The following is a 55,641-nucleotide window of genomic DNA, read 5'->3' on the forward strand; positions in this document are numbered from 1 at the left end:
AGCCTTGTGCTGCGAAGAGGCCGGTACTAGCAGCGAAGATTCACTGTGTAGTTGCCGGCCTCTTCGCAGCACAAGGCTGCTCCTACAGGGGCTCAAGGGTTGCCCGTGCTCGTGCCTTGGCGCCCAGTGCCTTCCGAGCCACTGCCATCCATCCCTGGCAAATCCCGCCCATCATTCTGGGTGGCTGGCGGGCTCTCGGGATCATTGCCCTCGATCCGCGGGTCGGTGTCGCGTGGCATCGGCTTTTCAATGGGGTTGAGCGTGCTGTCTACACCCGGTGTCGGCGCTGGGTTGTGCGGGTCGTCGGGGTAGGTGGGCCCAGTGCCGACCGCCAGGGCCAGCGGTGAAACCAGTACGGCTGCAAGCAGGAAGGGGCGGATCATGGGCAGGCTCCTTTGCATCGGGATGGGGGCAAGGCTTCTATTTCGATTGGGCCATCAAGCCCGCGCCTGGTGCCCCCACCCCGATCAACGGTCACACCACCGTCGACAGCAACATGATGAAGATGATGCCGACCACCGAAAGGATGGTCTCCATCATGCTCCAGGTCTTGAAGGTCTCGGCCACGGTCATGTTGAAGTACTGTTTCACCAGCCAGAACCCGGCATCGTTGACGTGTGACAGGATCAGCGAGCCAGCGCCGGTGGCCAGCACCAGCAACTCACGGTTGACCCCCGGCACCAGGTCAATCACCGGTGCCACGATGCCCGCGCCCGTGATGGTCGCTACCGTCGCCGAACCCGTGGCGATGCGGATCACCGCCGCTACCAGCCAGGCCAGCATGATCGGCGAGATTTCGGCCTGCACGGCCATCTGCCCGATCACGTTGCCGACACCGGTATCCACCAGCATCTGCTTGAAGCCGCCACCGGCACCGACGATTAGCACGATGGCAGCGGTGGGCGCCAGGCTCTGGTCGAGCATCTTCATGATCTGCTGGCGGTTGAAGCCTCGCGCCGCGCCGAAGGTGTAGAAGGCCAGCAGCAGCGCAGCGAGCAGGGCGGTGATGGGGTGGCCGATCAGGTCCATCCATTGGCGCACGATATGCTCGGCCGGCAGGACCACATCGGCGAAGGTCTTGAGCAGCATCAACGCCACTGGCAGCAGTACCGTGACCAAGGTGATGGTGAAGCTCGGCAGGTTGCCCTGGTCGGACTCCTTGGCGATTTGGTCCATCAGCTCCTGGGACGGGTTGCCCGGGATGTAGCGTGAAATGAAGTTACCGAACAGCGGGCCGGCAATGATCGCGGTGGGCAGCGCGACGATCAGGCCGTAGAAGATGGTCTTGCCGATGTCGGCATGGAAGATGCCGATCGCCAGCAACGGCCCCGGGTGCGGCGGCACCAGGCCGTGAACCACGGACAGGCCGGCCAGCAGCGGTATGCCGATTTTTACCAGCGAAACGCCGGAGCGCCGGGCGACGATGAACACCAACGGGATCAGCAACACGAAGCCGATCTCGAAGAACAGCGGAATACCAACCAGGAAGGCGGCGAACATCATGGCCCAGTGCACGTTCTTCTTGCCGAAGGCGCGGATCAGGGTCTGGGCGATCTGGTCGGCGCCGCCGGAGTCGGCCATCAGCTTGCCGAGCATGGTGCCCAGCGCGAGGACGATACCGACGAAGCCCAGCACGCCGCCGAAACCGTCCTGGAACGATTTCATCACCTTGGCCACCGGCATGCCGGAGGTGAGGCCAAGGAAGCCGGCCGCGAGGGTGAGGGCGACGAAGGGGTGCACTTTGAAATGGGTGATCAGCAGGATCAGCCCGACGATGGTGACCAGTGCGTCGAGCAGCAGGAAGGTATCAGTAGCCAGTCCGAACATGGTTTTAATGCCTCGGTCTTATCGTTGTTTTGGGCGTAACGTTATGGAACTTTCAGGCGCTTTCATTGGTCGAGACAGCGCTGTCTTGGGTGAGCCGGATAAACCGCCAGGTTCAGGCGGTTTGCGCCAGGTCCCGCTCACCGCAAGGCTTTAGCCAGGTGTCTACCGTCTCGGCCAAGGCGTCGATGGCCTGGGTGGCGTCCAGCGGCAAGGTTCGTGGCTCGCCACGCGGCGATTCGAGGGCCGCGAACTGGCTGTCGATGAGGCTCGCCGGCATGAAATGCCCAGGGCGCGCCAAGACCCGCTTTTCGGCTTCGGCAGGGGTCAGCTCAAGGAACACGAACGCGAGGCCCGGCATGGACGCGCGCAACGTTTCGCGGTAACGGCGCTTGAGTGCCGAGCAGGTCAGGATCGGGCGTTCGCCCGACTGCACTGTGGCTTGCAGCTCCTGGCCCAGGCGCACCAGCCAGCCGGCTCGGTCGTTATCGTCCAGGGGGATGCCAGCGCTCATCTTGCGGATGTTTTCGGCAGGGTGGAAAGCGTCGCCTTCGATCAGGCGGCCGCCGCTTCTGGCGGCAATGGCAGCGCCGACGCAGCTTTTGCCGCAGCCAGCTACGCCCATCACCACAATGGCGGACAGGGGAGAATTCATCAGTACCTCCTGCGGGGTGAGATAGCGCTGTCTCGTCGTTGACGAACAGCCACCTCCCCGGTGTTATTGGTCTTGTCCTTACGCAGTATGGACGCTTGGCACAGTGCACGTGGAACCGCTACCAAAGATTACATTGCCTGCGTCCTGAGACAGCGCTACCTTAGTGGCCGTTCCCCTCCCTTGGCAAGTAGTAAAATTACAACATCCATGTCCCGCACAGGCTCTCGCACCACCGGTCGTCCTACCCTGGCAGAAGTCGCCAGGCTTTCCGGGGTTTCCCCGATCACCGCATCCCGCGCTTTGCGCGGCGTCAGCACGGTTGCCCCGGCGCTGGTGGAAAAGGTTGCCGCTGCTGCGGCCAGCCTGGGCTATGTCGCCAACCCGGCAGCCCGCGCACTGGCTTCGGCGCGCAGCCAGTCGGTGGTGGTATTGATCCCGTCGTTGTCCAACCAGTTGTTCATCGACACCCTCGAAGCCATACACGAGGTGATGCGCCCGCGAGGGCTCGAGGTGTTGATCGGTAACTATCACTACGACATTGCCGAAGAAGAAAACCTGATCCGCAACTACTTGGCCTACCAGCCTTGCGGCATGCTGCTGACCGGTTTCGAGCGCAGTGACGCCGCTCGGCAGATGCTGGCGGCCAGTGGCGTGCCCTGCGTGCACATGATGGAGCTGGGCGGCGAGGCGGGTGCGTTGTCGGTGGGCTTCTCGCAGCAACAGGCCGGGCGCGCTGCGGCCAGGCACTTGATCGAGCGTGGGCGGCGCCGGCTGGCGTTCATCGCCGCGCAGCTCGACCCACGGGTAATGCAGCGTGCCGAGGGCTTCCGCCAGGCCCTCGCCGAGGCAGGGCTGCAGTCGACGGAGCTGGAAATCCTTGCCCCGGAGCCTTCCTCGATCGCGCTGGGCAGTGCGTTGTTCAGCCAGTTGATGCAACAGGCGCCGGATGTCGACGGTATCTTCTTCTGCAACGACGACCTGGCCCAGGGTGCGGTCCTGCAGGCACTGCGCCAGGGCGTGGAAGTACCCCGCGAGGTGGCGATGGTCGGCTTCAACGACTTGCCCGCTTCTGCGCACATGGTCCCGCGGCTGACCTCGATTCGCACGCCGCGGGCTGCCGTTGGTCGGGGCGCCGCGCAGGCCCTGCTGGCGTTGCTTGACGGCAAGCGGGTGGCCACCGAGCAGCAAGACCTTGGTTTCGAGTTGATGGTGCGCGAAAGCTCGTGACACGCGGTGCCTGAGTAGCGCTTGGGGTGTTAATTACAAAGTGATAGCAATGTGCTTGCACGGCGCAGTTGCCCATCTATGCTCAGGACACCCCGCGCATAAAGGAGCCCGGCGTCATGTTCGATTTCCATCGCAAATGCGGCTGGAAAGCACATGACGCTCTAGAACAGTGTTTTCAAGGTTGGCCGCTCAAGGAATATCCCACTAGGTATCCCAAGGTAGAGAGGTCGACATCATGCCCGCCGCCCGCAAAGTAAACATCAACCCCGACCGCGAACCCAGCTTGGTTATGACCCGTGATGAGGTGCTCTTCAAGCTTCGGCAGGCGCTCGCACCGGTCAGAATCACTGACTACATCCTCAACGGTTGGATGGACCGCGACTACTTCCCGCGTCCCGTCGCCCTGGGCGGTCTGCGCTCTCACGGCAAGCCGATGCATGTCGTTTGGCTGACAGCTGATGTGCAAGCGTTCCTTGAAGGGCTGTCGTCGCAGCCGCGCCTCAAGGCGCCGAAGAACTACGGCGCCACTCCCAAGAAAAGCGCCGAAGACCAGCCAGCCTGACAAAGAAAACCCCGGCGAGGGTTCGAGCCAAGCCAGGGTTCAATAGGGAGCATGTATATATGACCAGTATATCTAACGGTGACGCCGGGGCAAGTGGCATCGACAAGGGATTTTGGGCCAAGGCAGTCGCTGCGGGGGAGGCCCAAAAGGCCGAAGCCGCCAAGAAATCCAGGGGGGCCAAACCCGCCGCCAAAAAAGCAGCCGTTCAAGCAACTGTGCCCGGCGAAGAAGGGGTCAGCGTATCGAGCAGCACCGTGCTGCCAGACCTGCCATCGGTCAACCGCCCGGAGTTTGCCATGCCGACCGATGTAGGCGAGTTGCAGGAAGTGAAATCCGGGTTCAGCAGGCCCGCACAGGAGTCTGGTGCTGACGGCGGCATCCTTCTGGCCCCCGGTGCTATCCGACCTTCGACGCCGGGCGAGCGAGCGTTGCTTGAGTCCATGGTACATGCACAGGATGACTTCAAGGCGTTGCCGCCTGAGCAGCGGGAAGCGCACGCCAAGGCCAGTGGCCTTACACCTGATTCCTATGCCCTGCTGGAAGATGTATCGCGGGACTTCGTGTTCGTTACTTCCGGTCGAGTGTCCTATGCCTATGAGCGCGCAACCGGCATCGAGCACGGGGACAAGGGGTTCGCGCAATTGGTCAGGAAGCGCTACGGGTACATCACCCCACTAGATCCTGAGGCCAAAGAACAGCGGATGTCGCTCGGCAAAATCTGGTGGGAGGGGGAATTCCCTCACAAGCGCGTCGTTTCCAGCATCGTCATGGAGCCAACTAGCTTGACAGCATGCCAGGACGCCGAACGCCGACCCGAAGTCCTAAACCTGTGGCACATACGCAAGCTGACCATGGCCGCGCCGGACATGAATGCAACATGTGGGGACGTTGCACCACTGCTGGAACACCTCATGTACATCGCTGACGGTGACGAAGTGGTGGTCAGCTTCTTCCTGAACTGGATGGCACAGCTGTACCAGACGCCTGAAATCAAAATCCCAAGCGCCATCCTGATGTACTCCAAGTTCGGCGGCGTCGGCAAGTCCATGCTCTACAAACTGCTGGCTGCAGTGTTCGGGCACTCAATGGTCGGTAACTGTAGCGGTCGGGCGCTGACCAAAAGTTTCGACGATGTGACCGAGCACAAGCGGGTACTGGTCATCAATGAAGTGGCGCGGTCCGAGAAGGCTGACGGGTACGAGCACTTCAAGAACATGATTTCCGAGGAAGATACCAGCTTCGAGGGCAAAGGCCGAGCGGCCAAGGACATCAAGAACATCACGCACTTCGTGGTGACAACGAACAACCTCGACGCACTGCCCCTGATGCAGGGTGACCGCCGCGTGGCTGCGTTCATGTGCAATGCCCAGCCCAAGCCCGCTGACTACTACGTCAAACTTCATGCGTGGATGGAGGGGCCTGGCCCGTCGCTGGTAGCAGGTGTGCTGGCACGGTGGACGTTTCCCGCTGACTGGAATCCGCACGCACCTGTGCCACAAACCGATGCCACCAGAACGTTGCAGGATGCTGCACAGGGCGGACTCCATGAACTGGTCAAAGAACTGGTGGAGGACTTCCGGCCACCATTCGATCGTGACCTGATCGCTGTTGATTCGGCGGTGATCCAGCTGAATGAGCTGTACCCGACACTGAGCAAGGCAGCGAACAGGACCAGCCTCGGCAAGGTACTCAAGGCCATCTGCGGCGAGCCGGAGCAACTGCGGATTCGACGGCGTGAGGACGGCTCTACGCCTAACGTTCGTGTGTACCTGATCCGAAATGCAAGGCAATGGAGTCTCGCAACGCCAGAGCAACGCGGCGCCCATATTGCCGATGGTAGCCGTATGTTCCCAGTCCAAAACCAGCCCGAGGTGGCCAGCCATGACTAACACCCTTTCCGCCATGCCGGTGCTGCCGCTACCCACCGTGGCGTTGTTCGACAGATTCGGCAAGCCCATCAAACCGGCGGGACCCAATGAAGAACTGGCCAAGCATCGCGCCGCTGTGCGTCAGGCCCGGCATGCAGCAGAGCTGGAGGCCATCGAGTACGCGCAGATCATGCTCCAGCGGCACATTGCGGCCGCGCTAGACCCGGCGACTGACCCCAAGCTGGCCCGACAGTTGCGCCTGGATATCATGGATCGAGGTATCGGCAAGGTGCGTGAAGCCGAATCGGATAGTGATCCGAAACAGCGGGAGGCCGCTGCACAGAACATGCTGGAAGCCTTGGCGGCGATGTCCACCAGTAATTTTGCACTGGAGCAGCAGGGTAAGGCCGCCGCCTTTATTGAGCGCGACGTGACACCCGAGCAGGGGCAGTACCAAGACATTGATCTGGACCAGTTCAACGTAGAGAACGAGTGAGGTGCGCCATCATGGAAACCATCAAACGTATCTTCCTGAATATCGGCATCGTGATCGTTGGCACAGTGTGTTCGACGCTTTGGTGGTCGTACTTCGCCTGGTCGACGGCCAGTTGGTTCGGCGCGAAGGATGTCGCTGCGATCCAATTGGATGCCACGCTCGCTGCCATGACCATCACACCATGTGCAATCATCCTGGGCATGCTGGTGAACGCCGCCCGTGAAGCCAAGGCGAAGCTCCATTAAGCTGGGGCACAAGGGGTCATCGGTGGGTTATTCTCTGTGGCCCACCGATGACAAGACGAAGGAACTGTCGTGGACTTCGACGAAAAAGAGTACCAAGAATATCTTGAGTATGTGGCTAGCCGCCCTACGCTCACCGAGGAACGCAACCACCGTAACCATTGGTACAACCGTGCCCGCGACCTACGTGCCGCAGCCGGTGCAGTCTGGTATGCGATGCGCTCTGAAAACGACCGGTGTGTGGCAGAAAGTCTAGGTATGGGGTTCGGGTACAGCATGGGAGTTGCCTGTTACCCGGTGTACCACATGCTTTGTGGTCAAGCTCTTGAGGTCATCATGAAAGCGGTGCTTGTCAGTCGAGGCGAAACCCCGCCCGAGGTCCACAAACTCAACGACCTTGCAGACCTTGTCGGAGTGAAAAGAAACCAACATCAAAAGCGACTGCTGTCGTTTTATGAGGCGTCGATCTGGTGGGCGGGGCGCTATCCGATACCCAAGAAAGCCAACGACCAATTGATAAGGGATTATTGGAAGCTTGCTCGCAACGTTATGGAAAAAGCTGTGCCAGGCAAAGAAATTCGATTTGTAGAACGAAGCGGCGCGACGGACTGGGAAAAATTCGACGCGCTGTGGTGTGAGTACGCCGACAAGTTTGAACACGGGTTCTAGTTTCCCTTCACCCATCGACGCCGCTATCATCGCTGGCCATGTGCCATGAATATAGCGAAGGGGTTGCAATGGACTTGTGGGAACCAGTCAACGGCGTGTTCTGGAGCGCGCCACCGGATGACGGTTGGGTGCATTGGCCAATAGCTATTGTGCTGCTGTTCGCAATCATCACAGTTGCGGGGTTAGCAGTTCGCATAGTCAAGAAACGCAGCGAACCAGAATGGCACCTGCGCCAGCACATGGTGGAGCTTGGCGGGGCTGCCACACTGATCTACCTAGTCGGAATTGCTGCCTTGACGGGGGATCGCATTGGAACCCTTGGTGATATGCCCCTCAACGAAGTAGGTGACTTCCTTGCTGGTGCCTTCGGCCCTGTGGGGTTCTTATGGTTGGTCCTGGGCTTCCTGCAGCAGGGTGAAGAGCTGAAAGAGTCACTTCAACAGCAGTCCATAATGGCGCGAGCTGCTCACCGTCAGACCGAGGTTCTCACGCTTGAGCGGGAGCGTCTACTTACGGCGATCTTTTCATTGGAAACTTCCCCCCGAGTGATAATCGTAGATGACCGCTACGCCCGGAATGTTATAGAGGTGCAAAATGGTGGAAATATCGCGGTTGGTGCAGCTCTTATTTTTGAGCCACCAATCAATGACTTAGAGCGAAAAGAGTTGGGTGACTTCCTCAAGGACTCCACGTCTAGAGACGACCTTGAATTCTCACTCGTAGAAGGTAAGGCGGCAGGTGATTGCAGGTTGGAGTACACCGATGCGGTAGGCGGTAGACGAGCAGAGTTCTTCAAATACAGTGTCGACAGGGATAGAGTAAGTTTTATGAAGGTATACCGGTGAGGGCATCCCTGCCCACCTGTGCTTGAAGCCCTCACTTCCCCCGACCGCGCTTGCCACCCGAAGGCTTGCGCTTGACGGTGAGGGGGTGTTGTTGCGGGAAGAACGTCGAGTCTCCCTGTTTCTTACGGCTTACGCCGGGTCGTTTGTCAGCCATTTTCAATCACCTCAGTTGTTGTGCCCATCGGCACAGATTCGTCATCGTCGTGTGCCGGTAGCATCTTGAGTGGCCAGCCGAACAGCTCGGCCCTCAGCCCCTGCAACACTTCGTCAGTGGTCAGCCCCCTGCCATCCGCCCAAACGCCGGCGCGCATACCACGTAGGACGGCCCGGCGTTGGCGCTTGAGCGCCTCGTCCCTACCCAGCTCAATATCGTGCTGCATGGCCGCGAGGCCTTGCAAAATGCGATCTTCGCGGGTACGTCGTGTGCTGATTACAATCGGATCATCTGCCATGTATCACCCCCAGGGCTGTTGCACAGAGTTGGCTTCCATTTCGCGCCAGAACGCGTCGAACTGCTCAGCGCTCATTTGCGATACTTGGCTAGCAGACAGTGCGCCACGTTGGTCAGGCGCACGCCCACTGGCCGGCAATGTGCTCAAGCTGGTGGGCGCTGCCTTCCGTGGGGTACGCGCTTGGGTTTGAAAGCCGAGTTCGCGGGCCTTGTCGTACACCAGTTGTGCGAAGTTCTGACCGCTGGCGACCGTATCCCTGTAGAACGTGGCCACCGCTATCTTTCGGCACTGCGCGAGTTGGTAGGGGGTGGCGCCGGGGTGCTGCTGGGCAATACGCGCATCTAGCTCTTGGGTGATGAATGCGGTGGCCGCGTCGTAGTCGCTGTGCTGCGCCCGGAATTCAGCTTCTACGCCTTGCATGTGTTGCCCGATTTGGGCGACCTCGTAATCGACCTGCTGCACACCGGCTTCATACTGACGGCGGGCTTGTTCCTGCTGCTGGGCCTGTTCAATCTGCTGGAGTCGGGCGTTGACGTGAGCTTCGGGGTCGTCTACAAACGCCGGTATTTCCGCTTCGGCCTGCTGTGCAGCGAGCTGCTGTTGCTGGGCTTGCCAGGCCTGTTGCTGCGCCTGGAATTGAGCGATCTGCTGGCGCAGTTGCTCAGCCTCGGCCTGGGCTGCCTGGCGGCGCTGGCGTTCTTCCTGCAGGGCACCGAGGGGCACATGCTGTTGGCGCTTGCCTTGTGGCTGCTGCTCGACCTGTTCGCCTTCGTCCACGTCGTCGCCTGGCTGCTCGGCCAGGTGTTCGTCACGGCGTTGGGCGTGCTCGGCGTAGTCTTCCACTTCATCAGCGAGCGCGTTCGGCACAGCGGTGTCGGGGCTGGCATCGTCCAACACGCCTACGCTGTCTGTCAGCTCTGCGACTTTGGCGCCAAGGTCGAAAGCGTCTTCGGTTTCAAAATCACTCATGGTTGTTCACCTCGGTTTTGCGCGATGCGCGTGGACGTTTCGCCGGCTTGCCGGACAAGGTGGGGTGTTCGCTGGTGGACTGCACAGCTGCAGCGGACAGGCCGTAGCGGTGGGCCAGTTGATCGGCACCACGCTCGGCAGCTTCGCGGGCGGCTTGCGCCTGCAGGGCCTCGGCCAGATCTTCCTGCAGTTGGGCCACCTTCGCGGCGTGGCTGATGCGGGCTTTGTAGGCAGCAATTTCATCGTCGCTCAATGGGCAGCGAGCGATTCGGTCGCTGGACCAACCGCACACGGCGCCGAGGCGAACGCGGCGGCGTTCGGCAACGACCAGTCGCAACATGCCGGCCAGCATCAGTTCCTCAGCGTGGTCGGCGGTACGGCAGCGAACTGTGCCAGTTGGCACACCTTCACTCCACGGACCAAGGGCAACTACCGGCGCTGGGAAGTTGACAACGTATCCTTGGAACTCATCTTCGATAACTTCGCTGATGCGGGCGCGGCCGGTGTCCAAGTTGTGCAAGGCTGCGTCCTTGCGCAGGGTGTCGAGTTCAGTATCACGCATGATGGCGGGCCTCTTTGAGGGCTGCGGTGAGCCGGTCGATTTCTGCTTGACGTTGGTTGTCGGCGGCGGTGCCGTCTGCCTGGGTCAACCGGCGTTCCGCTGCGACGGCGGCTTCAAGTTCCTGCCGGGCCTTGGGCAAGGCGTCGGTCACGTAGGCCTGGGCGTTCTCCAGCTCGACAACCTGTTTGCGAGCAGCTTGCACAGCTGCTTGCGCCTGTTCGAGTGTATTCATTTCTTGCTCCGGGCCATGGCGGCCGTCTGCTGGCGATGGAGGTTGATCAATCCCCGACTGCCGTTGCGCAGGTAGGGGGTGAATGCCTGCTTGGCGCTGCGACGTGCAGCAGACATGATCTTGTCGAGGGCTGCGGTGCGTTCGTCATCGTCCATGGCCTGCCACGCCTTCGAACGCATCAGCACAGTGGCATCAGCGTGCATCCGGCTGCCGGCCAGTTCGTTCAGTTCGTTCAGCTGCTCTGTGGTCAGCTCAACCTTCTCGCTGCGTTGACCGGGCGTGGTCGATTTCAGGGTGAAGGTGCCGCGCATACCTAGCGGTGCCCAACCAAGGCGGCCAGCTTCCAGGCGTACGGGATCGTCGCTTGGCACAGCGGATAGGATGGGGCCAGCTCGACCGATCTGCCGTTGTGGTTCCAGCAGCGCGGCGCCAAACTGGTCGCGCTTGATGGGCAGGGACTCGCGCAGTCCAGGCAAGCGGAACTTGAGCTGGTCAGTAAAACTGTCGCGGTCGGTTTCGCGCTGATATGGATCCATGTAGCGGCCGACGTGGGAAAGCAATGTGGCCGGCTGCACAAGGGTGGCAGCGGTGCGATTGACCCAGCTGCCGCCGTAGCGGTCGGGATCGGTCATGGCTTGCATTACACCGGACAGGCCCTGCAGCCAGGTCTTCGACATGAAATTGCGGCCCATGGCTTTCATCATGCTGGCCATGCCAAGTTCCTGCGTTTCCCAGCCGTGTGCCACGTCGGCGGCGATGCCGACAAGGGTGGCCATAGGCTCGATACGGCTGTACTGCTGCCATTCCCCGTTGATCTTAAGGCTGTATGGCTGGTTGCCTGCGGCGAGCCACGCCCGGCGCTCTTCCGGGTCTTCCGGGCCACCACCGGATACATTGCCGTTCAAGGCCCCGAGGACACCCAAGGACATCAGCAGCGAACCGATACCCATACGGGCCAGTGCTTCTTCCTGCACATGGCCGCCCGCTTTGAGGTCTTGCCGAACCTGCTTGAAGATCGGCGCGGCGGGGCTGTGCTTGACCGAGTAGGTCACCAAGTTCATGGGCGTTTTGAGGAACGGGATAAAGGCGTTCCCAGTGCCGTACGGCATTGCATGACGCAGGCGGTTCACAGCCTGGGTGATTTCCCCGGCCCGGTTGTTGAAGGTGTGAAAGAGCGCCGCGTCCTCGCCAGCTTCGACCAGTTCGGCGGGCGGGTTGGCGATGATTTCCTGTACGCGCTTGTGCACAGCTGCGGGGCCTTGGCCTTTCAGCTCATTGGCAGCCATGCGGTAGGCACCTGCATAGCGGGCCATGCCGTCATTCAAGTATTTGAAAAATTGGTCTTCCGACTGGAGCAGGCGCAGCGGTACGCCCCACACCTGTTGGCCGGGGTAGTCGTTGCGGTAGACCTCGGCCTTGTTCTCGTTGCCGAACGCGTCTTCACCGGTGCGCCAAGAACTGACAGCACCACGGGCACCGTTGATAGCGCCTTCGAGCATGCCGCCCAGTTGGTAGGCGGATTCGCCAATACGGGTTTCACCGTTGAGGCCAACTGCGCGTTTGGCGGCACCGATGCCCCCGGCCAGTGCACGGGTTGGAACTTGCATCAGGCTGGTGGCCAGGTTCGACACCATGTTTACGACGTGCGTATCAGGCGACGATAAGAGCATGGATTTGTAGAAGGTCCAGAATCCATCGCTGCCAGCCTGACGGGCCAGCTTGTTTGCAGCTTCCACACCGCCGATACGGGCGGCATTGGTCAGGGCGTCGGCAATGGCCTTGGCACCTTGAGCACCGCCGACAGAATCCAGCATGTGCCCGGCCTGTTTCATCGTGGTCAGGTCGGCGCGCATGGCGGACATTGCCCGACCAATTTCGGCACGACTGGCCATGACGGCCTTCTGTGTGGTGCGCAGGTCGTTGAGACTTTGCAGGAAGTTGGCCTGTTCAATTTCTGTAGCGTTGCCGCTGCTGATCTTGGCGCTAAGGTCCAGGGTCTTGACCGTCTGGTCTTTCAGCAGGCGGGTTGCCGCGACCTGTTCTTCGGCGTTGAATGCCACGCCCAAGCGATGTTTGCGCAGTTTCGCCACCGTGGTACCCGTGAGGGCAGCGAGGCGACCAGTTTCTTCCCAACTGATGGTGCCCCGGCGTGCGGCTTCGATATCGGGTTCATCGTCAGCTAGCAGGGCCAGGCTGTTGTCCATCTGCTGCTGATCCATGCCCATCGACTGGAACAGCGGACGCACATTGGAAGAGCCGGCGAACGGCGTTTTGGGCACAGCTGGCGATGTCTGTGGTGTTGGTTCAGGGGTTGCCATGGCCTCGGGTTGCGGTGCCGCAACAGGGGCTGCTGGCGCTTGTTCTGCGGGCTGCTGGATAACGGTGTCCATGCTCGGTCGCCGCAAGCCGGCAGCGCCGCCCATGGCCCCGCCAACCACACCGCCAAGGGTCATTTGTTTGGTGACACCTTCCATTGCCGGACGGTCATTAGCCAGGTTGGTCAGCACCTGTTGCTGGCCGGATTGGGTGAGTTCTTCCAAGGACTCGATGCCGGTCCCGGTCAGCGCCCGGTTAACGAAGCCCTTGGCCACGTCCACACCATTCTGCCCGGCCAGTTGCATGTCGATGTCGGCAACGCCATGGCGTCGACCAATACGTGCGCCTGCAGCACCGAGCAGGCCCGTCAGAGCACCAGAAGCCAGCGCAAGGCCGGACTGGCCAGGGGTAAGCGTGCCGGTTGTCTGACGTGTCTGTTCGGCCTGCTGACCTGCAGCGACAAGACCTTCACCGGCGCCAGCGCCAACAACCCCAGCGGCTGCGGGCGCGATGCCCAGTGCCCTGGCACCGAGCGCGATGCCCCGGCCGGCCATGCCACCACCGACCATGCTGGGCACAGACTCAGCGATCAGATGCGGAATGTTGCCCGGATTGTCAGCCAGCGCCTGGAGAGTGCCGCCGAAGCCCTGCGCCTTTTCCAGCGCTTGGCGGGAGGCTTGGCGTTCGGGCGTGTCGGCCTGGTCCATGTGTTGACGGACGCCAGACGTGTTGTAACCGAGTGCTTGCGGGATGCGGCCACCCGACAACATGCCAGCCATGCCCATGACGGCATCACCCACACCGACACCGCCACGGGCAACCGAGCGACCGAAGTCACCGACGACGCTGTTATCAATCGCGGATTCGACGCGATCCATGACACCTGGCGATTGCACAGGTTGGGCCGGCGCATCGTCGAAGGCATCCCCGAACGCAGACAGCGGATCACCGAAGGCGCTTACCTGCGCTGGCGCCGTCTGCGGTTGGCGCGCAACAGGGCTAGGTGGCGTTGGGTCGTCAGGGATTTCGTCCCCAAAGGCAGAAAAGGCCATCGCACATTAACCTCGCTTAGTGGCGGTCTTGCCGCTCACTGGGTCGATGTACTGGGAGCCGGCTGGCAGGGCGTCGTAATCGGCCTTGGTCAGCGGGCGTGCGATCTGCGCCTGGCCTGGCACACGTGTACCGACCTTGGGCGCGGGCTGCTGCACTGCTGGTGCGCCGCCACCTTGAGCTGCCATGGGTAGGACGCCAATCGGCTGCTGGGGTTGTGGTGCGTAGCTTTGCAGGTTGCCCGTACCTGGCAGCGTGGACGCATCAGGCACAGGTGTGTCGTCGGGTTCTGTGCCATTCAGGACTGCATCGACGACGGCGTCTGCGCCATGGGTGGCCTTTGGCTTGCGGGTGGAGTGCTTGTTGAACGGCTCTCCCCACGGCTGGTAGCTGCCGCTCTGCGCGTCGAACTGGTACCGCTGGTACATGTCACCGCCCAAAGGCTGATCGACAAATGCGCGGGGTGCTGGCGCCCGTGGCCCGGACGATTGACCGCCGCCACCTTGGTGCGCGATGCGCTGGTCGAACTGCGATTGGTTTTGCTGCAGCGTGGCTTGGCGGTGTTGCTGGAGCGCGTCGGCGTTTTGGGCACGGATCAGCTCGGACGGATCGACACCCAGTTGGGCCATCTGGCGGGCCATGGGTGAGAGGCCGGCGAGGAAGTTCGGGTCTTGCAGGCGCTGCTGGTATTGCCGTTGCTGGTCGGCCTTGGCCTGGGCGGCTTGCTGCTGCATGGCCAACTGCTCTTCCTGCATCCGCGCCAGGTTGTTGCGGTACTGGCCCAACTCCTGCTGGCGGCGCTGCTCTTGAAGCACAAGTGCAGCCTGGCCGCCTGCCTGGCCCAAGGCCTGGCTACTGGACCCTTGGCGACCCTGCGCCATGAGCTGTAACCCAAGCATCATGCGGGGGTCTTGCATCAGGTTGCCGACGTTCTCGGCACTGAACAAATCTGCGAATGCCATTTCTCCTTACTCCCCCAAGCACGGCGGCCGGGCGTTTAGTGGGTGGTGTCATTGCCCGGCATCAGCGTCGAGCGGCACAGTGCTTCGGCGAGCGCCATGGTTTCAGCATGCAGCGCATCGGCCTTGGCCTGCAGCTCAGGGTCGAGCACAGGGGCTTCGTCGAGGTTGGCCATGCTGATGATCGTGGCCATCGGGTTGGGGATGAATTGATTCATGGCTGTTCTCCAATGGCGGCGCGCAGGTCGCGTTGTTCTTGCGAGGTGAGGTCGTTGGGACCGAGCAGGGGCACAGCGGTATAGCCGCCCAGGTCGTTGGTTATCAGGCGGTGCGGGGTCAGCTTGCCCTTGGTGCGGCGCGGCGGCTCGGTGCGGCCGGCCAGGGCCAGGCGCAATCTGCACTCAATTTCGGAAAGGTGGGCCGTGCTGTCGAAGGCGAACTGCGCGAGGGCAGCCAGCTCGATGGCGTGTTCGGGGCGGTGAGCGGCGCCGGTATGCACAGGTGTGGCCTGTGGCAGGCGAGGGTTGCGGCACAGCGCGCTGCGGTCGGTGGCGACCAGATCGGCCAGTTGGCTCAGGGTCACTGCGGTGCTGATGCTTGGCTGATTCATGCTAACCACCCCCCCGATGGTTTGCTGCATGAATACACAATACGCCTGGCCATTCATATTCGAAACAGATATTAGACGAACGGTTTGTTATGTGGTATGGAAGTCAAACTTTAAGACAAGTGTTTGAATCGAGTTACCGGGTGAATTATCCCGGTACCGTTTGCGTTGCGATTAAATTTTATGGGCGCAAGTTGTTGGATTTATTTGGGAATTTTATTTTTTGCGATTAGTTACCGTGTGAAGGTGGCACAGAGGCGCGAAATTTTTTGGGGATGGGCCTGGTGCACAGGTCTTGGATTTACGGCCGAAAATTTTTGGAAAATTTCTGTGGGGACTCACCTCTAGTATACGTTACAACGTAACGTTGAAAGGACGACACACCCCACCACGGTGGCCGATTAATATCACGCCGGGTGGCACATTTTCTGGCTGGCGTTCACGTCGAAACGCTACGCTTGGCGGCATTCATCGACCCGGAGCAATCATGGACAAAGCGACAGTTACGGCAGACACCCTTGAACTGATCCTGCTGAACCAGCAAGCCCTGCGCGCGGGCATTGAAGAGCTGGCTCTGTGGATCAAGCAGCGCGGCTCTATCCCTGCTTGCGATAGCGTGATGATTGCCCTGCAGACTCTGGACGCGAACGCTGAGGGCATTGAGCAAGGTATTCAGTCGCTGAGGGGGTGACCCGGCCACCGTGTTCACAAGTACACTCATGACCACTAGTCGGAATGAGCACAGTTACCTGGGTTTCAGGCTTGCTGACCCATGCGATTGGGTCGATGCTGTCAATGTCTAGACTTGTGAACACAGAGGTGAACACCATGGACATTGGCTATATCCGGGTCAGCTCGACCGATCAGAACACCGCCCGCCAGCTCGATGGCGTGCAACTTGACCAAGTGTTCACTGACAAGGTGAGCGGCAGCACCGTGGAGCGCCCAGAACTGACCTTGCTGCGCCGTTCGCTGCGAGCTGGTGACACCCTACATGTGCACAGTATCGACCGCCTGGCGCGCTCGCTGGGCGACCTGCTGGCGCTGGTGGAAGAATTCAGGGGCAAAGGTGTGGTGCTGCGCTTTCACAAAGAGAACCTGACATTCACCGGCAAGGCCGACCCGATGCAAGACCTGATGCTGAGCATGATGGGCGCCGTTGCACAGTTTGAACGGGCGATCATCCGCGAGCGCCAGGCCGAAGGCATCGCCAAGGCCAAAGAGGCAGGGGTCTACGAACGCAGGTCTGCGGCCAAGGGTGACGCTGCGATCATGGAGCTGCGTGACGCTGGCATGTCGATGCGGGCAATAGCGAAGAAGCTGGGCATTGGGGTGAGCACAGTACAGCGGGCTTTGAAGGGTTGATCGTTGCTCTTGAGCTGCCAAGGATGGCATATGGCCAATAGTGGCACATGTCGCGCAGTTGTAGCAATGCTGTAGCGAACTTCGCGACATGAGATTAAAGGCTCTAGCACAGTTGTTTCAGCGATTTTGTAGCACATGTCGCGGAGTTTTTTCCTATTCTGGCCACGTATGGCACATTTAGCCTATATAACCCTGTAGTAGCTATAGGCTTTTTACCCTATACCCCGTTTTCATCAAATTGATAAAAACATAGATACATAGCTACAGAATAAGCCAAAGCACTGTGCTAGAAGCTCCCCAGGCCGTAGCTATGTCTTCCTGAACCTCACTACAAGCTCCGCTACATCGTTACATCGCGTGCCATCATTGCCGAAGACCCAAGAACCCCGTTTTCAGTCCTCGCTTTTCCCTCTTTCGGTCGGTGTCGAAAGCGCCTTGGCTGCATCCTCTTTCGTCACGCCGTGGGTCACCTCAAACCAAAGATCCTCGATGTAGTCAGCCCACTTCTGCATGGCCTCACGTCGCTGTGGTAGTAGGCGTGTCCTGGCGTACGCTGCCCCAAGGCTGCCTGGCATCCTGTGCCCCAACTGCAGTTCTAGTAGGAGCGGGTCAATGTCCAGTACCTCAGCGCCCAGTGAGCGGAACGTCGACCTGAAACCATGGCCGGTGATGGCGCCGACTGGATAGCCGAGATCGGTTCGCAGCCGCCGCAACAGGGTTTCGCTGGCGATGTGCTGGCCGAAGGTGCCAGTCGATGGGAATACCCAGTCCGGCACCGGTGTGGTCGCATCGGGAGCGAATCTGCCGAAGGGCGAAGCGCTCGAAGCGGCGCGTTGGTTCACGGCGAAGCTGTAGTCGCGCAGGTTGTTCAGCTGTGCCAAGGCCTGGGGCGGGAGGGGCACAGTGTGCATCTGGCCGGTCTTTGGCATTTCGTACGTCCATTCGGCCTTGGCAAAGTCGATCTGGCTCCAGCGGGCTGCGCACAGTTCGCTAGGCCTTGCCGGGATCAGCAGCAAAAGCCAAAGCGCTGATATCGCACAGTCGCTGCTACTGTTGCCGAGGGTGTCCAGGCGGCGGATGTAGTCAATTAGATCATCTTCCTTCACCAGGCCGGCGTGGTGTTTAGTCTTGGGCTTGGCGTTCAGCAGACCTTCGCGGCCAAGGGCGACGTTCTGCGTTACCAGCTCATGATCCATGGCGTGGGCGAGAATCTTGCTCAGCAGGCGTAGGGCTTCGCGCTGCATGACTGGCGAGTCCTCTATGCGGTCGAGAGTAGTCTTTACGTGCCTGACGGCAATGTCCTTGACGTGTAGTTTGCCGACCACGGGCAGCAGGTGGTTTTTCAGCACGCCACGGCGACCGGCGATGGTTTTGGGTTTCAGGTTCGCGTGCCTTTTCATCCACTGTTCGGCCACCTTGTCAAAGGTCCAGTCGGCCATGGCGCGTTCTTCTTCCTTGCGCGCTTCGCGGCCTACCTTTGGGTGGATACCTTGGGCGATGTCTTCGGACGCCAACTGTGCCTGCTGGCGGGCTTCATCAATCGAGATGTCAGGGTAGACACCGATGGCGAACGGGATTTCCTTGTCGTACAGGTAGCATCTATATCGCCACTTTGGCGCGCCGCCGTCTATAAGTAGATGGAGGCCCTTGATGCTGCCTTCTGAGAATCTGCCACGCTCACCTGACTCAAGAATGGCGGCAATGCTCGCGTCACTGTCGGCCAGTGGCTTGGTGGGTTTTCTGGGCATGGAGTGACCGTTGGGAAAGGGATAGCGGATATCCCATACGATATCCTTTAGGATCTCTTGCGGTCTACCATATTTAGGGATATTGTGATTCTGCGAAGGTGGTAAAGACCAGCAAATACAGGAGGTTTCCAGTGTTTGGTGTAAATCTAAGACAGATGCTTGACTACCATCGCAAGTCCGACTTGGTCGAGATTCAGCGTAGTCACCAGGCACTGGCCAGCGCGCAAGCGAAACTGGCGGCAATCAGCCGTTCGATGGCGATGATCGAGTTCGCGCCCGACGGCACCATTCTCGACGCCAACGAGCGTTTCTGCCAGGCCATGGGTTACAGCGTCGAAGAGCTACGCGGCAAGCACCATCGGCTGTTTTGCGACCCGGCCTACGTAAAGACGGCCGAGTATCAGCAGCTTTGGCGTGAATTGGGGCAGGGCAAGGCCATCAGCGGGACCTTCGAGCGCGTCGACAAGGCAGGGCGCGAGGTTTGGCTCGAAGCCAGCTACATGCCGGTGCTGGATGAGCAGCGCCAGGTCACCAGCGTGATCAAGGTAGCGTCGGACATCAGCCAGCGCGTTATGCAAGAACACGAAAGCGAGAGCCTGCTCAAGGCCATCGGCCGCTCCATGGCGGTGGTCGAGTTCACCCCTGCCGGGCGGGTGATCAAGGCCAACCAGAACTTTCTCACCACCATGGGCTACCGCCTGGAAGAGGTGGTCGGGCGCCACCACGGGCTGTTCTGCCTGCCCCAGGAGCGGGAGTCGTCGGCGTACCGTGAGTTCTGGGCCTCGCTTAACCGCGGGGAATACCATTCGCACCGCTTCGAGCGCATCAACAAGCAAGGCCAGACGGTCTTTCTCGAAGCCTCCTACAACCCGATCTTCGACAGCAAGGGCCGGCTGTACAAGGTGGTGAAGTTCGCCAGCGATATCACCAGTCAGGTTTGCACCCAGCAAAGTGCCGCCGATGCAGCCCACGCCAGCTCCATGCAAACCGATGCCTGTGCCCGCAAGGGCACCGAGGTGGTACAGCAGGCGGTGCAGGTCATCGAACAGATTTCCCAGGAGCTCAATGACGCCGCACGCAGTATCGATGCAGTCAGCAAGCAGTCGGACGTGATCGGGCAGATCGTGTTGACCATTCGCGGCATCGCTGACCAGACCAACCTGCTGGCATTGAACGCGGCCATCGAGGCGGCGCGCGCTGGCGAACATGGGCGCGGTTTTGCCGTGGTCGCCGATGAAGTGCGCAACCTGGCGGCGCGTACCAGCAAAGCCACCTTGGAGATCGTCGATGTGGTGCGGCAAAACCATGACCTGTCGCTGTTGGCGGTGGCGAGCATGCAGTCGAGCCTGACGCGCACCGGCCATGGCGTGGCCTTGGCCAACGAGGCCGGCACGGTGATCATGGAAATCCAGCAAGGGTCACGCCACGTGGTCGATGCAATCAGCCAGATCAACTCGACGTTGCAATTGCACTGAGGGCGGCACTGAGTTCGTGCAACAGGGCGTGCATGCTGGCTTGCAGTTGCTGGCGCAGTTCAGCCGTTGGCAGCCCTTGGGCCTGCGCCTGTTCGATGGCTTCGCAGTGCTTGACCAGCGTGCGCATCTTGAGCATTTTTGCCCCACCCTTGATGCGGTGGGCCAAGGCGCGCACGGCATCGCTATCCGCCTCTGGCCCGAGTGCACACAGTGCGGCCAAATCTTCACTGGCGCTTTGTGACAGCTGTTCGAGCAGGTGCCGGGTGAGCTGTTCGTCGTCCTGAGTCAGGTGGCGCAGCTCGCTCAGGTTGAAACCGCTGCCTTGGGCCTGCACAGGCGGTGTGTGCGTGCTGGCCTGGGGCAGGTGGTTTTTCAGGGTTTGCAGGCCAATCGGCTTGAACAGGCATTCGTCCATGCCACTGGCCAGGCAGCGGGCACGTTCCTCGGCCTGCGCGTTGGCGGTGACGCCGAGGATCCTGCAGGCCGTCAACTCGCCCTCGTGTTCCAGCTTGCGTATGCGGCGGGTCAGTTCGTGGCCGTCCATGATCGGCATGCTGCAGTCGGTAATCACCAAGTCGAAGCGCGCAGCCTGCCACCGGGCCAGCGCGATTTCGCCGTTTTCAGCCAGGGTAACGCGATGCCCCAATGTGTGCAGTTGCCGCTCCAGTAACAGCAGGTTGGCGGGGTAGTCGTCGACCACCAGAATGTTCAGTGGCCCGCTGCTGGCTTCCAGCACTGGGGCGCGCTGTTCGGCAGGCGCGGGGGCTTGGCTGGCGGGCAACTGCAGGCAGACTTGCACCTTGCTGCCCACGCCTTCGACGCTGTGCAGGCTCAGCGTGCCGCCCATCAATTCGGCCAGGGTGCGGCTGATCACCAGACCCAGCCCGGCGCCCTGGCGTGCCCGCGGGCCATCGGCCTGGGCGAAGGCATTGAACAGCCGGGCCTGGTCTTTCGGGCTGATCCCAATGCCGGTGTCGCGTACGCAGAGTTCGACCTGCAGGTCGCTCTTTGCGTCGGCAGGCGACAGGGTAAGGCTGACGTGCACTTCGCCGCGCTCGGTGAACTTGATGGCGTTGCTGATCAGGTTGGACAGTACCTGCTTGAGCCGCAAAGGGTCTGCCATGACCCAGCCAGGTGAGGTAGGCAGCGCGCTGTGCAGGTGCAGGCCTTTGATCCGCGCATTGCCTTCGAATACCCGCAGCGTATTGCGCACCAGTTCGACCAGGTTGGTCGGCACCGGTTGCAGGGTCATGTGCCCGGACTCGATTCGCGAGATGTCGAGGATGTCGCCGATCAACTCCAGCAGGCCAATGGCCGAGTCGTGGGCTGTCTGCAGGGTCTGGGTATCACAGCGGCCGGCGCGGCTGTCTTCCAGGGCCAGCTCGAGCAGGCCGATCACGGCATTCATCGGTGTGCGGATTTCATGGCTCATGGTGGCCAGGAAGGTGCTCTTGGTCTGGCTGGCCTGTTCGGCATCATCCTTGGCTTGGCGCAGCTGTTCGAGCAGGCCGCGGCTCAAGGCTAGCTGGGCTTGCAGGGCGTGCTGGGCGTCGGTGCGCTGGTGGATGAGTTTGCGCAGGTAGGTGTTCCAGAACACCACCCCGGCCAACAGCAGGGCGGACAGCACCAGCACTTGCAGCGCCAGCGTGCGGTAGTCGCGCCATGGGCTGTCACTGACCAGCGTGCTGGTGCGCCAGCGGTTGATCAGTTGGTCCAGTTCTTCGGGGGGGATGCTCAGCAGCGCCTTGTCGAGTATGGCCTGCAGCTGAGGTTGGTCCGGGGCCACGGCAAATGCCGCGATGGCTGGGCTGTCGTCCAGCACGCTGGCAATGCGCAATTGGTCCTTGAACACATGGTTGATGTAGTAGGTGGCGTTGATGTAGTTGCTCAGGGCCACGTCGGCGGCGCCACTGGCTACCGCCTCCATCAGGCCGAGGGGGTTGTCCACTTCGACCACCTTGGCGCGTGGGAAGCGGCGCTGCAGTTCTACGCGCTGCGGCGAGCCACGTACCAGGGCGACACGCTGACCATCGAGGGCTTTGGCCTGCGCCGATGAGGTGGCGTCGTTGCGGGTCACCAATACCCTGGGGCTGACCAGGTAAGGGCGGGTGAAGCGCAGCTGTTTGGCACGCTCGGTGCCGTAGCCCAGCGCACCGATCATCTGCGCGTCGCCGCGCGCCAGGCGCTCGATCATCGCCTGCGCCGACTGGCTCTCGATCGGTTTGAAGTGCAAGCCCGTACGCAGGGAAATTTGCTTGAGCAGCTCCAAGGTGATGCCGTTGGTACGGTGCTGCGCATCGTTGAACGTCAGCGGTGCCAGTGAGGTGTTTACCAGCACCTTGACGGTTGGGTTGTGGGCGATCCAGGCTGCCTCTTCGGCGGTCAAGGCAGTCAGGTGCCGCTCCAGCAGCAGGCTGGTGTTACCGCTGGTCCAGCGGCGCAGAATGGTCAGGCGCTCGCTCTCGGTGATTCTGGCCAAGGCCTTGTCGACCAACCCGCGCAAACGGGGGTTGTCGTCAGCCATGGCAAACGCGAAGGCACCCGGGGCCACCTGGCAGAAATGGTCGATCTTCAAGGTGCCCTGGTAACTCTTGCCAATAAAGAAGTCAGTGCTGATGGCATCGCCCAGGTAGGCGTCGGCCTCACCCAGATCGACCGCGGCAAGACCAGCCAGGGTCGACCGGTATAGGCTCAATTGCGCTTTGGGGTACAGCGAGCGCACGGCGCTGGCGGGCAGGTAGTGGTCGACCATGGCCAGGCGCAGGCCGTCGAGGTCGAGGGCGTTTTTCAGGGTGCGGCCTTCGCGGGTGACGATGACCGGCAGGTCGTCGGCGTAGGGCGAACTGAGGCCCAAATGGGCATCCGCCGCCTCGAACGCGTTGGAGCTGCCGAGCAGGTCGATGCGGCCCTCGCGCAGCGCGGCGATGGCTGCGTGGCGGTTGTCGAAGCGTCGTACTACGACCGGGATCCCCAACTGCTCGGCGATGATGCCTGCATAGTCGGCGCTCAGGCCTTCGTAATCACGTTCGCTGATGTTGATTTCGAACGGCGGGTAGTCAGGCCGGGAGCTGCCCAGCACCAGCTGCCCGCGCTGCTGCAGCCAGTGGCGGTCCTGGTCGCTCAGTTGCAGGGGCGGCGCGGCGCTGATCGAGCGCGCTAGCAGTTGCCGTGGTTCGCTGTCGGCGAACAACCCAGGGGAACTGGCCATGCCAATGGCCAACAGGATGCTCGCCAGCAGGCGCGTCATGGCGGCTGGGCTCAGTAAACGCTGTTGCGTTTGGCCAGATCGACCATTTCTACCAACGATTCTGTCTTGAGCTTTTCCATGATGCGGCCCCGGTAGGTGCTGATGGTTTTGGCACTGAGGTTCATGCAGGTGCCTATATTCTTGTTGTTTTCACCGCGTGCCAGGCGCCGCAACACTTCCATTTCGCGGTTGGACAAGCTGGCCAGGCGTGTCGGCTCACTCTCCAGCGAATTGCTGTTGACCGACATCTGCGGGAAGGTCGAATAACCTTTTACCAAGGCCTTGAGCGCGAACAGCAGGGCCTCGTGGTCTTCGTCCTTGGTGACGAAGGCACCGATGCCGGCATCCAGGCAGCGCCTCACGTACAGGTCGGTGGCCTGCCCGGTCAGCACCATGATCTTGGGCACTGGCTCCAGGCACTGAAGCCGTTTGATGACCTCCATGCCGTCCAGGCCGGGCAAACCGATGTCCAGCAGCACCACGTCCGGCCGCAATTCGCGTGCTGCCTGAGCCACTTCGCTGCCATTGGCAACTTCACCCACGACGTGAAAGCGCTCCCGCTCGAGCAGCAGGCGCAGTGAGAGCCGGACAATAGGGTGGTCGTCGACGATCAGGACGGTAGTCATGAAGAAAACTCCTGTAGGGCTGTGGTCCGCTTCCTGGAACACTCAGGAATAGGTCTGCAATGGGGTTTATCGGAAGCGCTGCAAGATACGGCCATTCCCTACGTTTGGTAATGCCGAGTATAGAGTTGTTGAATAACCCTGTAGGTGCTGTTGAAAATTCCTACAAAAACAGGGATAGGCACCGCCCGCGTGGTGTGGCGATGCCTATTTGCACAAGGCCGTTAGGCGCAAGCGGTGTGAGGTTTGCGCACGCGCTGGGTCGAGGCGGGATTGTTGGCCAGCGCTTGGCCGACCCGTGGCGGGCGTGCCAGCAACTGGCCGGAGCAGTTGGGGCAGCGGCCGTGCAGGCGGGTGTCGGCGCAGGCACGGCAGAAGGTGCATTCGAAGGAGCAGATCAAGGCGTCTGGGCTATCACCCGGCAGGTCAGCGTCGCAGCACTCGCAATTGGGTCGTAATTCCAGCATTGGCGTAGCTCCAGGTGGCAGGGGGAACCTTGAGTCTGCTACGCCAGCGCTAACGCTGGCAATGCTCAGTCGCCAGGGCGATAGAGGTGCGCGTGCCCAGCACGGTACAAGGCCGACTCGGCGAAAGGCGTGCCACCCAGCACATGGCCGACAAGAATCAGCGCAGTGCGGCGAAAATCCTTAAGCGCCACGCGCTCGACGATATCGTCAAGGGTGCCCCGCACCCAGTCTTGGTCCGGCCAGGTGGCGCGATGGATCACGGCAACGGGGCATTGCGGGCCGTAGTGCGGCAACAGTTCGCTGACAATTCGCGGCAAGTTTTTTACGCCCAGGTGAATGGCCAAGGTGCTGCCATGGCGCGCTAGGTCGGCCAGTTGCTCGCCGGGCGGCATCGGCGAAGTGTCGCCAAAGCGCGTGAGAATCACCGTTTGCGACACCTGTGGCAAGGTCAGCTCGCAGCCCAGCAGGGCCGCACTGGCGGCAGTGGCGGTGACGCCTGGGATGATCTGGTAGTCGATGCCCAGCTCACGCAGGTGGCGGATCTGCTCGCCGATTGCGCCATACAGGCTCGGGTCACCGCTGTGCACGCGGGCCACGTCCTGGCCTTGCGCGTGTGCGGTGCGCATGGCACTGATGATCTGCTCCAAGTGCAGCTCTGCGCTGTTGATCACGGTCACGGCCTGGTGGCCTTCGAGCACAGCCGCGGGTACCAGGGAGCCGGCATAGATGATCACTGGGCACTGGCGGATCAGGCGCTGGCCCTTGACCGTGATCAGTTCCGGGTCGCCGGGGCCGGCGCCGATGAAGTAGACCGTCATGGAAAATCCTTGCGATGAAAGGGATGCTGCGATTATCGCCCGCAGGCCAGGGCGAGGGTAGCCGGCCCGAGCACTTGGCGTGTGACCCGCAGCCGGGCCGTGCCGAGGTGCTGGCTGGCCATGGCCAGCGCCGCGCTTTCTGCGACGCCCCAACAACCGCTGTGCGCATGGGCGATGGCCGAGCGATAGCTGAGGAGGGGTTCGTAGGGCTGAAGTTGCCCGGCATCGTACAGCAGCAAGGGCAGGCCAAGGCGTTTGGCAAGCTGCTGCAGGCCAGGTTCGTCGGCCTTGAGGGCGATGCTGGCGATACCGCGCAGTGCTGACAGCGCCAAGCCATGGTCAGCCAAAGCTTGGCGCAGCAGGTACTCGAGGGTGTCCGCCGGGCAACCCCGGCGGCAGCCAAAGCCGGCGTACAGCGCCGGCAGGGTGGCGTCTAAAGCCATCAGACCTGGCTAGAGCGGCGGTACAGCCACGCGCTGAGCAGGCCCAGAGCCAGCCAGAAGGCGGCGTTGGTCAGCCAGCTGGCGACCTTGAACTGGGTTTCCAGGGCTTCAGGCGCGAGGCTTTGATGCACCTCAGGTTGCGGTGCACCGATGACATGCGGCAGTACCAGCAACACGGCGCCCAGCGCTTTCACCAGCCAGTGGCGGGCAAATACCAACAGGGCCAGGCCCAGTGCGGTAGCGCTTGCGGTGCCGATCCACCAGGCCTGGCGTTGCCCCAGGTCAGCGGCAGCGGTGCCCGGCAGCTCTGGCGGCAGGCCCAGGGTAGGGGCCAGGCAGAACACGGCGAACCCCGCCAGGCCCCACAGGGCGCCGGTGCCCGCGCGCTTCGGTTCACGCAGGCTGTACAGGGCGACCAGTATCAGCGCGAAGCCGACCGCTACCACCAGGTTGCCCCCGGTGGTGGACAGCACGCGTTGCCAGCCGTCTTCAGGCGACCAGGCTTCGGCGCTGTGTTCATGGGCAGCGGCCCCTTCGGCGCCGTGTTCGTGATGCTCGGCAACAGGGGCTGCGGATTCGTAGGTTTCTGCTTCAAGGATCAACGGGGCAACCCAGAAGCTTTGCAGCAGGGTCAGCAGCAAGGCCGCGAGCAGCCCGCTGAAGCCCGCGGTACGGGCAATGCGCATGATCATGGGGCGTACTCAGTGGCAGGGGAAGGCGGCGCTGTGGCGGGTGTCGTGCGCCGCGTTGTGCACGGCTTCGATGTGCGAGAAGCCGGCAAAGTACACCAGGCACAGGCCCAGCAGGCTGGCGCCGACGGCGATGACGACACGCTGACTGAGGGTGACGGGGGTGGCAATGCTGTGTTTGGCGCTGGTGACGGGCATGACGCGTTCCTCTGCTTTTTGTGGGCAACGGGCAAGCGCGGCAGCCCCGAACGTGATCCGCCCAGGGGAATGCGACAGCGCCCGCCCACCGCGGGGTGTTCATGAACGTCAGGCCGGTCTCCGGGCTCACGAGGAGGAGCAGGGCTCCTGAAAAGCGCCCCTTCCCATGCCAGATGACGCGGCACAGTGGTCTAGACGCTTCGCTCGCTTACCGTTGCGGGGGCAGCACCGGCTTGGTCGGGCCCTGGTCGAGGGCTTGCGACGCACCGGTTTCCCGTTTCACCCCCTGAGGGGCACCTGAACGCGAGGCATTAGGAGACCACGAGGCAGGTTTTCCGTCAATTGCACAGCGGTGTGCGCGTGAAAAGTATTTCAGAAGTTGTAGGCCAGCAATTTTCGGGTTTTGCAGTGCCTGGGAGGTCGAGCGCCGCCTGCGCGGCGCTCGGTCTCATAGGCGCCAAAATAATCCAGCCATGCACTAAGCCGTCCGCGCGCTACGCCCAGCCTCCCGCTGCGCCACCAACTCACGAATCCGCGGAATCAGTTCCTGCCCATACTCCACCGCATCGCGCAACTGATCGAACCCGCGGAACAGGAAGGTGCTAACCCCCAGCTCGTAGTACGCCAGCGCCGCCTCAGCCACCTGGTCCGCCGTCCCTACCAGCGACGTCGAGTTGCCCGCACCGCCGCCCAACGCGGCAATCTCGGTCCACAACCGGGTGTCATGCACCTTGCGCTGGCTAGCCAACTGCACCAGGCGCTCTGAGCCGGCGTTGCTCTTGCCGAAGTTCTTCTCGCGGCGGTTGCCCTGGCGGATGCCGATGCGCGTCTGGGCATCGGCCAGAATGCGCTCGGCACGGGCCCAGGCTTGCTCCTCGGTAGCCCCCAGGATCGGCCGCAGCGACAGGCTGAAGCGGATGTGCTTTTCACGCCCATAACGGGCTGCAGCCTTGCGCACCTTGGCAATACGCTCGCGCACCTGCTCCAGCGGTTCGCCCCACATCATGTACACATCGGCATGCTTGGCGGCCACTTCGACGGCTGCATCCGAAGCACCGGAGAAGTAGATGGGCAGTTGCTGCACGGGCTTGACCAGGGTCAGGTTGTCTTCGACCCGGTAGTGCGTGCCGTTATGGTCGAACGGTTCGGTGCGGGTCCAGGTGTCGCGCAGCACCTGCAGGTACTCGTCGGTACGGGCATAGCGGGCGTCCTTGTCGAGGAAGTCGCCGTCGCGCTGCAGGTCGCCGCTGTCGCCGCCGGTGATGACGTTGATCGAGGCGCGACCGCGGCTCAACTGGTCAAGGGTGGCGAACTGGCGAGCGGCGAAGGTCGGGGCCTGAAAGCCCGGGCGGTGCGCGACCAGCAGGCCGATGCGCTCGGTCAGTGCGGCGACGTAGCTGGCCAGGATCAGCGAGTCGGGTGCGCTGGTGTTGACCGCCAGTAGCGCCTTGTCGAAGCCGCCGTACTCCTGGGCCTGGGAAAATGCCTTGATGAAGTCAAGGTCGACCAGCGGGCCACGTGGTGCCTGTGATTCGCTACCTTCCTGGGGGCCGATGAGGCCAATGAATTCGAGGCTCATGGAACAAAACTCCTTGTTGGGGTGGGCTCAGGCAACGGCCGGCTGGGTGCGGCGCTGGGTGTTGCGGTTTTCCGGCACGCTGAGGCCGAAGTTGTCGCGCAGGGTGGTGCCGGTGTACGCGCTGCGCACCAGGCCACGGGCCTGCAGCAGCGGCACCACCTGCTCGGTGAAGGACTGCAGGCCGTCGGGGAGCAGCGCGTTGATGATGAAACCGTCGGCGGCGCCCTGTTCGAACCAGTGCTGCAGGGCATCGGCCACCTGTGCCGGGGTGCCGACGAAGTCGCGGCGTGGGCGCGAGAAGCGCAGCGCCAATTCGCGCAGGGTCAGGCCTTCGTCGCGGGCCAGTTGCTTGAGCTGGTCCGAGGTGCCCTTGTGGCTGTCGTTGCCTAAAGTGCCGAGGTCGGGGAAGGGCGCGTCCAGGTCATGCTGGCTGAAGTCGTAGTCGTTGAAGGGGCGGCCAAGGGCAACCAGTGCGTCCTCGATGCTCACCAGGTCCACGGCCTGCTGGTAGCGCTGCTCGACTTCCTCGGCGTCACGGCCAACGATAGGGCGGATGCCGGGCAGGATGAACAGCGCGTTGGGGTTGCGACCATGGCGTGAGGCGCGTTGCTTGAGGTCTTGGTAATAGGCATGGGCGTCGTCGAACGACTCGGGGCTGACGAAGAGGGCGTCGGCGTTTTGTGCCGCGAAATTGCGACCTTCTTCTGACACGCCAGCCTGGAAGATCAGCGGTTGGCCCTGCGGTGAACGTTGGATGTTCAGCGGGCCCTTGACCTTGAAGAACTCGCCCTGGTGGCCCAAGGTGTGCAGCTTGGGCGGGTCGAAGAACTGCCCGCTTTGTTTGTCACGGGTGAAGGCATCGTCTTCCCACGAGTCCCACAACCCCTTGACCACATCCACGTGCTCGCGAGCGATTCTGTAGCGCACAGCATGGGGCGGGTGTTCGGCCTTGCCGAAATTGTCGGCTGTACCGGAAAGCCACGAAGTGACCACGTTCCAGCCGGCGCGCCCGCCGCTGATCAGGTCCAGCGAGGCGAACTGGCGCGCCACCTGGAACGGCTCGGTGTAGCTGACGGTGACCGTGGCCACCAGGCCGATGTGCTCGGTCACCGCAGCCAACGCCGAGAGGATGGTCAGCGGCTCGAAACGGTTGAGGTAGTGAGGGCTGGAGCGGGCGTGGATGTGCAGGCTGTCGGCGATGAAGGCGAAGTCGAACTTCGCCGCCTCGGCCAACTTCGCCTGCTGTTTGTAGAAACCAAAATTGACGCTGGCATCGGCAAGCGCCTGAGGGTGGCGCCATTCGCCCCAGCCGTGGCCGACGCCATGGATCATGGCGCCCAGGCGGATCTGTCGTTTGCTCATGGGAATACCTGTGGGTTGTGCTGCAAATGGAATCGATACCGCCATGCGTCACTGCGCGCGGGGGCGCCGGTGAAGCAGGGTGGGTGATAGGGAAGGGGCATGCGTGCAAGGCTCCTGGCGTGGTCGTGGTGGACGGCCTCCGCCAGGAATGGGGTCGGTCGGGAGTGACCTTAGCGGGTATGGGATGAGGTTGTGAAAGGCTTTGTGGTTCTATGCTAATTATGGTTTCTGAGTATTTATATGTATTAACAAAATGCAAATAAATAATATTGAGGCTTAAGCTCAGGCTGCGGCTTTGTGCCCAGGGATGGCCGCGATCAGTTCACGGGTATAGTCACTCGTTGGCCGATCGAACACCGCGTCTACCGTACCTTGCTCCACCACCTGCCCTTGGCGCAGCACCAGTACGTGGTCCGCCATGCTCGCCACCACTGCCAGGTCATGGGACACCAGCACATAGGCGATCCCCAGTTCGCGTTGCAATTCATCCAGCAGCGCCAGGATCTGCGCCTGCACCGAGACATCCAGTGCACTGACCGGCTCGTCGAGCAATAGCAACTCGGGTTGCAGGGCCAATGCCCGTGCAATGGCCACGCGCTGGCGCTGGCCACCGGACAGCTCGCGGGGCAGGCGGTCCAGGTAGCTGACGGGCAGGTGCACGCGTTCGATCAGCTCACGGGCCGCCTGTTCCAGCGCGGGGCCTTTGAGCAGGCCGAACGACACCAGGGGCTCGACGATGCTGTCGAACACCGTCAAACGGGGGTCAAGGGCCGCGAACGGGTTTTGCTGGACCAACTGCATGCGCCGGCGCAAGGGCCGAAACGCCCGCCAGCCATGGCCGGTAACGTCTACCTGGTCGAACAGAATGCGGCCTTGGCTGGGCGCCTCCAGGCCAAGCGCGATGCGCAGGGTGGTGCTCTTGCCAGAGCCGGACTCGCCGACGATGGCCAAGGTCTGGCCTGGGTGCACCTGCAGGCTGAGGCCCTGCAGGGCGACGAAGCGGTTGTCCTGGCCCTTTGTCTTCGGCAACTCGAATGTCTTGCCGATACCCTCCAGGCTCAGGATCGGTTGCGTACCTGGCGTCAATGGCACTGGTCGCCGGCGATGGCTAAAGGCGGGCGCTGCCGCAAGCAAGTCACGCGTATAGGGGTGCTGTGGTGCCTGAACGACGAGGCGAGGCGGGCCTTGCTCGACCAGTTCACCCTGTTTCATCACCAGCAAGCGGTCGGCGCGGTCGGTGGCCACGCCCAGGTCATGGGTGATGATCAGCAGCGAGATGCCCCGTTCGGCCACCAGCCGTTGCAGGTGATCGAGGATCTTGCGTTGCACCGTCACGTCCAGCGCGCTGGTGGGTTCGTCAGCGATGATCAGGCGCGGGTTGCCGGCCAGGGCAATGGCGATCAATACCCGTTGACGCATGCCGCCCGACAGTTCGTGCGGGTATTGGCGGGCGCGCAGGGCCGGCTGGTCCAGGCCGACCTGGCCCAGCAGCGCCAGCACATCGGCGTCGATGCTGCGGTAGCGGCGGCCGTGGGCCAGGGCCAGGGCTTCGCCGATCTGCTGGCCAACGCGCAGTGTCGGGTTGAGGCTGACCATCGGGTCCTGGGGCACCAGGCCGAGGGTACGGCCGCGCAGGTGGCGCTTCTGCCGTTCGCTGGCGTGCGCCACGTCGATGCCATCGACCCACAGTTGGCCGCCATCGACTCGGGCAGTGCCCGGCAGCAAGCCAAGCAGCGCGTTGGCCAGGGTCGACTTGCCCGAACCGGACTCGCCGACGATGGCCACGGTCTCGCCCTGGGCCATGGAGAACGACAGGTGTTTGACTGCCTGGGTGGTATGGCCGCCAGCGTGGTAGCTGACGCTGAGGTCGCGCACGGCGATCAGGGGGTGTTGGCTCATCGATGGTGCTCCTCGAAGGTGCGGGCGAGATGGTTGAGGCTGAACACCACGGCGACCACGAACAGGCCCGGTAGCAGCGACACCCACGGGGCAGTGATCAGAAAGTGGCGGCCGTTGGCGATCAGCGTGCCCCATTCTGCTGCCGGGGGCGCCGCGCCAAAGCCGAGGAAGCTCAGGCCGGCAGTGGCCAGGATCGCGGCGCCGAAGTCCAACGTGGCAAGCACCGCGACCGGCCCCCAGGCGTTGGGCAGGATGTGCCGCAGCAAGGTGCGGCACCAACTGGCGCCCCCCAGGCGCGCGGCTTCGACATAGGGCAAGGTCTTGACCCGCAGCACCTCGGCGCGGGTGGTGCGGGCAAAGCCCGGGATGATGCCCACGCCGACGGCGATTGCCACAGGCACCGTACCGAAGCCGATGGCGGTGACAATCGCCAGGGCCAGCAGCAGGCCAGGCAGGGCCAGCAGCACATCGATCACACGCATGAGCGCCGCGTCGACTCGCCCTCCGGCAAACCCCGCCAACACCCCCAAACCAAGGCCACCGGCCAGGGCGATGCCCACCCCCAGCAGTGCCGCTTGCACCGACAGGCTGGCGCCGTACACCACGCGTGTATACAAGTCGCGGCCCAGTTCGTCGGTACCGAACCAGTGCGCGGCACCGGGCGCGGTCAGCTTGGCCGCAGGCGAGGTGGCATAGGGGTCGAAATGGGTCAGCCACTGCGGCACCACGGCGGCGGCCAGCGCAAACAGCACCACCAGCAGCGCCAGGGCGAAACCTGGGCGCGATAACAACGGTGCCACTGCCTGGCCCAAGCGTTGCGCGCGGGTGCGGCGCTTCCAGGGCGTGGCGGGTGCGGCGGCACGGAACGGGCGGGTATCGGTGGTCATGGTCAGGTCACCTTCGTGGCATGCGTGATGCGGGGGTCAAGGTAGGGGTAGAGCAGGTCGACGATCAGGTTGACCAGCACGAAGGCCGCTGCCGATACCACGACGATCGCCAGCACCACCGGGATGTCCTGGCGCAACACCGCTTCCTGGGCCAGCCGACCGACACCGTTGCGCGAGAAGATGGTCTCGACCAGCACGGCGCCGGACACGGTATTGCCCACTTGCAGGCCTACCAGGGTAAGAATCGGCAGGGCCGCGTTGCGCAGCGCGTGCCGGGCCTGCACCTGGGCGCGGCTCAGCCCCTTGGCGAACGCCGTGGCGATGTAGGGCTCGTGCCACACGCCTTGGAAACCGCGTTGCAGCACCTGGGCATAGACTGCGGCGCTGGGGATGGCCAGGGTCACGGCTGGCAGCACCAGGCTGGCGAAGCCTTGGCTGCCGGTGGCCGGGAACCAGCCCAGGCCGAAGGCGAAGACCTGGATCAGCAGCAGCCCCATCCAGAACACCGGCACCGAGAACCCCAGTGAAGGCACGCGCGACAGCGCCACCTTCAGCGGCCGCCATTGCAGGTACGCGGTGAGGTAGGCCAGGCCAATACCCGCCAGCAACGACAGCACGATGGCCAGGCTGGCCAGTGACAAGGTCTGCGGCAGGCGCTCGGCCAGTAGCTCAGTCACCGGCCTGTTCAGCGACAGCGAACGGCCCAGGTCGCCTTGCAGCGCGCGCCACAGCAAGTCGAAGTACTGCTCGAAAATCCCCTGGTCCAGCCCGTAGTAGGCGCGCGCCTTGGCCAGGTCTTCGGGTGACAGGCCGTCGGCCTCCATGCCCGAGGCGCTGAGCATGATCGCCAAGGTGTCCCCTGGCAGCAGGTAGAGGATGAAGTAGGTAATGGTGTAGGCCCCCCACAGCACCAGCAGCGCCTGGCCGATGCGCCCGAGCAGGTAGCGGTTCATGGCTGGGCGACCTGGATATCGCTGAGGAAGGCAAAGCCCTCGGCGGTCCAGCGGAAGTCCTTGACCCTGGGCGCGGTGGCGGCCTGCCAGACACGCTCGTACAACGGGAACGCCGAGGCCTGGTCGATGAGCAGGTCCTGCAGTTGGCCGTAGGCCTGGGCACGCTGAGCGTCGTGGGTGGCGATAATGCCATCGTCGAACAGCGCCTGGGCCTGGGTCAGGGTCTGGGGCTCGTAGGTATTGGTGGCGAGGGTGGCACTGTTGGCGGCGCGCGGGTCGAGGATGGTCTGGAGGATGATCGGGTCGGCGCGGGTCATGTAGGTGGAGGTGAGGTCGTAGTTACCCGACGCATTGCCTGCGACCCATTCGGCGCGGGTCAGTACATTGAGCTTGAGGTCGATGCCCACCTTGCGCAGTTGGTCCTGGATCAGTACGTCGCCAGCGCTTTCGGCCGGCGTTAGGTTGTAGCGCAAGGTCAGGCGCTTGCCATCCTTGTGCCGATAGCCATCATCGCCCTTGCTCCAGCCGGCGGCGTCGAGCAAGCGCTCTGCGCCTTGTGGGTCGTAGGCGAGCTTGACGGCCTGGGCCTTGAAATACGGGGTGGTGATGTCATAAACCCCGGTCACCACGGGGAACTCGGCGTTGTAGACAGTGTGGGCGTAGCTGGTGCGGTCGATGGCTTTCTGCAAGGCCAGGCGTACCTGGCGATCACTCAGCAGCCGGTCGTTGCGGGTGTTGGGGTAAAGGTTCAGCGCCGGGCCTGGCAGCGAGCGACTCTGGATGGTCGCGCCCTTGGCCTGGAACAGCTTCAGGTCGACTTCGGAGAACGGGTTGCGCGGCCAGAGGATGTCGGCCTTGCCCTGCAGGAACAGGCCGTTGCGTACGCTTTCTTCGGGGATGTAGCTGACGTCCACGGCATCCAGGTGGGCCGCGCCGGGGTTTTTCACGTTGGCCGAGGCCCAGGCGTAGTCAGGGCGTTTCACCAGGCGTGCGCCGACTTCCGGGGTGTAGTGCTCGAGTACGAATGGGCCAGTGCCGATGATCTTGCCCAGCGAACGCGCTTGGGCGCTGAGCGCGTAGGACGCGGGCGCCAGGATGGCCAGGTTGGTGGTCGAGGTGGCCTGCAGGAAACCGGCATTGGGGCGGGCAAGCACCAGGCGCACGGTGAAGTCGTCGACCACGTCGGCGTGGTCGTAGCCCGCGAGGTAGGTCGCGCCGAAGGTGGCGGGCAACTGCGTGGCGAAGGCTTTGTTGGTGTCGAAGGCCGTCTTCACGGCGTGGGCGTCGAAGCGCTCGCCGTTGCTGAAGCTGACGTCCTTGCGCAGGTGGAAGGTGTAGGTGAGGGCGTCATCGCTGACTTCCCAGCTTTTCGCCAGCCACGGGATGATGCGGCCGCTGTCCGGGTCCTGGTCGGTGAGCGACTCGGCGACATTGCGCAGCAGCACACGGTGTTCGAGCCAGTAGACCTGGAAGGGGTCGACGCTGACCAGGGTGGTGTTGTCGCCCCAGAAAGCGATGTTGAGGGTTTTGCTGGTGTCTTCGGTGGCGGGGGAGCAGCCGGCGAGGGCCAGCACCAGGGCGCAGGCGCTAAGCAAGTGGCGGGCACGGGGGAGTGGCGGCATGGGGCGTTCCTTCTGATGTAATTGGGTTGCCGGGGCTGGCCTCTTCGCGGGCAAGCCCAAGCAGCAGCGGTCTGCCAGTCAGTCCTGGTAGTCACGCCCCTCACGGTCCAATTGGCGGATCAGCGCATCCCAATGCCGCTGAATCCCTTCGCCAAGCCCGTCGGAAAACCGTTTGGACTGCTCGTGCACCTTGGCAATCGCCGCCGGTGCCGCATGCAGCAGCTGGTCATTGCCGCCGGCCTGCGCCGCCACCTGGATGTTGCACGCCCGCTCCAGCCCATGCAGCTCGCGGAACGCATGCTCGACGCTGACCCCGCCGGTCAGCAGGCCGTGGTTGCGCAGGATCAAGATGTTGCTGTCACCCAGGTTGGCAACCAGGCGCTGTTGCTCGTCCAGGTCCAGGGCGACGCCTTCGTAGTCGTGGTAAACCACCCGGCTGTAGTAGGCCAGCGCGTGCTGGGAGATCGGTAGCAGGCCATCCCGCTGGGCCGACACGGCGGCGCCGTCGCGGGTGTGGGTGTGCAGCACCGCCTTAAGGTCGTGCCGCGCGCGGTGGATGGCGCTGTGGATGACGTAACCGGCCTGGTTGATGCCTAGCCCAAGTGGGTCGTCGATGATCGTGCCGTCGACATCCACCTTGACCAGGTTGGAGGCGGTGATTTCATCGAACAGCAAGCCAAAGGCGTTGATCAGAAAGTGCTCGTCTGGCCCGGGCACCCGCGCCGAAAAGTGCGTGTAGATGTGGTCGGTCCAGCGGAACAATGCCGCCAGGCGATAGGCGGCCGCCAGTTTTACCCGCACCTCCCATTCCTCGGCACTGACCCGCTGGCGAACGGTGTTTGTTTGTGGGGATACGACAGACAATGAACTCATGGTGTGCTCCAGAAGAGAAGGTCAGTAGCCACGCTGGATATCGACCAGGTTGCGCAGCGGCGCCTGCTCGCGATAGCGGGCGAAGTTGTCGAGGAAGGCGTCGAGCAGCGCGGGGTAGCCGTCCTCGGAAATCGCCGACGTGTGCGGCGACAGGAATACGCGGGGGTGGTGGTACAGCGGGTGGCCCGCCGGCAACGGTTCCGGGTCGGTGACATCGAGGCTGGCGCGGCCGATCAGCCCGCTGTCCAGTGCTTCGAGCAAGGCCTGCTGGTCCAGTAGGGCGCCGCGGGCGATGTTGATCAGGTGCAGGCCGGGCTTGGCCTGGGCCAGCACCTGGCGGTCGATTAGGCCACGTGTGGCTGGGGTCAGCGGTGCGGCGATGACCAGGTGATCGCTGCCTGCGAACAGGTGCTGCAGGCGCTCGACGCGCTTGACACCGGGCACTTCGGCAATCGGCTGCCCAGGGCGGTTCAGCGCCAGCACGCGCATGCCGAGCGCGGTGGCCTTGCGCGCCAGGCTCTGGCCAATGCTGCCGAAGCCGAAGATGCCCAACGTGCGGCCGCGCAACGGCGCCAAGGGCGTCAGGCGCCAGTCGGCGTCCTTCACCCACAGCCCCGGCAGTTGCTTGGCGGCGGCAAACACCAGGGCCAGGGCAAACTCTGCGACCTGCTCGGCGTTGGCGCCCTTGCCGCTGGTCACTGGCGGCCCCTGGAATACCCAGTCGGGGTAGAAGTCGATGCCCGACGACACCACCTGCACCCAGCGCAGCGACCAGGGCCAGCCTGGCGGCGGGGTATCTACGCGGTTACCGCGAATATTGATCGGGCGCACGATGAACACATCGGCAGGCACATCCACGTGCAACTGGCCGGGGGCGAGGTCGATGACTTCGTGGTCGGGCAGGTGCTCGCGCAGGTATTGATTGGCCTGGGGGTCAAGCTGGCTGGCAATGATCGAGTGGCTCATGCTGCCACCTCCGCCAGTGCGCTGCGCCCGACTTGGGCCAGCACCACATCGTCCTGGGGCGTGTGGATGCGGCTGCACAGCACGTCACGGTAGTGCCGCTCCAGTGGGTTGCGGCGGGACAGGCCAGGGTTGCCGGCAGCCTCGATGGCCAGCTCGACCGCCTGGATGGCGTTGCGGCTGACCAGGTGTTTGATCTGCCCGGCATGGCGCGGGTCAATGTGGCCGGCGACGGCCGAGTCCAGCAGGCTGCGGTTGGCGAACAGCAGGGTATCGATGCGCCCGACCACGTCCTGGAAGCGCGGCAGGCTCGCCAGCGATGCACCCAGGTTGGAGGGTGCGCGGTTGTTGAGAAACTGCACCAGCCAGTCACGCGCAGCCTGGGCGACGCCGTCGTAGAGTGCCGGCAGCAGCACCGACATCCACAGCAGGCCGGTGCCATCGAGTTCGGGCCGCGGCGCGCTGGCAGGGCTGACACTGACGGCGTGGTCCAGCGGGATCAGCACGTCGTCAAAGCGCACCTCGTGGCTGCAGGTGGCGCGCATGCCCAGGTGGTCCCAGTCTTCGACGATGCAGATGCCGGGCGTGTCCTTGTGCACCAGAAAACCACCGACCAGCGGGTCTTTATCGTCGCTGCGCGCCCACACCAGGTACCAGGTCAGGCCGTAGCTGCCGGTGGAGTAGATTTTGCGCCCAGACAGCCGCCAGCCTGCAGCGGTGCGCCGCGCCACGGTGGCCGGCAGGCCGCCACGGGCCGGCGTGCCCAGTTCGGATTCGACACGAAAGGCATTGATCAGCGCACCGTTGGCCACTGCGTCACGGGCGACCTGCAAGCGCAAGTGCTCGGGCCAGCGCGCTTCGTCCTGCAGGCGAAAGTGCTGCAGGTACTGCATGACCAGGATCAGCGCCGTGGAGGGGTCGCCCTTGCCAACGGCGGCAACCACCTGGCGCGCAGTGGCCAGGTCGGCCCCGCCGCCACCCAGGGCGCGGGGCACGGTCAGGCTCAGCAGGCCGTGGCGGTGAAGCAGGCTGAAGTTGTCGGCGGGGAACTGACCGCTGCGGTCATAGCGCTCGGCATTAGCGGCAAGGGCCTGGGTCAGCTCGGCAAGAGCAGCGGTGGATGGGGGGTGACTCATGGAGTATTCATCCCTGGAACACGGTGGGTTTCTAAGACCGTATTCGTCTGGATGAGCGCTGTAAAAGTCTTTTTGGTTCTATGCTAATTATTTGTTTGTAGAATTTAAAAAATACCTACTATGCAAATTTTTTATTATGTGTGGTCTCCTGCTGTGGGTGCGGCCTGCAGCCTGTTCCCGGCAATCTCACCAAACAGCTCCACCGGCTCCTGCAGGTTGCCCAGATACCGTGGATGGAACAGCCACAAGTCCACCTGCGGTTTGAAATCCGTCACGTTGACCACATCCAGTGCCTCCCGATGGCGGCTGCTCTGCAGCAGCGGCTCGGGCACCAAACCCAGCCCTTGCCCGTTGGCGACCAGGCCCAGTTGCAGGTCGGTGCCAAAGGTTTCCAGGTTGATCGACAGGCTTAGCCCTTGTTCGCTCAAGGCCCGCTGCAGCCCCGCACGAAAACCGCAGCCGTCGGGGTTGAGCACCCAACCGCGGGTGTAACAATCCTTGAGCTTGTAACTGCGCTTGCTGGCGCTGCCCTTGGCGGCCACCACGCGCAGTGGCATACGCGCGATGGAGCGGCTGGTGATGCCCTCAGGGAAGATTTTGCCAGGCGGGAACAGCGCGGCAGCGGCGTCGAGTTCGCCGTTTTCCATGCGTGCGATCAGGCTGCTGCCCCAACCACTGGTGACTTGGGTGCGCAACACCGGGTAGGTGTCGCGAATCTGCGCCAGGGCGTCGAGCAGCACCACGTCCCCCAGGGTTTGCGGCACGCCCAGGCGCAACGTGCCTGACGGGGCGCCGTCATTGGCGACCAATTCACGCAGTGAGTCGATCTCCCGCAGGATCGCCTTGCACTGCTCATACACCCGCAGGCCCATTGGCGTTGGCTTCAGCGGTTTGGTGTTGCGGTCGAGCAGGGTGGCGCCGAGGTCTTTCTCGAAGTTCTGCACGCGACGGGTGATGGCCGGCTGGGTCAGTTGCAGGGCCTCGGCGGCGAGGTTGGTCGACTGGCAACGGATGACCGCCACGAAGGCGTCCATGTCATCGATTTTCATATTCGGCGCTCACATATTGGGGCTGTGGGACATACCTTGGAAGAATAATCCTCATTGTGCGGATTGTCACAGCACCCGATGCATCAGTGCCTTGCCGTCAGGCGCTTTCGCGGGCCACCAGTTCGCAGGCGAGCAGGTTCAACCGTTGCACTTCACCCTCATGCGCGATGACGCCCAGGTGTTGCAGGACGCGCAAGGCTGCCACCTCGCCAATCTCCCGCGAGGGCGGCCGCAACGTAGTCAGGCTGGGCAGCAGCATGTCGGCGAAGGGGTAGTCGCCAAAGCCGACGATCGCCACGTCATCCGGTAGCCGCAGCCCCGCACGTTGGCCAGCCAACACGGCGCCGGCAGCCAGGTTGTCATTGGCAAAGATGATCGCCTCGGGGCGTGGCGTGCGGCGGATCAGCGCCTCCATTGCCTGTTTGCCTGCCTCGAACGGCGCGCAATCGGCGGAGGGCACGAATACCCAGGGTTCAAGACCGGCCTCGGCCAAGGCCTCGATGTACCCGTCACGCCGCTCCAACGCGCTCAAGTCGCCGGCTGCGCTGTTCTGCACGAAGGCGATGCGTCGATGCCCTTTTTCCAGCAAGTAGCGGCACGCCTGCACGCCGACCTGGTGATGCAGAAAACCGACCTGCAACGGCGCCCGCTCGGGGCGGTAATCCCAGATCTCGACCACGGGCACGTCAGCTTCGGCCAGCATCTTTTCAGTCGCCGGGCTGTGGAAATGGCTGGTGACCACCAACGCCGCCGGCGACCAGCCGAGGTATGCACGCACCGCACTCTCTTCCTGTTCTTCGCTGAAGTAGCTGGACGCCAGCAGTAACTGATAGCCATGGCGGCTGAGGGTGTCGCTGAAGGCCTGGATGGTCTGGGCAAAGATCGGCCCCGAGATGTTTGGGATCACCATACCGACAATTCGCCCGCGTGCCGAGGCGAGGCCCCCGGCGACCAGGTTGGGAACGTAGCCCAGCGCTTGCACAGCGGCCTCTATGCGCTCGCGCAGAGGCGGTGAAACCTGCTCAGGCTGGTTGAAGTAACGCGACACGCTGATCGCCGATACGTCTGCCGCGCGCGCCACGTCGGCCAGGGTGGCGCGGCCTGCACCACGGCGCTTTCGGGGGGAATCCTTGGCTTGGCTCACAGGGTCGCCTCATCGGGAAATGGCGCGATGGTAGCGCTAACGCAATGGCGCCTGGCAAATAGCTTTATTGCATATCAATCTGACTTTTAAGTATTTGACGTGCTAAGCAGCGCACTCTGATACTTGCTCATGTTAGCGCTAACAAGCGCTGCTGTTGGCAAGCGCCTGCCACTCGCACGAGCGAGACCAGACAACCACAGCACCCTCCGTGTCGGCCCGTGAACGTGGGCCTGGTCTGGTCCCATAAGGCAGTGAGCAGCATGCAGACAACTCCGTTTCCTACTACACAACGCCGGCCGCTGGCAGCGGCCATTCTGTTGGCCGCGTTCGGCCAGGGCGCCCAAGCCGCCGAACCCGCCGAGAGCGCGCCGCAAGCGACGGCCCTCGGCGCGGTGACGGTCACGGCCACACGCCGAGAAACCAGCCTGCAGGAAGTCCCGGTGGCGGTTTCGGTGATCGATGGCGAGCAGCTCGAGCGTGACAACCGCAACAACGTGGCCAGCATCGTCCAGCAGGTGCCGACACTCAACTACCGGGCAGGCGCCTCGAACAAGGACACCTCGCTGTTCATCCGGGGCGTAGGCACCATTTCGACCTCCCCAGGCGTCGAGCCCACCGTGGCTACCGTGGTCGATGGCGTGGTGTTCGGGCGGCCGGGCCAATCTACCCTCGACCTGCTCGACCTGGAGCGCATCGAAGTGCTGCGTGGCCCGCAGGGCACGTTGTTCGGCAAGAACGCGTCGGCCGGCGTGCTGAACGTGGTCAGCAAGGCCATCCCCGAGCAAACCCGCGGCTACGTGGATTACTCGCACTTTGGCGGTGGCGATGAAAACCGCCTGCGCTTCGGCATTGGCGGGCGTCTCAGCGAACAGTTCAAGGGCTCGCTGAGCACCTTGTGGGGCGATTACGACGGCAATGTCGAAAACGTTGCCAATGGCCACGACGTCAATGGTTACCAGCGCAAAGGTGCCCGCGGCAAGCTGGAATTCGAACCCAACGAAGACCTGCGCCTGACCTTGATCGCTGACTACATGAAAGGTGAAGACACACTCCCCAGCGGTGTGATCACAAGCGCCAGCACAGCATTTGCCAACCAACTGCGCCCGGTCACCCCTAGCGCGCACAACCGCGATATCAACAGTGACTTCAAAACCCACGTCGAAGACGAGAACCAAGGCTTGTCGGCCCAGCTTGATTGGCAGCTGGGTGACTACACCCTGACCTCGATCAGCGCCTGGCGCGGCTGGGACAACACCCAGTACCAGGACGGCGACCGCCGTGCGTTGCTCCCCGTGACCGCGTCCCATGACAAGGGCACGGTGGACTACGACCAGTACAGCCAGGAGTTTCGCCTGACCTCGCCCAAAGGGCAGTTCAACGAGTACGTGCTCGGCGCCTTCTACATGCACGGCACGTCCAACGAAACCTACCAGCGCCTGTCAGTCAACGGCGGCGTGGCCAATACGGGGCGGGCAGATTACTCAACGACCAACGACAGCGTCGCGCTGTTCGGTGAGAACACCTTCAACTTCACCGACGACTTGCGCGCCATCTTCGGCCTGCGCTGGACCCACGACGACCTGGAGTACGACCACCGCCGGGTCTCCAGTTCGGCCACCGCGGTCACCGGCATCCAGCCTTCGACCGCCAGTTCCGGCTCGGTGGACGAGGACGGTTGGAGCGGGCGCACCGGCCTGCAATACGACTTCAACGACAACCTCACCGGCTACGTCACCTATTCGCGTGGCTACAAAGGCCCGGCCTACAACGTGTTCTTCAACATGCAGCCGCGCGACACCGGCGCCCTCAAGCCGGAAACCTCCGACGCTTATGAAGTCGGCCTGAAGAGCACGGCGCTGGACAACCGGCTGACCGCCAACCTGGCGGTGTTCCACACTGACTACGACGACTACCAGGCCAACTTCTTCGACACGGTGGCCAATCAGGTGGTAACGCGCTTGGTCAACGCCGGCAAGGTCAAGACCCAGGGCGTGGAACTGGATGCCAGTTTCCAGGCGACGTCGCAGCTGAAGTTGACCACCGCCGTGGCCTACACCAAGGCCCGTGTCGACCACTTCAACTGCCCGGCAGGGGCCGCGGCCAACTGCAACATCGACGGTGGCCACCTGCCGTTTACCCCGGACTGGAAGACCTACGTACGTGCCGACTACGTGATCCCGCTGGACAACGGCCTGGATGTCGAGCTTTCCAGCGACTACAGCTGGCAGGATTCGGTGCAGTTCAGCCTGGACCAGAACCCAGACACCGTGCAGGGCGCCTACGGCATCTGGAACGCCAGCATTGCCCTGGCCGACTACAACGACGGCTGGCGTGTGGCACTGCTGGGCAAAAACCTGGGTGACAAGTCGTATGCGCAGATGCTGGCCAGCGGTGGCGATTACATCTACCGCTCCGTACCACGCGACGACGGACGCTACTTCGGCGTGCAGTTGCGCAAGGATTTTTGAGTAATCGCCCTCTAGAGCTAAAGCAAAACTTATTGATTTCGCAGGGCCGTGTGGGAGCGGGCTTGCCCCGCGAACACCGGCAAAGCCGGTGCCATGCACCGCGGGGGACCATTCGCGGGGCAAGCCCGCTCCCACAGTCTCCAATGTCCTACCACAGGGGTATGCAAACCCCATCAAGGAGATCGACATGAGCCGTCAACTGAGCCTGGGCGCCTTCCTCATGGCCACCGGGCACCACGTGGCCGCCTGGCGCCACCCGGACGTACCGGCCGACCCCATGGACTTCAGCAGCTACCGCCGCGCCGCGCAGATCGCCGAAGCGGCCTGTTTCGACGCGTTGTTCGTTGCCGACAGCGTTGCCGCGCCTACCGACGCCCTGGCCAGCCACAGTGCACGCTCCACCTACTTCGAACCACTTACCCTGTTGTCGGCGTTAAGTGCCGTTACCGAGCGCATCGGCCTGATCGCCACCGCCACCACCAGCTACAACGAGCCGTACCACGTAGCACGCAAGTTCGCCTCGCTCGATCACCTGTCCGGCGGCCGCGCTGGCTGGAACCTGGTCACCTCGGACGCGGCGGCCGAAGCGGGCAACTTCGGCCGCCAGGTGCATATCCCACATGCTGAGCGTTACGCCCGAGCCCGGGAGTTTCAGCAGGTGGTACAGGGCCTGTGGGACAGCTGGGCTGACGACGCCTTCGTGCACGACAAGGCCGGTGGGCTGTTCCACCGTCCTGATGGGGTGCGTGCCCTGGATCACGCAGGCGAGCACTTTCGCGTGAAAGGCCCGCTGAACGTCGCCCGCTCGCCCCAGGGGCGGCCGGTGCTGGTTCAGGCGGGCTCCTCGGAAACCGGCCGCGAGCTGGCCGCGCAGAGTGCCGAGGTGGTGTTTACCGCGCAACCTAGCCTGGCCCGCGCCCAGGCGTTCTACGCCGAGCTCAAGGGCCGGCTGGCCGCTTACGGGCGGGGCGAGGATTCGCTGAAGATCATGCCTGGCGTGTTTGTGGTGGTTGGGCATAGCCAGGCTGAAGCCGAAGAGAAGTACCAGCAGTTTCAGGAACTGGTCGACCCGCGCGTCGGGGTTGGTTTGCTCGGGCGCATGCTCGGCAATTTTGACCTTTCCGGTTACCCTCTCGACGGCCCGCTGCCCGAACTGCCGCCCACCGAAGATGGCCAGCGCAGCCGCCAGCAACTGCTCACCGAACTTGCCGGCAACGAGCAACTGACACTCGCCCAGCTTGGCCGGCGCATCGCCGGTGGGCGAGGGCACTACAGCCTGGTCGGCACCCCGGCCCACATCGCCGATGAACTGCAGGCCTGGTTCGAGGGCCGTGCCGCCGATGGCTTCAATGTGCTGGTGCCGCACCTGCCCCTGGGGCTGGAGGATTTCGCCAACCTAGTCGTGCCCGAGCTGCAGCGCCGCGGGCTGTTCCGCCGTCAGTACCAAGGCCGCACCCTGCGTGAACACCTGGGGCTGCAGCGCCCTGCCAATCCTTTCTTTACCGAACGAGGTCAACCATGAGCTACGCCGCCCACCCCGAGCGCTACGCGCGCATGCCTTATCGCCGTGTCGGCCGCAGTGGCCTGGTGTTGCCGGCCCTGTCCCTGGGCCTGTGGCACAACTTTGGTGATGCGACGCCTATCGATACCCAACGCGCGTTGCTGCGCACCGCATTCGATGCGGGTATCAACCACTTCGACCTGGCCAACAACTACGGCCCGCCCTATGGCAGCGCCGAGACCAACTTCGGCCGGCTGCTGCGTGAAGACCTGCGCAGCTACCGCGACGAACTGATCATCTCGAGCAAGGCCGGTTGGGACATGTGGCCGGGGCCGTACGGGCAGGGCGGCAGTTCGCGCAAGTACCTGATCAGCAGCCTCGACCAGAGCCTGCAGCGCCTGGGCCTGGACTACGTCGACATCTTCTATTCACACCGTTTCGATGCCGATACGCCGCTGGAAGAAACTGCCATTGCCCTGGCCGACATCGTCCGTCAGGGCAAGGCGCTGTATGTCGGCATTTCGTCCTACTCGGCGGGCAAGACGGCTGAGATTGCGGCGCTGCTGGCCGAGTTGAAGGTGCCGCTGCTGATCCACCAGCCTTCGTACAACCTGTTCAACCGTTGGATCGAGCGTGACCTGCTGGCCACCACTGAGGCGCTCGGGGCCGGGGTGGTCGTGTTCACGGCGCTGGCCCAAGGCCTGCTCAGCGACAAGTACCTGAACGGCATTCCCGCCGATGCCCGCGTCAACCGCGCCGGCGGTGGCTCGTTGCTGCCCCAGCATCTGTCGCCAGACAACATTGCCCGCGCCCGCGCCCTCAATGAAATCGCCCGGGGGCGAGGCCAGAGCTTGGCGCAACTGGCCCTGGCCTGGACCTTGCGCGACCCGCGCGTGAGTTCGGCGCTGATTGGTGCAAGCCGGCCCGAGCAAATTATCGAGAACGTGGCCGCACTCGATAACTTGGTGTTCAGCCCCGAGGAGTTAGCGGCCATCGACCAGTACGCCGTGGAAGGCGGAATCAACCTATGGGAAAAACCCTCGACCGACTGGAAGGAGTGACCCATGCGTGTGCTACGCCTTGCCGTCCTGTTACTGCTGAGCTTGGCCGGTGCTGCCCAGGCGGCAGACCCTGCGACGTTGCGCATTGGCTATCAAAAGGGCTCGATCAGCCTGGTCCTGGCCAAGCAGCATCGCCTTCTGGAGCAGCGCTTTACCCATACCCAGGTTGAGTGGATCGAGTTTCCGGCCGGCCCGCAAATGCTAGAAGCCTTGAACATTGGCAGCCTCGACATCGGTTCGACCGGTGATATTCCGCCGATCTTCGCCCAAGCAGCCGGTGCCGACCTGCTGTACATCGGCGCTGAACCGCCCAAGCCGCAGGCTGAGGTGATTCTGGTACCGAAAGACAGCCCGGTGGCCAGCGTCGGCGACCTCAAGGGTAAGCGGGTTGCCCTGCAGAAAGGTTCGAGTGCGCACAACCTGTTGCTGCGCAGCCTGGCCAAGGCCGGGTTGAGCATCCGCGATGTGCAGCCGGTGTACCTGGCGCCTGCCGATGCGCGTGCGGCGTTCGAGCGCGGCAGCGTGGACGCCTGGGCGATCTGGGACCCGTTCTATTCGGCCATCGACCTGGAAGGCAAGGCACGGCTGTTGGCCGATGGCCAAGGGCTGGGCTTGATCGGGCCTTTCATGCTGGGGGCGCGTGAGTACGTCGAGGCTAACGGGGCGTTTGTCGGTCAGCTACTGGATGCGATCAGCCAGGCCGAGGCGCTCACGCGCAGTGATGAAGCCGGGAGCATCCAGTTGCTCGCACAGTTCATGGGCTTGCCGGAGGCGGTGGTGCGGCGCAGCTTCAGCCATCGGCCGGCGTCGCCGGTGATACCGGTGAGCGATGAGATCGTGGCAGCGCAGCAGCGCACGGCGGAGCTGTTTTTCCAAAACAAGGTGCTGCCCAAGCGGGTGGATATTGCCGGGGCGGTGTGGCGACGGAACTGAGCCAACGCAACGTTCGGCTTTCATTGCCCTGTGTAGGAGCAGCCTTGTGCTGCGAAGAGGCCGGTGTTGCCACACTATTTCTATGAGCCTTGCCGGCCTCTTCGCAGCACAAGGCTGCTCCTCAGGGGGGATTTCGGCGGTATTTGGGGTCAACCCTGGGCAAACGCCAACAACTTCTCGCCATCCAGCCGATATTTAACCCACTCAGCCTGCGCTTCGGCCCCCAGCGACTGGTAGAACCCGATCGCAGGTTCGTTCCAGTCCAGCACACTCCATTCCAGGCGCCCGCAGCCGTTCTCCACGGCCTCCCGGGCAATGTGCCGCAGCAATGTGCGCCCGGCACCATCGCCGCGCTGCTCGGGCGTGACGTACAGGTCTTCCAGATAAATCCCGTTACGCCCCAGCCACGTCGAATAACTGTAGAAATACACGGCAAAACCGATCGCCTGGCCATCCCGCTCGCAGATCAGGCTGTGCACTGTACTGCCCTCGTCGAACAGGCTGCGCTCGATATCGGCAACCGAGGCGATCACCTCGTGGCGCGCACGTTCGTAGTCGGCAAGCTCAGTGATGAAGGCAAGAATCTGCGTGGCGTCGGTACGCACCGCGGGGCGGATAGTGAGGCTCATGGGGCGGGCTTCCTTGAACGGGATGAGATCGGTACAGTATTTGTATCTATTTAATTTAGCAAAACTGTACCGGTCGCAAGGCAGGGCGACTCCGTTAGTGTGACAGCACCAATAATGATTGTGGAATGCCTGCCATGCTTGCCTCTGCCGACCTGCTCACAGCTTTCGTGCTGTTTGCCTTCGTATCCTCCATCACCCCGGGGCCGAACAACACCATGCTGCTGGCCTCGGGTGTGAACTTCGGCGTGCGTCGCTCGATCCCGCACGCCATGGGCATCAGCATTGGCTTCATGGTCATGGTGCTGGCCGTCGGTTTGGGCCTGGGCGAGGTGTTCAAGGCTTGGCCGCCGTTGTACACCGTGCTGCGTTACACCGGCGCGGCCTACTTGCTGTACCTGGCGTGGAAAATCGCGACCTCGGGGCCAATCGGCACGGATTCGGCCAAGGCCCGCAAGCCGTTGGGGTTCTGGGGCGCCGCCGCGTTCCAGTGGGTCAACCCCAAGGCCTGGGTGATGGCGGTGGGGGCCATCACTACCTATACACCGGCCCAGGGCTACGTGATGAACGTGGTCGTCATCGCCGCGCTGTTCGCCTTGGTCAACCTGCCTAGCGTCGGGGTCTGGGTCATGTTTGGCAGCGCTTTGCGCAACCTGTTGCAGAACCCGCGCTGGCTGATGCTGTTCAATGTCCTGATGGCCTTGCTGCTGGTGATTTCACTCTACCCGCTGCTGTTTGTAGAATCGGCGTTTTCATAGACCGATGAGTACAGCAAGCCGATGCAGTTGATCCCCTGGTCACACCTATGCCCCGAAGGCTTCACCTTGCGCGGGTGGCGCACACCCGCCAGTGGCAAGCCTTTGCTGCATTTTCTGCACGGCAACGGCTTCTGCTGCCTGGCGTACCAGCCGTTGCTGATGCGCCTGGGCGAGCATTTCGACCTGTGGCTGTGCGATGTGCAAGGCCACGGCGACAGCGACCATGGCGGCGTGTTTCGCGGGTGGAACCGCACTGCTGAATTGGCGGTGGAGGCGTTCGAAAGCGGGCGTGGCGAGTATGGCGAGGTGCCGCGCTTTGCCCTCGGGCACAGCTTTGGTGGCGTGCTCACGGGGCTGATCCTGGCCAGCGCACCCACGCTGTTCGAGCGGGCCGTACTGCTTGACCCGGTGCTGTTCAGCCGCCGTATGATCGGTGTGATGGGCGCGGCTGCGCTGGTCGGCCTGCATCAACGCCATGCCTTGGCGCGCAAGGCGGCCAACCGCCGCAGCCATTGGCCTGATCGTGAGGCGGCACTGGCCTCGCTGCAGGGGCGCGGCATTTTCAAAGGCTGGACCGATGCGGCAATGCTGGCCTATGTGGAGCATGCCATTGGCGATTGTGGCGAGGCGGTAGTGCTCAAGTGCCGGCCAAGCCGCGAGGTGGAAATTTTCAGTTCGTTCCCCAAGCGCATGTGGGCAAACCTGGCCGCGATCCACACCCCGACGCGGGTGCTGTATGGCGAACAGACCTATCCCTTCGTGCCGCACTCGGTCAAACGCCTGGCGGCGCTGAACCCCAACGTGAGCGCGCGGCAGGTCGCCGGTGGGCACTGCTTCATGCAGGAGGACCCGGCCATGGCCGCCGAGCAGGTGTTGGCCTTCCTGCAACCGTGACGTTGTCGTTCCATAGGTGAGACGATGCATGCCATTTAAGCTGCCTACCGGCTTATTGGCATCATTGGTAAGGTGATCCCAGCCAAGAGAGGAGACTTCTCATGAAAAAAATTCTGGGTATTCACCGCAGCCCCCACGCCCACTGGGTAGGCGATGGCTTTCCGGTGCGCAGCCTGTTCACCTACGACGACCTGGCCCGCCAGATCAGCCCGTTCTTGCTGCTGGACTACGCCGGCCCCCACGACTTCACCCCTACACGTGATCGACGCGGCGTCGGCCAGCACCCGCACCGTGGTTTCGAAACGGTGACCATCGTCTACCAAGGCGAGCTCGAACACCGCGATTCCACGGGGGCCGGTGGCTTGATCGGCCCAGGCGACGTGCAATGGATGACGGCGGCCAATGGCATTGTCCATGAAGAATTCCATTCGCCGGCATTCGCCCGCACGGGTGGCACACTCGAAATGGTCCAGCTGTGGGTCAACCTGCCCGCGCGTGACAAGCGCGCCGCGGCGGGTTACCAGACGTTGCTTGCCACGGATATCCCAGTGGTGGCGCTGGATGACCAGCGTGGCAGCCTGCGGGTGATCGCGGGTGAATTCCAAGGCCACCAAGGCCCTGCGCGGACCTTTACCGCGATGGATGTCTGGGATTTGCGCCTGAATGCTCAAGCGACCTTGCAACTGCCCGTAGCCGCAGGGCGCAACGCCGCCTTGGTGGTGCTGCGCGGGACTGTGCGGGTCAACGGTGAACGGGAAGCCGGGCCCGCCAGCCTGGTACTGCTTGAGCGTGGTGGTGAGGACATTGTGCTCGAGGCGCTGGAAGGCGCCAGTGTGCTGCTGCTCAGCGGTGAGCCGATCGATGAGCCGATCGTTGGCTATGGCCCATTCGTGATGAACAGCCAGGCAGAAATCGCTGAGTCGTTCGACGACTTCCATGCCGGCCGGTTCGGGCAGATGCAGGCCGAGGGCAGCTGAGACCGCTCGTCGTCAACTCTGTGCAGCCGATCGAACAGTCCTGGCTGGCCTGCGATCTTCCACTAAGGTGCTAGATGATCCCGCGCACCATCATTGCTCCGGCGCATGGACGGCCGCCTGAGCATGCGCAATATCAATTGGCACCATGCCTGGCAAAGGCGTACCTAAACAACAGGCCATCCAGTACAGAGAGGGTCGTACAATGTCGTTGATAGGCGTTTCAATGCTAGAGATGCGGCAGATGATCGAGCAAGCCTGCCTGCCTGATCGCTGCGAGGTCAGTTGCGCAGATGGCGTCCACCTGACCATCCGCCTGGGCCAGGGGCAGCGCCTCGAAGCGGGCGTTACCCTGACAGGCGTTGCGCTGCAGGACCTCAACAGTTGCCGCGACGTGGTGAACCTGGTTTCGCAGCTGCATGCGCTGCGTGACAAGCCGACCACGCCAATAAGGGCGATTGCCTGAGCCTGCACCTTGTGTCCCGGTCAGCCGAGGCTGGCCGGGCGCATATATTCCGGCATCAGGCCGTTGAACCAGAACAGGATCATCGACACCAGGATGGTCACCAGCACCAACAGCCCAACCCCCCACACACAGGCGGCGAACAGCATGGCCTGTTCCTTGCGTAACCGCAGAAACGTCTGCAGCCCGCCAAACAGCAGCACGCTGGCATAAGCCGAAGCAGCCAATAGCGCGGTCAGCGCCAGCCAGCGAATCGGCAGCAACCCAACCACCCCCGCGAAAAACCACGGCGTGGCGCAGTAAGCGGCAAAGCCGATGCATTGCTGCAGGCTGGGTTGCGCATCGAAGCCGCGTGACATCCAGCGGATCATCACGCCCATGATCATGACCCCGACCACTGTGGCTGCGTACAGCAGGCCTGCCAACTGCGCCGCGCTGCCAATGTTCAGGCGCACGCGTTCTTCGGCGGCCAGGCTCCAGCCGAACGCGGTGGTGCCGACAAACAGGCAAATGGCAGGGATCAGCGCCAGGGCTAGCAGCCGAGGCAGGTATTGCTGCGGATGGTCCTCTTCGGCGCGGCGTATCTCCATCCAGGCATCGGACGGGCGGGTGAAGAGCTTGAGCAGTGGACTGTTCATGACGGTCTCCAGAAGGCGTGGGCTCTTTTCTATGGAGACGCGCAGTTGCGGGCAGGTTCAGCGCATGTGATCGCCGTTGATCATCTTATTGCAGCTCTAACAGGAGGTTCAGCCCGCCATCGCCACATTTGCCCTGGTCACGCACCACCCCGCGGTAGCTGCGGCCATCCCAGACGAACGCCACGCTGTGGGCGCGATCGACCTTGTCGGGCAGCGGCGGGCAGATGTGCAAGCGCAGGGCAGGGCGGCCCTGCAGGTTGAGGGCGGCGAGTTGGCATTGGCATTCCACGCTCTGGGCGACCGGGCCGAACAACGTATCGCGTACGTAATCCAGCTGCACAAAGGCATTGGGTGCGCGGCCGGGCATTTTCATGGGCATGGGCTCCTTGTGAACGCTGACGCGGCTCCTTTTTAGAAACCTTTCAGGCCCGGATGTTCAAGTTTTTACCTGATCAACCCGCTTTGCGCAGGGTCAGGTTGATCCGCCGCTCGCCCATGCGCGGATGCACGCCGGGTTTGATGGGCAGCACACCATGAAAGCGCAAGCGATCCTCACCGCCCCACACCAGCACATCGCCATGGCTCAACGGCACACGCTGGGTCTTGTCCGAGCGCTGCAGCCCTCCCAGCAGGAACACTGCGGGCAAGCCCAGTGAAATCGACACGATCGGCTGGCTGAAGTCCTGCTCGTTACGGTCCTGGTGCAAGCTCAAACGGGTGCCTGGCAAATAGTGGTTGACCAGGCAGGCGTCGGGCACGAAGTCGTCGAAACCGGCGACGGCCGCAGCGCGGTTTGCCAAGCCGAGCAGCACCGGCGGTAGCGCAGGCCAGGGTTGGCCACTCTGCGGGTCGGTCAGGGTGTAGCGGTAGCCGTGCTCGTCACTGACCCAGCCCAGTGCCCCGCAATTGGTCAGTGCGACAGCCATGTGCAGGCCACCGGGCGTCTGCATGTGCCGGAACGGCGCGGCGCGCAGCACCGGGCGCAAAGCGTCGAGCAAGGCCTCGAGCTCGGCCAGGGCGAAGCCGGGCAACAGCACGGTGTGGCTGGCCAGGCGTTGCGGCTGGGGGCCGAACAGGTCGAGGTCGGACTGGATCATGGAAGCAGCACCAGGCTTACGGTGTTCCATTCTACCCCGGCTCATGCGCTCCCCGTGTAGGAGCAGCCTTGTGCTGCGAAGAGGCCGGTGATAGCAGCGCAAATTTAATGTGTTTTCAACGGCCTCTTCGCAGCACAAGGCTGCTCCTGCAAAGGGCGGTGAGGTAGCAGGGAAACAATAAAAAAGGAACCGCGGCACCAGGGAGAGTGAGCACCGCGGTTCAAGGGGGGAGCAGGTTATTTTTGGGTCACAGTGGCCATGTTCGCGCTGCCCAGCTGGCTGATGGTGGCGGTTTGCGCCATGCCGCTCTGGTCGACGAACGCCTTGTTGCCCTGGCCACCCTGGGTCACGTAGGCGACGTTGATGCTGTCGGCCTGCTTGATGGTGGCCTCGTTGCCACTGCCGTAGAGCTGGTTGGTGTAGCTCTGGTTGCTATAGCCGGACTGGTCCAGGTTGATGACGTTGCCGGTGCCCTCGCTGCTGCCGAAGGCATAGTTGTCGGTACCGCGCTGGTCGGCGACCAGGATGTTGTCGGTGCCGTTCTGCTCGAAGAACAGTTCGTTGTTGCTGTCGGCCTGCTTGGTCTGCATCGCGTTGTTGTTGCCGGTCTGGTTCAGCGTGGCCAGGTGGTTGTCGCCGTTCTGCGTCAGGTTGACGCCGTTGCCGTTACCGTACTGGTTGATCACGGCCGTCTGGTTGACGCCGAACTGGCCGCCCATCTTGTCGCCTTTCCAGTTGCTGGCGGTGATCTTGTTGCCGTTGCCTTGGGTGGTCACGGTCAAGTTCAGGTTTTCGCCGTTCTGGTAGGTGTAGTGCAGGTTGTTGTTACCGGTCTGCGAAATGGTGGTGGTCGAGTTGTTGCTCTCGAACTGGTCCGACCAACTGGCGTTGGCCTTGCCTTTCTGCGTGAGGGTGGCCTTGTTAGCGTCGCCGAAGCTTTGGTCGATGTAGCCTTCGTTGAGCTGGCCGGTCTGGGTGACGTTGGCCTGGCTGCCGACTTGCGTGTCTTGCCAGACCTCCACCGAGTTGCCGGTACCGGTCTGGCTGAGGCCGATGGTGCCACCCTCGCCGTCGCGCTGGTCACCGTAAGCCCAGTTTTCCTTGCCGTCCTGGTAGATCTGGATGTTGCCGTCGTTATGCGTCAAGTGCTCGGCGGCGGCGTAGTTGTCGGCGCCTGCCTGGATGATCATGCTCTGGTTATTGCTGCCGCCGAAGGTCTGCTCGACGAAGGCTTCGTTGCGCTGGCCGGACTGCTGGGTGGTGGCCTGGCTGCCCAGCTGGCTGTCCTGCCACACGGTCGAGCGGTTTTCAGTGCCTTGCTGGGTCTGCAGCGACTGGTTGTTCTCGCCCAGCGACTGGCTGGCGAAGGCATCGTTATAGCTACCCCCGGCCTGCTGGGTGATCTGGCTGCCATTTTCGAACAACTGCTCGGCGTAGCCTGCGTTGTACGAGCCGGTGGCGCTTTGTTGGATATCGCTGGTGCTGTTGGCCTGCACCGCCAGGTGATTGTGGCCCTTGCCGGTCTGCGACTGGGTGGCCGAGGCGAACGGCGCGAGGGTCTGAGTCACTTCGGCAATGTTTTCCTTGCCGTCTTGAGTTTGGGTCGAGGTGCTGTCGGCAGCCATGACCTGGCCTGCGAGGGCAAGGACGATAGCGGCACTGAGGGGAGCGAGCTTGAACATGGTGGTGCCTCCAGGTCTATCGGTATTGGGTGATCTGAACATGCTGGCCATTGCCGGCTTGGGTCACGGAGCTGTTGAGGCCCGTGCCGGACTGCACGATGTTGGCGCTGTTGTTGTTGCCGATCTGGTCGATGGCAGCGCTGTTGCTGCTGCCGCTCTGGCGGATCGACGCGCTGTTGCCATATCCCTGCTGGCTGATGCTGGCCATCAGGTCACTACCTTCTTGCAGGATGTACGCCTCTTGCGCGCCCCCGGCCTGGACGATGCGGCCCAGCAGGGCCTGGCCGTTCTGGTCGAGGGCGGCGCGGTTGCCCATGCCTTGCTGCTCGATCACCGCTGCCTGGCCGGCGCCGACCGGTAACAGGCGGATGATCACGGGGTCACCGAGGTCATTGCCGGCCGCAAGGTCGGCGTTGTCCATCAGGTCCTCGGCCCAGCTGGCCTGGCCCGCCAGGGCCAGGCAGAGCAACAGTGGATACAGGCATTTCATGGCGTTCTCCCGCCTTCTACTGCACGACGACGTTGACGGTGCGTGTGGTCCCTGGGCTGGTGGTGATGGTCGCCGTCGGCGCGGCGGTCGGGATCACCGTGGTGCTGTTGCTGACCGCCAGGCGCCAGCGCCCGGTGACCGGTACGGTAGTGGTGCCCAGGGTTTGCACGCCGGTGGTGGTGGTGACACGTACGGTCACAACGTTGCCGGTGGTCACCGACGAGGTGCCGCTGATGTCCCAGTTGTACCGGTTGTTGGAGCGTGCCGTGACCGTGGCTGCGGTGACCGCGAAGGTCTCGGCGGCTGGGCGTGGCGACACGTTGACCGTGACGGTGCCGGCGTTGGACAGCGCCCCCAGCGAGTCACGCACCTGGTAGGTGAAGGTGGTGGTAAAGGCCGCCGTCACCGTGGCCGGTGGGGTGTAGGTCACCGTCGTGCCATCGGTGCTGACGCCTCCTCGGCCGGAGGCGGGTTGTGTGACGGCGGCAACGGTCAACGGCAGGTTGCCTTCCGGGTCGGTGTCGTTGGCCAGCACGTTGATGGTCAGCGGCACGCCCAGGGTGGCGACCGTTTCCGGGTTGGCCGTTGGCGCCTGGTTGGGCGCAACGTTGATGGTCACCGTGGCCGGTTCCGACTTCAGGCCTTTGGCATCCACCGCCCGGTAGTTGAAGGTGGCCACCAGCGGTTGCGTGGCACCGACGGGTGGGGTGTAGGTAACCGAGGTGGTGCCGTTGAGCACGACGCCGCCAAGGCCAGTACCGGGTTGGGTCAGGTCGCTGATGGCCAGCGGTACGTTGCCGTCCGGGTCGCTGTCGTTCAGCAGCAGGTTGAGGGTCAGCGGGATGCCGACACTGGTGCTGCCGACATCGGCCTGGGCCAGCGGCGGTTGGTTGGCCGCCTCGACCGGCGCATTGCCGACCACGATCACCGGTTCCACATCGCTGCCGCCATGGGCCGACTTGACTGTGACAGTGGCCGGCGGCTGTGCCAGGTCATTCACGGTCAGGCTCTGCAGCGTGCCCGATTTGGACATCCGGCCATAGCCTTGGGCGAGCATGTCGGGGATGGCCACTTCGTCGCTGGAGCGGGCCTCGATGAACAGGCGCTTGTTGGCCCAGTCGTAGCGTGCGGTGCTGACCTTGACCACGTCAGTCAGCTTGCTCGACAGTGCGGTCGGCTGGGTGCCGGCAGTGCTGTTGCTGGCAGTCACCACCACCACGGCGGGCGGCACGGCCTGGCCGAACTGCTGGCTGAAGAACAGCCCGTTGTTGTCTGTCAGCAGGTTGAACTGGCAAGGCGAAGGCGGCGTGCCGATCAGTGCCAGGCCATTGCGCATGCACAGACTAGCGTCATGCGGGGCCTTGGCGAACACCTCCACCCGGGTGCCGGAGCCATTGCGCGAGTAGGTGGCGCGCTCCAGGGTCACTGGCGTTTGCGCTCGTTGGTCGAGCACCTTGCCAGACACCGTGAACAGCGACGTTTCGATGCGCCCGGGCGGGCCGTCGATACGGATGAAGTTGGTGTTGAACGGGCTGCCGACCACGGTCTCGGGCCTGTTCGGGTCACCAATGAAGGTGTCGGTGGCGCCGGTGTCTGGGTTGACCTCCAGGTACGGCCCGCCAGCGCCTCTTAGCCATGGGCCAAGCGCGCCGTTGAGCGCACCGGTGAAGTTACCGGGGGCACCGATGCCGATGTCACGGGTGATGTTGATCGCGCGCCGGCCAGGGGTGGTGACGTTGACCGTCTCGACACCGTAGGGGTGGGTAATGGTGTAGACACCGGCGCGGGGTACCGAGACGCGGATGCGGATGCGGGCAAAGCTCTGCTGGTCGCCATCCACCGGGTTTTCAGCGGCAAAGGCGGCCTCAAGGCCGGCGACATAGGCGTCCAGCTCATAACCGCTGTTGCCCACTGCCGGGATGGTGGCTTCGGCCAGGAACCAGAACATCTCGGGTGGCCAGTTATCGGGGAACACCAGGGG

General features: G+C 63.0%; 54 protein-coding genes, 2 pseudogenes and 1 riboswitch (1 of these 57 running past the window's edge). Of the genes and pseudogenes, 19 read left to right on the top strand and 37 right to left on the bottom strand.

Features of this window, described 5'->3' with window-relative positions; all coding sequences use genetic code 11:
- Positions 1-92: 92 nt before the first annotated feature.
- From MFF34_RS11590 to MFF34_RS11600, 3 genes are all read right to left on the bottom strand, one after another.
- Positions 93-383 (bottom strand): hypothetical protein, encoded by a 291-nt coding sequence (locus MFF34_RS11590; RefSeq protein ID WP_099429221.1) that lies wholly within the window; start codon positions 381-383, stop codon positions 93-95.
- Positions 384-474: 91 nt separating this feature from the next.
- Entirely contained in the window at positions 475-1,827 is a 1,353-nt protein-coding gene (locus MFF34_RS11595; protein ID WP_238213741.1) for a GntP family permease, read from the bottom strand.
- Positions 1,828-1,939: 112 nt separating this feature from the next.
- Entirely contained in the window at positions 1,940-2,479 is a 540-nt protein-coding gene (locus MFF34_RS11600; protein WP_099454273.1) for a gluconokinase, read from the bottom strand.
- 207 nt (positions 2,480-2,686) lie between these two features.
- Between MFF34_RS11600 and MFF34_RS11605 the strand changes: the two genes are divergently transcribed.
- From MFF34_RS11605 to MFF34_RS11635, 7 genes are all read left to right on the top strand, one after another.
- Positions 2,687-3,706: a LacI family DNA-binding transcriptional regulator gene (locus tag MFF34_RS11605; RefSeq protein WP_027593398.1), complete on the top strand. Its 1,020-nt coding sequence runs from the start codon at positions 2,687-2,689 to the stop codon at positions 3,704-3,706.
- 235 nt (positions 3,707-3,941) lie between these two features.
- Positions 3,942-4,268, top strand: coding sequence for a hypothetical protein (locus MFF34_RS11610; RefSeq protein WP_238213742.1), 327 nt, complete (start codon positions 3,942-3,944; stop codon positions 4,266-4,268).
- Positions 4,269-4,327: 59 nt separating this feature from the next.
- Entirely contained in the window at positions 4,328-6,157 is a 1,830-nt protein-coding gene (locus tag MFF34_RS11615) for a primase-helicase family protein (RefSeq protein WP_238213744.1), read from the top strand.
- Positions 6,150-6,632, top strand: coding sequence for a hypothetical protein (locus MFF34_RS11620; protein ID WP_238213747.1), 483 nt, complete (start codon positions 6,150-6,152; stop codon positions 6,630-6,632). The genes MFF34_RS11615 and MFF34_RS11620 overlap by 8 nt, the downstream gene beginning before the upstream one ends.
- 11 nt (positions 6,633-6,643) lie before the next feature.
- On the top strand, positions 6,644-6,877 hold the full coding sequence (locus tag MFF34_RS11625) for a hypothetical protein (RefSeq protein WP_238213750.1): 234 nt from the start codon (positions 6,644-6,646) through the stop codon (positions 6,875-6,877).
- Positions 6,878-6,946: 69 nt separating this feature from the next.
- Positions 6,947-7,543: a HEPN domain-containing protein gene (locus MFF34_RS11630; RefSeq protein WP_238213757.1), complete on the top strand. Its 597-nt coding sequence runs from the start codon at positions 6,947-6,949 to the stop codon at positions 7,541-7,543.
- 68 nt (positions 7,544-7,611) lie between these two features.
- On the top strand, positions 7,612-8,388 hold the full coding sequence (locus MFF34_RS11635) for a hypothetical protein (RefSeq protein ID WP_238213759.1): 777 nt from the start codon (positions 7,612-7,614) through the stop codon (positions 8,386-8,388).
- Positions 8,389-8,534: 146 nt separating this feature from the next.
- Here MFF34_RS11635 and MFF34_RS11640 read toward each other — a convergent pair whose 3' ends face one another.
- From MFF34_RS11640 to MFF34_RS11675, 8 genes are read right to left on the bottom strand one after another with little or no spacing between them, the layout of a single operon-like run.
- Positions 8,535-8,840, bottom strand: a complete 306-nt coding sequence (locus tag MFF34_RS11640) for a hypothetical protein (protein WP_238213761.1) — start codon at positions 8,838-8,840, stop codon at positions 8,535-8,537.
- A gap of 3 nt (positions 8,841-8,843) precedes the next feature.
- Positions 8,844-9,809, bottom strand: coding sequence for a hypothetical protein (locus MFF34_RS11645; RefSeq protein ID WP_238213763.1), 966 nt, complete (start codon positions 9,807-9,809; stop codon positions 8,844-8,846).
- The gene (locus MFF34_RS11650) at positions 9,802-10,371 is read right to left on the bottom strand and encodes a hypothetical protein (RefSeq protein ID WP_238213766.1); all 570 of its coding nucleotides are present in this window, start codon (positions 10,369-10,371) and stop codon (positions 9,802-9,804) included. The genes MFF34_RS11645 and MFF34_RS11650 overlap by 8 nt, the downstream gene beginning before the upstream one ends.
- Positions 10,364-10,603 carry a hypothetical protein gene (locus MFF34_RS11655; protein WP_238213768.1) on the bottom strand — a complete coding sequence of 80 codons (240 nt, stop codon included), beginning with the start codon at positions 10,601-10,603 and terminating at the stop codon, positions 10,364-10,366. The genes MFF34_RS11650 and MFF34_RS11655 overlap by 8 nt, the downstream gene beginning before the upstream one ends.
- Entirely contained in the window at positions 10,600-13,971 is a 3,372-nt protein-coding gene (locus MFF34_RS11660) for a hypothetical protein (RefSeq protein ID WP_238213771.1), read from the bottom strand. The genes MFF34_RS11655 and MFF34_RS11660 overlap by 4 nt, the downstream gene beginning before the upstream one ends.
- 6 nt (positions 13,972-13,977) lie before the next feature.
- Positions 13,978-14,931 carry a hypothetical protein gene (locus MFF34_RS11665; RefSeq protein ID WP_238213777.1) on the bottom strand — a complete coding sequence of 318 codons (954 nt, stop codon included), beginning with the start codon at positions 14,929-14,931 and terminating at the stop codon, positions 13,978-13,980.
- A 35-nt stretch (positions 14,932-14,966) separates the two neighbouring features.
- Positions 14,967-15,146, bottom strand: a complete 180-nt coding sequence (locus tag MFF34_RS11670) for a hypothetical protein (protein WP_238213778.1) — start codon at positions 15,144-15,146, stop codon at positions 14,967-14,969.
- Positions 15,143-15,538 (bottom strand): hypothetical protein, encoded by a 396-nt coding sequence (locus MFF34_RS11675; protein ID WP_238213780.1) that lies wholly within the window; start codon positions 15,536-15,538, stop codon positions 15,143-15,145. Before MFF34_RS11675 ends, MFF34_RS11670 begins: the two co-directional genes overlap by 4 nt.
- 484 nt (positions 15,539-16,022) lie before the next feature.
- Between MFF34_RS11675 and MFF34_RS11680 the strand changes: the two genes are divergently transcribed.
- Together MFF34_RS11680 and MFF34_RS11685 are read left to right on the top strand one after the other, a co-directional pair.
- Positions 16,023-16,226, top strand: a complete 204-nt coding sequence (locus tag MFF34_RS11680; RefSeq protein ID WP_238213789.1) for a hypothetical protein — start codon at positions 16,023-16,025, stop codon at positions 16,224-16,226.
- A 137-nt stretch (positions 16,227-16,363) separates the two neighbouring features.
- Positions 16,364-16,900, top strand: coding sequence for a recombinase family protein (locus tag MFF34_RS11685; RefSeq protein WP_238213791.1), 537 nt, complete (start codon positions 16,364-16,366; stop codon positions 16,898-16,900).
- Between the two features lie 392 nt (positions 16,901-17,292).
- On the opposite strand, the gene MFF34_RS11690 is transcribed toward MFF34_RS11685, so the two are convergent.
- Positions 17,293-18,648 (bottom strand): site-specific integrase, encoded by a 1,356-nt coding sequence (locus MFF34_RS11690; protein ID WP_238213793.1) that lies wholly within the window; start codon positions 18,646-18,648, stop codon positions 17,293-17,295.
- 155 nt (positions 18,649-18,803) lie between these two features.
- Here MFF34_RS11690 and MFF34_RS28270 point away from each other — a divergent pair.
- Positions 18,804-19,586, top strand: a pseudogene (locus MFF34_RS28270) (PAS domain-containing protein); the annotation flags it as partial.
- Positions 19,587-19,697: 111 nt separating this feature from the next.
- A pseudogene (locus tag MFF34_RS28275) lies at positions 19,698-20,123 on the top strand (methyl-accepting chemotaxis protein); the annotation flags it as partial.
- On the opposite strand, the gene MFF34_RS11700 reads toward MFF34_RS28275, so the two are convergent.
- The 18 genes from MFF34_RS11700 to MFF34_RS11785 form a co-directional block, all read right to left on the bottom strand.
- Positions 20,098-23,370, bottom strand: coding sequence for a transporter substrate-binding domain-containing protein (locus tag MFF34_RS11700; protein WP_238213797.1), 3,273 nt, complete (start codon positions 23,368-23,370; stop codon positions 20,098-20,100). The pseudogene MFF34_RS28275 and the gene MFF34_RS11700 sit on opposite strands and share 26 nt — an antisense overlap.
- 11 nt (positions 23,371-23,381) lie before the next feature.
- A complete protein-coding gene (locus MFF34_RS11705) occupies positions 23,382-23,996 on the bottom strand; it encodes a response regulator transcription factor (protein WP_027593395.1) in 615 nt (204 codons plus the stop codon).
- A gap of 221 nt (positions 23,997-24,217) precedes the next feature.
- Positions 24,218-24,460: a DUF1272 domain-containing protein gene (locus tag MFF34_RS11710; RefSeq protein ID WP_027593394.1), complete on the bottom strand. Its 243-nt coding sequence runs from the start codon at positions 24,458-24,460 to the stop codon at positions 24,218-24,220.
- Positions 24,461-24,525: 65 nt separating this feature from the next.
- Positions 24,526-25,278: a precorrin-4 C(11)-methyltransferase gene (gene cobM / locus MFF34_RS11715; RefSeq protein WP_238213799.1), complete on the bottom strand. Its 753-nt coding sequence runs from the start codon at positions 25,276-25,278 to the stop codon at positions 24,526-24,528.
- A 32-nt stretch (positions 25,279-25,310) separates the two neighbouring features.
- Positions 25,311-25,703, bottom strand: coding sequence for a cobalamin biosynthesis protein (locus tag MFF34_RS11720; RefSeq protein WP_238214421.1), 393 nt, complete (start codon positions 25,701-25,703; stop codon positions 25,311-25,313).
- A 17-nt stretch (positions 25,704-25,720) separates the two neighbouring features.
- Positions 25,721-26,413 carry a CbtA family protein gene (locus tag MFF34_RS11725; RefSeq protein WP_238213801.1) on the bottom strand — a complete coding sequence of 231 codons (693 nt, stop codon included), beginning with the start codon at positions 26,411-26,413 and terminating at the stop codon, positions 25,721-25,723.
- Between the two features lie 9 nt (positions 26,414-26,422).
- Entirely contained in the window at positions 26,423-26,608 is a 186-nt protein-coding gene (locus tag MFF34_RS11730; protein WP_027593390.1) for a CbtB-domain containing protein, read from the bottom strand.
- 93 nt (positions 26,609-26,701) lie between these two features.
- A riboswitch (cobalamin riboswitch) is annotated at positions 26,702-26,924 on the bottom strand.
- Positions 26,925-27,086: 162 nt separating this feature from the next.
- On the bottom strand, positions 27,087-28,187 hold the full coding sequence (locus tag MFF34_RS11735; RefSeq protein WP_238213803.1) for an LLM class flavin-dependent oxidoreductase: 1,101 nt from the start codon (positions 28,185-28,187) through the stop codon (positions 27,087-27,089).
- 27 nt (positions 28,188-28,214) lie between these two features.
- On the bottom strand, positions 28,215-29,549 hold the full coding sequence (locus tag MFF34_RS11740; RefSeq protein ID WP_238213805.1) for an LLM class flavin-dependent oxidoreductase: 1,335 nt from the start codon (positions 29,547-29,549) through the stop codon (positions 28,215-28,217).
- 282 nt (positions 29,550-29,831) lie between these two features.
- Positions 29,832-31,448 carry an ABC transporter ATP-binding protein gene (locus tag MFF34_RS11745; RefSeq protein ID WP_238213807.1) on the bottom strand — a complete coding sequence of 539 codons (1,617 nt, stop codon included), beginning with the start codon at positions 31,446-31,448 and terminating at the stop codon, positions 29,832-29,834.
- Positions 31,445-32,335 (bottom strand): ABC transporter permease, encoded by an 891-nt coding sequence (locus MFF34_RS11750; RefSeq protein WP_238213810.1) that lies wholly within the window; start codon positions 32,333-32,335, stop codon positions 31,445-31,447. The genes MFF34_RS11745 and MFF34_RS11750 overlap by 4 nt, the downstream gene beginning before the upstream one ends.
- A 2-nt stretch (positions 32,336-32,337) precedes the next feature.
- The gene (locus tag MFF34_RS11755; RefSeq protein WP_238213812.1) at positions 32,338-33,288 is read right to left on the bottom strand and encodes an ABC transporter permease; all 951 of its coding nucleotides are present in this window, start codon (positions 33,286-33,288) and stop codon (positions 32,338-32,340) included.
- Positions 33,285-34,910, bottom strand: a complete 1,626-nt coding sequence (locus MFF34_RS11760) for an ABC transporter substrate-binding protein (RefSeq protein WP_238213814.1) — start codon at positions 34,908-34,910, stop codon at positions 33,285-33,287. The genes MFF34_RS11755 and MFF34_RS11760 overlap by 4 nt, the downstream gene beginning before the upstream one ends.
- A 78-nt stretch (positions 34,911-34,988) precedes the next feature.
- Positions 34,989-35,783 (bottom strand): class II aldolase/adducin family protein, encoded by a 795-nt coding sequence (locus MFF34_RS11765; protein ID WP_027593380.1) that lies wholly within the window; start codon positions 35,781-35,783, stop codon positions 34,989-34,991.
- Between the two features lie 21 nt (positions 35,784-35,804).
- A complete protein-coding gene (locus MFF34_RS11770; RefSeq protein ID WP_238213823.1) occupies positions 35,805-36,749 on the bottom strand; it encodes a D-isomer specific 2-hydroxyacid dehydrogenase family protein in 945 nt (314 codons plus the stop codon).
- Positions 36,746-37,882 (bottom strand): acyl-CoA dehydrogenase family protein, encoded by a 1,137-nt coding sequence (locus MFF34_RS11775; RefSeq protein ID WP_238213825.1) that lies wholly within the window; start codon positions 37,880-37,882, stop codon positions 36,746-36,748. Before MFF34_RS11775 ends, MFF34_RS11770 begins: the two co-directional genes overlap by 4 nt.
- A gap of 134 nt (positions 37,883-38,016) precedes the next feature.
- The gene (locus MFF34_RS11780) at positions 38,017-38,931 is read right to left on the bottom strand and encodes a LysR family transcriptional regulator (RefSeq protein ID WP_238213827.1); all 915 of its coding nucleotides are present in this window, start codon (positions 38,929-38,931) and stop codon (positions 38,017-38,019) included.
- Positions 38,932-39,028: 97 nt separating this feature from the next.
- Entirely contained in the window at positions 39,029-40,075 is a 1,047-nt protein-coding gene (locus MFF34_RS11785) for a LacI family DNA-binding transcriptional regulator (RefSeq protein WP_238213830.1), read from the bottom strand.
- A 260-nt stretch (positions 40,076-40,335) separates the two neighbouring features.
- Between MFF34_RS11785 and MFF34_RS11790 the strand changes: the two genes are divergently transcribed.
- The 4 genes from MFF34_RS11790 (at position 40,336) to MFF34_RS11805 (ending at position 46,038) form a co-directional block, all read left to right on the top strand.
- Positions 40,336-42,543, top strand: coding sequence for a TonB-dependent receptor (locus MFF34_RS11790; RefSeq protein ID WP_238213838.1), 2,208 nt, complete (start codon positions 40,336-40,338; stop codon positions 42,541-42,543).
- A gap of 187 nt (positions 42,544-42,730) precedes the next feature.
- Positions 42,731-44,065: an LLM class flavin-dependent oxidoreductase gene (locus MFF34_RS11795; protein WP_238213840.1), complete on the top strand. Its 1,335-nt coding sequence runs from the start codon at positions 42,731-42,733 to the stop codon at positions 44,063-44,065.
- Positions 44,062-45,105 (top strand): L-glyceraldehyde 3-phosphate reductase, encoded by a 1,044-nt coding sequence (gene mgrA / locus MFF34_RS11800; protein WP_238213842.1) that lies wholly within the window; start codon positions 44,062-44,064, stop codon positions 45,103-45,105. Before MFF34_RS11795 ends, mgrA begins: the two co-directional genes overlap by 4 nt.
- Before the next feature lie 3 nt (positions 45,106-45,108).
- Complete coding sequence (locus tag MFF34_RS11805) at positions 45,109-46,038, top strand: aliphatic sulfonate ABC transporter substrate-binding protein (RefSeq protein ID WP_238213851.1); 930 nt, start codon at positions 45,109-45,111, stop codon at positions 46,036-46,038.
- A gap of 149 nt (positions 46,039-46,187) precedes the next feature.
- Here the strand turns inward: MFF34_RS11805 and MFF34_RS11810 are convergent, their stop codons facing one another.
- Positions 46,188-46,667 (bottom strand): GNAT family N-acetyltransferase, encoded by a 480-nt coding sequence (locus tag MFF34_RS11810; RefSeq protein ID WP_238213853.1) that lies wholly within the window; start codon positions 46,665-46,667, stop codon positions 46,188-46,190.
- 125 nt (positions 46,668-46,792) lie between these two features.
- Here MFF34_RS11810 and MFF34_RS11815 point away from each other — a divergent pair, with 125 nt between their 5' ends.
- The 4 genes from MFF34_RS11815 (at position 46,793) to MFF34_RS11830 (ending at position 49,756) form a co-directional block, all read left to right on the top strand.
- Complete coding sequence (locus MFF34_RS11815) at positions 46,793-47,422, top strand: LysE family translocator (protein ID WP_238213856.1); 630 nt, start codon at positions 46,793-46,795, stop codon at positions 47,420-47,422.
- Positions 47,423-47,443: 21 nt separating this feature from the next.
- Positions 47,444-48,316, top strand: a complete 873-nt coding sequence (locus MFF34_RS11820) for an alpha/beta fold hydrolase (protein WP_099429241.1) — start codon at positions 47,444-47,446, stop codon at positions 48,314-48,316.
- 101 nt (positions 48,317-48,417) lie between these two features.
- Entirely contained in the window at positions 48,418-49,293 is an 876-nt protein-coding gene (locus MFF34_RS11825) for a pirin family protein (protein ID WP_027593368.1), read from the top strand.
- A gap of 202 nt (positions 49,294-49,495) precedes the next feature.
- The gene (locus MFF34_RS11830) at positions 49,496-49,756 is read left to right on the top strand and encodes a DUF1652 domain-containing protein (RefSeq protein ID WP_238213870.1); all 261 of its coding nucleotides are present in this window, start codon (positions 49,496-49,498) and stop codon (positions 49,754-49,756) included.
- Positions 49,757-49,776: 20 nt separating this feature from the next.
- On the opposite strand, the gene MFF34_RS11835 is transcribed toward MFF34_RS11830, so the two are convergent.
- The 6 genes from MFF34_RS11835 to MFF34_RS11860 form a co-directional block, all read right to left on the bottom strand.
- The gene (locus MFF34_RS11835) at positions 49,777-50,391 is read right to left on the bottom strand and encodes a Yip1 family protein (RefSeq protein WP_238213872.1); all 615 of its coding nucleotides are present in this window, start codon (positions 50,389-50,391) and stop codon (positions 49,777-49,779) included.
- Positions 50,392-50,476: 85 nt separating this feature from the next.
- Positions 50,477-50,764, bottom strand: coding sequence for a hypothetical protein (locus tag MFF34_RS11840; protein WP_238213874.1), 288 nt, complete (start codon positions 50,762-50,764; stop codon positions 50,477-50,479).
- Positions 50,765-50,843: 79 nt separating this feature from the next.
- Positions 50,844-51,488 carry a DNA oxidative demethylase AlkB gene (alkB, locus tag MFF34_RS11845; RefSeq protein WP_238213876.1) on the bottom strand — a complete coding sequence of 215 codons (645 nt, stop codon included), beginning with the start codon at positions 51,486-51,488 and terminating at the stop codon, positions 50,844-50,846.
- Between the two features lie 236 nt (positions 51,489-51,724).
- On the bottom strand, positions 51,725-53,170 hold the full coding sequence (locus tag MFF34_RS11850; protein ID WP_238213878.1) for a curlin: 1,446 nt from the start codon (positions 53,168-53,170) through the stop codon (positions 51,725-51,727).
- Positions 53,171-53,186: 16 nt separating this feature from the next.
- Positions 53,187-53,660 carry a curlin gene (locus MFF34_RS11855; protein WP_238213881.1) on the bottom strand — a complete coding sequence of 158 codons (474 nt, stop codon included), beginning with the start codon at positions 53,658-53,660 and terminating at the stop codon, positions 53,187-53,189.
- A 16-nt stretch (positions 53,661-53,676) separates the two neighbouring features.
- On the bottom strand, positions 53,677-55,641 hold the 3' portion of the coding sequence (locus MFF34_RS11860; RefSeq protein WP_238213883.1) for an Ig-like domain-containing protein. 267 nt of this gene lie beyond the right edge of the window; only the last 1,965 of its 2,232 coding nucleotides appear in the window; the start codon falls outside the window, past its right edge; its stop codon occupies positions 53,677-53,679.

This window comes from Pseudomonas sp. PAGU 2196, from assembly GCF_022179005.1.
Classification (GTDB): domain Bacteria; phylum Pseudomonadota; class Gammaproteobacteria; order Pseudomonadales; family Pseudomonadaceae; genus Aquipseudomonas; species Aquipseudomonas kermanshahensis.

Excerpts from the sequence above, each read along its gene's own strand:
- MFF34_RS11795 (WP_238213840.1), top strand. The coding sequence starts at position 42,731 with ATGAGCCGTCAACTGAGCCTGGGCGCCTTCCTCATGGCCACCGGGCAC.
- cobM (WP_238213799.1), bottom strand. The coding sequence starts at position 25,278 with ATGACGGTCTACTTCATCGGCGCCGGCCCCGGCGACCCGGAACTGATC.
- MFF34_RS11765 (WP_027593380.1), bottom strand. The coding sequence starts at position 35,783 with ATGAGTTCATTGTCTGTCGTATCCCCACAAACAAACACCGTTCGCCAG.
- MFF34_RS11725 (WP_238213801.1), bottom strand. The coding sequence starts at position 26,413 with ATGATCATGCGCATTGCCCGTACCGCGGGCTTCAGCGGGCTGCTCGCG.
- MFF34_RS11635 (WP_238213759.1), top strand. The coding sequence starts at position 7,612 with ATGGACTTGTGGGAACCAGTCAACGGCGTGTTCTGGAGCGCGCCACCG.
- MFF34_RS11810 (WP_238213853.1), bottom strand. The coding sequence starts at position 46,667 with ATGAGCCTCACTATCCGCCCCGCGGTGCGTACCGACGCCACGCAGATT.
- MFF34_RS11685 (WP_238213791.1), top strand. The coding sequence starts at position 16,364 with ATGGACATTGGCTATATCCGGGTCAGCTCGACCGATCAGAACACCGCC.
- MFF34_RS11855 (WP_238213881.1), bottom strand. The coding sequence starts at position 53,660 with ATGAAATGCCTGTATCCACTGTTGCTCTGCCTGGCCCTGGCGGGCCAG.
- MFF34_RS11670 (WP_238213778.1), bottom strand. The coding sequence starts at position 15,146 with ATGAATCAATTCATCCCCAACCCGATGGCCACGATCATCAGCATGGCC.
- MFF34_RS11660 (WP_238213771.1), bottom strand. The coding sequence starts at position 13,971 with ATGGCCTTTTCTGCCTTTGGGGACGAAATCCCTGACGACCCAACGCCA.
- alkB (WP_238213876.1), bottom strand. The coding sequence starts at position 51,488 with ATGATCCAGTCCGACCTCGACCTGTTCGGCCCCCAGCCGCAACGCCTG.
- MFF34_RS11775 (WP_238213825.1), bottom strand. The coding sequence starts at position 37,882 with ATGAGTCACCCCCCATCCACCGCTGCTCTTGCCGAGCTGACCCAGGCC.
- MFF34_RS11645 (WP_238213763.1), bottom strand. The coding sequence starts at position 9,809 with ATGAGTGATTTTGAAACCGAAGACGCTTTCGACCTTGGCGCCAAAGTC.
- MFF34_RS11830 (WP_238213870.1), top strand. The coding sequence starts at position 49,496 with ATGTCGTTGATAGGCGTTTCAATGCTAGAGATGCGGCAGATGATCGAG.
- MFF34_RS11825 (WP_027593368.1), top strand. The coding sequence starts at position 48,418 with ATGAAAAAAATTCTGGGTATTCACCGCAGCCCCCACGCCCACTGGGTA.
- MFF34_RS11620 (WP_238213747.1), top strand. The coding sequence starts at position 6,150 with ATGACTAACACCCTTTCCGCCATGCCGGTGCTGCCGCTACCCACCGTG.
- MFF34_RS11605 (WP_027593398.1), top strand. The coding sequence starts at position 2,687 with ATGTCCCGCACAGGCTCTCGCACCACCGGTCGTCCTACCCTGGCAGAA.
- MFF34_RS11615 (WP_238213744.1), top strand. The coding sequence starts at position 4,328 with ATGACCAGTATATCTAACGGTGACGCCGGGGCAAGTGGCATCGACAAG.
- MFF34_RS11665 (WP_238213777.1), bottom strand. The coding sequence starts at position 14,931 with ATGGCATTCGCAGATTTGTTCAGTGCCGAGAACGTCGGCAACCTGATG.
- MFF34_RS11600 (WP_099454273.1), bottom strand. The coding sequence starts at position 2,479 with ATGAATTCTCCCCTGTCCGCCATTGTGGTGATGGGCGTAGCTGGCTGC.
- MFF34_RS11730 (WP_027593390.1), bottom strand. The coding sequence starts at position 26,608 with ATGCCCGTCACCAGCGCCAAACACAGCATTGCCACCCCCGTCACCCTC.
- MFF34_RS11640 (WP_238213761.1), bottom strand. The coding sequence starts at position 8,840 with ATGGCAGATGATCCGATTGTAATCAGCACACGACGTACCCGCGAAGAT.
- MFF34_RS11675 (WP_238213780.1), bottom strand. The coding sequence starts at position 15,538 with ATGAATCAGCCAAGCATCAGCACCGCAGTGACCCTGAGCCAACTGGCC.
- MFF34_RS11705 (WP_027593395.1), bottom strand. The coding sequence starts at position 23,996 with ATGACTACCGTCCTGATCGTCGACGACCACCCTATTGTCCGGCTCTCA.
- MFF34_RS11690 (WP_238213793.1), bottom strand. The coding sequence starts at position 18,648 with ATGCCCAGAAAACCCACCAAGCCACTGGCCGACAGTGACGCGAGCATT.
- MFF34_RS11790 (WP_238213838.1), top strand. The coding sequence starts at position 40,336 with ATGCAGACAACTCCGTTTCCTACTACACAACGCCGGCCGCTGGCAGCG.
- MFF34_RS11745 (WP_238213807.1), bottom strand. The coding sequence starts at position 31,448 with ATGAGCCAACACCCCCTGATCGCCGTGCGCGACCTCAGCGTCAGCTAC.
- mgrA (WP_238213842.1), top strand. The coding sequence starts at position 44,062 with ATGAGCTACGCCGCCCACCCCGAGCGCTACGCGCGCATGCCTTATCGC.
- MFF34_RS11735 (WP_238213803.1), bottom strand. The coding sequence starts at position 28,187 with ATGAGCCTCGAATTCATTGGCCTCATCGGCCCCCAGGAAGGTAGCGAA.
- MFF34_RS11780 (WP_238213827.1), bottom strand. The coding sequence starts at position 38,931 with ATGAAAATCGATGACATGGACGCCTTCGTGGCGGTCATCCGTTGCCAG.
- MFF34_RS11625 (WP_238213750.1), top strand. The coding sequence starts at position 6,644 with ATGGAAACCATCAAACGTATCTTCCTGAATATCGGCATCGTGATCGTT.
- MFF34_RS11820 (WP_099429241.1), top strand. The coding sequence starts at position 47,444 with ATGCAGTTGATCCCCTGGTCACACCTATGCCCCGAAGGCTTCACCTTG.
- MFF34_RS11760 (WP_238213814.1), bottom strand. The coding sequence starts at position 34,910 with ATGCCGCCACTCCCCCGTGCCCGCCACTTGCTTAGCGCCTGCGCCCTG.
- MFF34_RS11815 (WP_238213856.1), top strand. The coding sequence starts at position 46,793 with ATGCCTGCCATGCTTGCCTCTGCCGACCTGCTCACAGCTTTCGTGCTG.
- MFF34_RS11840 (WP_238213874.1), bottom strand. The coding sequence starts at position 50,764 with ATGAAAATGCCCGGCCGCGCACCCAATGCCTTTGTGCAGCTGGATTAC.
- MFF34_RS11655 (WP_238213768.1), bottom strand. The coding sequence starts at position 10,603 with ATGAATACACTCGAACAGGCGCAAGCAGCTGTGCAAGCTGCTCGCAAA.
- MFF34_RS11700 (WP_238213797.1), bottom strand. The coding sequence starts at position 23,370 with ATGACGCGCCTGCTGGCGAGCATCCTGTTGGCCATTGGCATGGCCAGT.
- MFF34_RS11740 (WP_238213805.1), bottom strand. The coding sequence starts at position 29,549 with ATGAGCAAACGACAGATCCGCCTGGGCGCCATGATCCATGGCGTCGGC.
- MFF34_RS11850 (WP_238213878.1), bottom strand. The coding sequence starts at position 53,170 with ATGTTCAAGCTCGCTCCCCTCAGTGCCGCTATCGTCCTTGCCCTCGCA.
- MFF34_RS11770 (WP_238213823.1), bottom strand. The coding sequence starts at position 36,749 with ATGAGCCACTCGATCATTGCCAGCCAGCTTGACCCCCAGGCCAATCAA.
- MFF34_RS11650 (WP_238213766.1), bottom strand. The coding sequence starts at position 10,371 with ATGCGTGATACTGAACTCGACACCCTGCGCAAGGACGCAGCCTTGCAC.
- MFF34_RS11595 (WP_238213741.1), bottom strand. The coding sequence starts at position 1,827 with ATGTTCGGACTGGCTACTGATACCTTCCTGCTGCTCGACGCACTGGTC.
- MFF34_RS11750 (WP_238213810.1), bottom strand. The coding sequence starts at position 32,335 with ATGACCACCGATACCCGCCCGTTCCGTGCCGCCGCACCCGCCACGCCC.
- MFF34_RS11710 (WP_027593394.1), bottom strand. The coding sequence starts at position 24,460 with ATGCTGGAATTACGACCCAATTGCGAGTGCTGCGACGCTGACCTGCCG.
- MFF34_RS11610 (WP_238213742.1), top strand. The coding sequence starts at position 3,942 with ATGCCCGCCGCCCGCAAAGTAAACATCAACCCCGACCGCGAACCCAGC.
- MFF34_RS11805 (WP_238213851.1), top strand. The coding sequence starts at position 45,109 with ATGCGTGTGCTACGCCTTGCCGTCCTGTTACTGCTGAGCTTGGCCGGT.
- MFF34_RS11835 (WP_238213872.1), bottom strand. The coding sequence starts at position 50,391 with ATGAACAGTCCACTGCTCAAGCTCTTCACCCGCCCGTCCGATGCCTGG.
- MFF34_RS11590 (WP_099429221.1), bottom strand. The coding sequence starts at position 383 with ATGATCCGCCCCTTCCTGCTTGCAGCCGTACTGGTTTCACCGCTGGCC.
- MFF34_RS11755 (WP_238213812.1), bottom strand. The coding sequence starts at position 33,288 with ATGAACCGCTACCTGCTCGGGCGCATCGGCCAGGCGCTGCTGGTGCTG.
- MFF34_RS11680 (WP_238213789.1), top strand. The coding sequence starts at position 16,023 with ATGGACAAAGCGACAGTTACGGCAGACACCCTTGAACTGATCCTGCTG.